The sequence below is a fragment of the Wenxinia saemankumensis genome, assembly GCF_900141735.1.
GTDB classification, from domain to species: Bacteria; Pseudomonadota; Alphaproteobacteria; order Rhodobacterales; family Rhodobacteraceae; genus Wenxinia; species Wenxinia saemankumensis.
Genome location: NZ_FQYO01000003.1, coordinates 491,378 through 547,333, shown reverse-complemented (window position 1 = coordinate 547,333; position 55,956 = coordinate 491,378). Strand labels below are relative to the sequence as shown.

The 55,956-nt window shown below is 72.0% G+C and carries 51 protein-coding genes (2 of these 51 only partly in view); 21 read left to right on the top strand and 30 right to left on the bottom strand.

From position 1 onward, the window contains the following. The 8 genes from BUE30_RS10235 to BUE30_RS10200 all read right to left on the bottom strand — a co-directional run. Positions 1-872: the 5' portion of a multidrug effflux MFS transporter gene (locus tag BUE30_RS10235; protein WP_073329619.1), read on the bottom strand. It extends 322 nt beyond the left edge of the window; the window shows 872 of its 1,194 coding nt (coding positions 1-872); the start codon lies at positions 870-872; its stop codon lies beyond the left edge, outside the window. Positions 873-1,028: 156 nt separating this feature from the next. After that, complete coding sequence (locus BUE30_RS10230; protein WP_073329617.1) at positions 1,029-1,358, bottom strand: hypothetical protein; 330 nt, start codon at positions 1,356-1,358, stop codon at positions 1,029-1,031. Continuing rightward, positions 1,355-3,193, bottom strand: a complete 1,839-nt coding sequence (locus tag BUE30_RS10225; protein WP_073330315.1) for an ABCB family ABC transporter ATP-binding protein/permease — start codon at positions 3,191-3,193, stop codon at positions 1,355-1,357. Before BUE30_RS10225 ends, BUE30_RS10230 begins: the two co-directional genes overlap by 4 nt. Before the next feature lie 111 nt (positions 3,194-3,304). Further along, entirely contained in the window at positions 3,305-5,677 is a 2,373-nt protein-coding gene (locus BUE30_RS17515; protein WP_073329615.1) for a LysM peptidoglycan-binding domain-containing protein, read from the bottom strand. Between the two features lie 163 nt (positions 5,678-5,840). Next, positions 5,841-6,296 (bottom strand): host attachment family protein, encoded by a 456-nt coding sequence (locus tag BUE30_RS10215; RefSeq protein ID WP_073329613.1) that lies wholly within the window; start codon positions 6,294-6,296, stop codon positions 5,841-5,843. Positions 6,297-6,300: 4 nt separating this feature from the next. Continuing rightward, on the bottom strand, positions 6,301-6,531 hold the full coding sequence (locus BUE30_RS10210; RefSeq protein WP_073329611.1) for a hypothetical protein: 231 nt from the start codon (positions 6,529-6,531) through the stop codon (positions 6,301-6,303). A gap of 156 nt (positions 6,532-6,687) precedes the next feature. Next, positions 6,688-7,290, bottom strand: a complete 603-nt coding sequence (locus BUE30_RS10205) for a superoxide dismutase (protein ID WP_073329609.1) — start codon at positions 7,288-7,290, stop codon at positions 6,688-6,690. Between the two features lie 380 nt (positions 7,291-7,670). After that, complete coding sequence (locus BUE30_RS10200; RefSeq protein WP_073329607.1) at positions 7,671-9,011, bottom strand: GSCFA domain-containing protein; 1,341 nt, start codon at positions 9,009-9,011, stop codon at positions 7,671-7,673. Positions 9,012-9,333: 322 nt separating this feature from the next. On the opposite strand from BUE30_RS10200, the gene BUE30_RS10195 reads away from it, so the two are divergent. Continuing rightward, positions 9,334-10,476, top strand: a complete 1,143-nt coding sequence (locus tag BUE30_RS10195; RefSeq protein ID WP_073329605.1) for a glycosyltransferase 61 family protein — start codon at positions 9,334-9,336, stop codon at positions 10,474-10,476. A 179-nt stretch (positions 10,477-10,655) separates the two neighbouring features. On the opposite strand, the gene BUE30_RS10190 is transcribed toward BUE30_RS10195, so the two are convergent. After that, positions 10,656-11,144, bottom strand: coding sequence for a nucleoside deaminase (locus BUE30_RS10190; protein WP_073329603.1), 489 nt, complete (start codon positions 11,142-11,144; stop codon positions 10,656-10,658). 134 nt (positions 11,145-11,278) lie between these two features. On the opposite strand from BUE30_RS10190, the gene BUE30_RS10185 reads away from it, so the two are divergent. From BUE30_RS10185 to BUE30_RS10155, 7 genes are all read left to right on the top strand, one after another. Then, the gene (locus BUE30_RS10185) at positions 11,279-13,111 is read left to right on the top strand and encodes a pseudouridine synthase (protein ID WP_083601324.1); all 1,833 of its coding nucleotides are present in this window, start codon (positions 11,279-11,281) and stop codon (positions 13,109-13,111) included. A 446-nt stretch (positions 13,112-13,557) separates the two neighbouring features. Next, the gene (locus BUE30_RS10180) at positions 13,558-13,791 is read left to right on the top strand and encodes a hypothetical protein (RefSeq protein WP_073329601.1); all 234 of its coding nucleotides are present in this window, start codon (positions 13,558-13,560) and stop codon (positions 13,789-13,791) included. After that, positions 13,791-14,699 carry a 5-bromo-4-chloroindolyl phosphate hydrolysis family protein gene (locus BUE30_RS10175; protein WP_073329599.1) on the top strand — a complete coding sequence of 303 codons (909 nt, stop codon included), beginning with the start codon at positions 13,791-13,793 and terminating at the stop codon, positions 14,697-14,699. Before BUE30_RS10180 ends, BUE30_RS10175 begins: the two co-directional genes overlap by 1 nt. Further along, positions 14,696-15,916, top strand: coding sequence for a toxic anion resistance protein (locus BUE30_RS10170; RefSeq protein ID WP_073329597.1), 1,221 nt, complete (start codon positions 14,696-14,698; stop codon positions 15,914-15,916). Before BUE30_RS10175 ends, BUE30_RS10170 begins: the two co-directional genes overlap by 4 nt. After that, entirely contained in the window at positions 15,917-16,888 is a 972-nt protein-coding gene (locus tag BUE30_RS10165) for a DUF2927 domain-containing protein (protein ID WP_073329595.1), read from the top strand. 69 nt (positions 16,889-16,957) lie between these two features. After that, positions 16,958-17,413 (top strand): globin domain-containing protein, encoded by a 456-nt coding sequence (locus BUE30_RS10160; protein ID WP_073329593.1) that lies wholly within the window; start codon positions 16,958-16,960, stop codon positions 17,411-17,413. A 274-nt stretch (positions 17,414-17,687) separates the two neighbouring features. Continuing rightward, the gene (locus BUE30_RS10155; protein WP_073329591.1) at positions 17,688-18,047 is read left to right on the top strand and encodes a hypothetical protein; all 360 of its coding nucleotides are present in this window, start codon (positions 17,688-17,690) and stop codon (positions 18,045-18,047) included. Positions 18,048-18,144: 97 nt separating this feature from the next. Here BUE30_RS10155 and BUE30_RS10150 read toward each other — a convergent pair whose 3' ends face one another. From BUE30_RS10150 to sdhC, 7 genes are all read right to left on the bottom strand, one after another. Further along, positions 18,145-19,299: a WD40/YVTN/BNR-like repeat-containing protein gene (locus tag BUE30_RS10150; RefSeq protein WP_073329589.1), complete on the bottom strand. Its 1,155-nt coding sequence runs from the start codon at positions 19,297-19,299 to the stop codon at positions 18,145-18,147. Between the two features lie 104 nt (positions 19,300-19,403). Beyond that, the gene (locus tag BUE30_RS10145; protein ID WP_073329587.1) at positions 19,404-20,183 is read right to left on the bottom strand and encodes a succinate dehydrogenase iron-sulfur subunit; all 780 of its coding nucleotides are present in this window, start codon (positions 20,181-20,183) and stop codon (positions 19,404-19,406) included. A gap of 13 nt (positions 20,184-20,196) precedes the next feature. Beyond that, positions 20,197-20,940, bottom strand: coding sequence for a class I SAM-dependent methyltransferase (locus tag BUE30_RS10140; protein WP_083601323.1), 744 nt, complete (start codon positions 20,938-20,940; stop codon positions 20,197-20,199). After that, positions 20,940-21,224: a hypothetical protein gene (locus tag BUE30_RS10135; protein ID WP_073329585.1), complete on the bottom strand. Its 285-nt coding sequence runs from the start codon at positions 21,222-21,224 to the stop codon at positions 20,940-20,942. Before BUE30_RS10135 ends, BUE30_RS10140 begins: the two co-directional genes overlap by 1 nt. Continuing rightward, positions 21,224-23,029 carry a succinate dehydrogenase flavoprotein subunit gene (gene sdhA, locus BUE30_RS10130; protein ID WP_073329583.1) on the bottom strand — a complete coding sequence of 602 codons (1,806 nt, stop codon included), beginning with the start codon at positions 23,027-23,029 and terminating at the stop codon, positions 21,224-21,226. The genes BUE30_RS10135 and sdhA overlap by 1 nt, the downstream gene beginning before the upstream one ends. Before the next feature lie 84 nt (positions 23,030-23,113). Beyond that, complete coding sequence (sdhD, locus tag BUE30_RS10125) at positions 23,114-23,485, bottom strand: succinate dehydrogenase, hydrophobic membrane anchor protein (protein WP_073329581.1); 372 nt, start codon at positions 23,483-23,485, stop codon at positions 23,114-23,116. Positions 23,486-23,496: 11 nt separating this feature from the next. Next, entirely contained in the window at positions 23,497-23,886 is a 390-nt protein-coding gene (gene sdhC / locus BUE30_RS10120; protein ID WP_073329579.1) for a succinate dehydrogenase, cytochrome b556 subunit, read from the bottom strand. Positions 23,887-24,316: 430 nt separating this feature from the next. On the opposite strand from sdhC, the gene BUE30_RS10115 reads away from it, so the two are divergent. Continuing rightward, a complete protein-coding gene (locus BUE30_RS10115; protein ID WP_073329577.1) occupies positions 24,317-25,318 on the top strand; it encodes a hypothetical protein in 1,002 nt (333 codons plus the stop codon). Between the two features lie 93 nt (positions 25,319-25,411). Here BUE30_RS10115 and BUE30_RS10110 read toward each other — a convergent pair whose 3' ends face one another. From BUE30_RS10110 to BUE30_RS10100, 3 genes are read right to left on the bottom strand one after another with little or no spacing between them, the layout of a single operon-like run. Beyond that, positions 25,412-25,615: a DUF1737 domain-containing protein gene (locus tag BUE30_RS10110; protein ID WP_073329575.1), complete on the bottom strand. Its 204-nt coding sequence runs from the start codon at positions 25,613-25,615 to the stop codon at positions 25,412-25,414. Between the two features lie 4 nt (positions 25,616-25,619). Continuing rightward, positions 25,620-26,165: an NnrU family protein gene (locus BUE30_RS10105; protein WP_073329573.1), complete on the bottom strand. Its 546-nt coding sequence runs from the start codon at positions 26,163-26,165 to the stop codon at positions 25,620-25,622. Further along, positions 26,162-27,004, bottom strand: a complete 843-nt coding sequence (locus BUE30_RS10100; RefSeq protein ID WP_073329571.1) for an HpcH/HpaI aldolase/citrate lyase family protein — start codon at positions 27,002-27,004, stop codon at positions 26,162-26,164. The genes BUE30_RS10105 and BUE30_RS10100 overlap by 4 nt, the downstream gene beginning before the upstream one ends. 213 nt (positions 27,005-27,217) lie before the next feature. Here BUE30_RS10100 and BUE30_RS10095 point away from each other — a divergent pair, with 213 nt between their 5' ends. The 11 genes from BUE30_RS10095 (at position 27,218) to lpdA (ending at position 39,633) form a co-directional block, all read left to right on the top strand. Further along, on the top strand, positions 27,218-27,532 hold the full coding sequence (locus tag BUE30_RS10095) for a hypothetical protein (RefSeq protein WP_073329568.1): 315 nt from the start codon (positions 27,218-27,220) through the stop codon (positions 27,530-27,532). Positions 27,533-27,712: 180 nt separating this feature from the next. Then, a complete protein-coding gene (locus BUE30_RS10090) occupies positions 27,713-28,996 on the top strand; it encodes a PRC-barrel domain-containing protein (protein ID WP_073329565.1) in 1,284 nt (427 codons plus the stop codon). A 161-nt stretch (positions 28,997-29,157) separates the two neighbouring features. Further along, the gene (mdh, locus tag BUE30_RS10085) at positions 29,158-30,120 is read left to right on the top strand and encodes a malate dehydrogenase (protein WP_073329562.1); all 963 of its coding nucleotides are present in this window, start codon (positions 29,158-29,160) and stop codon (positions 30,118-30,120) included. A gap of 265 nt (positions 30,121-30,385) precedes the next feature. Continuing rightward, complete coding sequence (gene sucC, locus BUE30_RS10080; protein WP_073329559.1) at positions 30,386-31,579, top strand: ADP-forming succinate--CoA ligase subunit beta; 1,194 nt, start codon at positions 30,386-30,388, stop codon at positions 31,577-31,579. A 34-nt stretch (positions 31,580-31,613) separates the two neighbouring features. Next, positions 31,614-32,498 (top strand): succinate--CoA ligase subunit alpha, encoded by an 885-nt coding sequence (sucD, locus tag BUE30_RS10075; protein WP_073329556.1) that lies wholly within the window; start codon positions 31,614-31,616, stop codon positions 32,496-32,498. Continuing rightward, positions 32,495-33,061 (top strand): hypothetical protein, encoded by a 567-nt coding sequence (locus BUE30_RS10070; RefSeq protein WP_073329553.1) that lies wholly within the window; start codon positions 32,495-32,497, stop codon positions 33,059-33,061. Before sucD ends, BUE30_RS10070 begins: the two co-directional genes overlap by 4 nt. A 42-nt stretch (positions 33,062-33,103) precedes the next feature. Then, the gene (locus BUE30_RS10065; protein WP_073329549.1) at positions 33,104-36,058 is read left to right on the top strand and encodes a 2-oxoglutarate dehydrogenase E1 component; all 2,955 of its coding nucleotides are present in this window, start codon (positions 33,104-33,106) and stop codon (positions 36,056-36,058) included. Between the two features lie 6 nt (positions 36,059-36,064). Then, complete coding sequence (odhB, locus tag BUE30_RS10060; protein ID WP_073329546.1) at positions 36,065-37,354, top strand: 2-oxoglutarate dehydrogenase complex dihydrolipoyllysine-residue succinyltransferase; 1,290 nt, start codon at positions 36,065-36,067, stop codon at positions 37,352-37,354. Positions 37,355-37,442: 88 nt separating this feature from the next. Further along, positions 37,443-37,685, top strand: a complete 243-nt coding sequence (locus tag BUE30_RS10055) for a DUF3303 family protein (RefSeq protein ID WP_073329543.1) — start codon at positions 37,443-37,445, stop codon at positions 37,683-37,685. A 115-nt stretch (positions 37,686-37,800) separates the two neighbouring features. Further along, the gene (locus BUE30_RS10050; protein WP_073329540.1) at positions 37,801-38,196 is read left to right on the top strand and encodes an MAPEG family protein; all 396 of its coding nucleotides are present in this window, start codon (positions 37,801-37,803) and stop codon (positions 38,194-38,196) included. A gap of 48 nt (positions 38,197-38,244) precedes the next feature. Then, a complete protein-coding gene (gene lpdA / locus BUE30_RS10045) occupies positions 38,245-39,633 on the top strand; it encodes a dihydrolipoyl dehydrogenase (RefSeq protein WP_073329537.1) in 1,389 nt (462 codons plus the stop codon). A 10-nt stretch (positions 39,634-39,643) separates the two neighbouring features. Here lpdA and BUE30_RS10040 read toward each other — a convergent pair whose 3' ends face one another. From BUE30_RS10040 to BUE30_RS10000, 9 genes are all read right to left on the bottom strand, one after another. After that, entirely contained in the window at positions 39,644-40,189 is a 546-nt protein-coding gene (locus BUE30_RS10040; protein ID WP_073329534.1) for a pyridoxamine 5'-phosphate oxidase family protein, read from the bottom strand. Next, the gene (locus tag BUE30_RS10035; protein WP_073329531.1) at positions 40,182-41,219 is read right to left on the bottom strand and encodes a lipocalin-like domain-containing protein; all 1,038 of its coding nucleotides are present in this window, start codon (positions 41,217-41,219) and stop codon (positions 40,182-40,184) included. Before BUE30_RS10035 ends, BUE30_RS10040 begins: the two co-directional genes overlap by 8 nt. Next, positions 41,209-43,584 (bottom strand): FtsX-like permease family protein, encoded by a 2,376-nt coding sequence (locus tag BUE30_RS10030; RefSeq protein WP_073329528.1) that lies wholly within the window; start codon positions 43,582-43,584, stop codon positions 41,209-41,211. Before BUE30_RS10030 ends, BUE30_RS10035 begins: the two co-directional genes overlap by 11 nt. Positions 43,585-43,648: 64 nt before the next feature. Next, positions 43,649-44,305, bottom strand: a complete 657-nt coding sequence (locus BUE30_RS10025; RefSeq protein WP_139300525.1) for an ABC transporter ATP-binding protein — start codon at positions 44,303-44,305, stop codon at positions 43,649-43,651. Between the two features lie 59 nt (positions 44,306-44,364). Continuing rightward, positions 44,365-44,616: a hypothetical protein gene (locus BUE30_RS10020; RefSeq protein WP_073329521.1), complete on the bottom strand. Its 252-nt coding sequence runs from the start codon at positions 44,614-44,616 to the stop codon at positions 44,365-44,367. Beyond that, positions 44,613-45,719 carry an MFS transporter gene (locus tag BUE30_RS17790; RefSeq protein WP_170865631.1) on the bottom strand — a complete coding sequence of 369 codons (1,107 nt, stop codon included), beginning with the start codon at positions 45,717-45,719 and terminating at the stop codon, positions 44,613-44,615. Before BUE30_RS17790 ends, BUE30_RS10020 begins: the two co-directional genes overlap by 4 nt. Positions 45,720-45,861: 142 nt before the next feature. Further along, complete coding sequence (gene tdh / locus BUE30_RS10010; protein ID WP_212590720.1) at positions 45,862-46,890, bottom strand: L-threonine 3-dehydrogenase; 1,029 nt, start codon at positions 46,888-46,890, stop codon at positions 45,862-45,864. Between the two features lie 8 nt (positions 46,891-46,898). Further along, positions 46,899-47,489 (bottom strand): class I SAM-dependent methyltransferase, encoded by a 591-nt coding sequence (locus BUE30_RS10005; protein WP_073329514.1) that lies wholly within the window; start codon positions 47,487-47,489, stop codon positions 46,899-46,901. Then, on the bottom strand, positions 47,486-48,667 hold the full coding sequence (locus BUE30_RS10000) for a glycine C-acetyltransferase (RefSeq protein ID WP_073329512.1): 1,182 nt from the start codon (positions 48,665-48,667) through the stop codon (positions 47,486-47,488). Before BUE30_RS10000 ends, BUE30_RS10005 begins: the two co-directional genes overlap by 4 nt. Positions 48,668-48,760: 93 nt before the next feature. Here BUE30_RS10000 and BUE30_RS09995 point away from each other — a divergent pair, with 93 nt between their 5' ends. Further along, positions 48,761-49,936, top strand: coding sequence for an acetyl-CoA C-acyltransferase family protein (locus BUE30_RS09995; protein ID WP_073329508.1), 1,176 nt, complete (start codon positions 48,761-48,763; stop codon positions 49,934-49,936). Positions 49,937-50,025: 89 nt separating this feature from the next. Here BUE30_RS09995 and pbpC read toward each other — a convergent pair whose 3' ends face one another. Continuing rightward, positions 50,026-52,026: a penicillin-binding protein 1C gene (gene pbpC, locus BUE30_RS09990; protein WP_073330308.1), complete on the bottom strand. Its 2,001-nt coding sequence runs from the start codon at positions 52,024-52,026 to the stop codon at positions 50,026-50,028. Between the two features lie 122 nt (positions 52,027-52,148). Further along, on the bottom strand, positions 52,149-55,956 hold the 3' portion of the coding sequence (locus BUE30_RS09985; RefSeq protein ID WP_073329505.1) for an alpha-2-macroglobulin family protein. Its footprint extends 1,598 nt past the window's final position; only the last 3,808 of its 5,406 coding nucleotides appear in the window; its start codon lies off the right edge, out of view; its stop codon occupies positions 52,149-52,151.

Below are 55,956 nucleotides of genomic sequence, written 5' to 3'. Positions count from 1 at the left end.
ACCAGCAGACCCACCGTGAACACGGCAAAGCCCCAGACCGCCCGGCTCATCACCGGCACCATGCCGAAGCGCCCGCCGAGCGGCCCCGCGATCTGGCTCGCGCCGAAGAAGCCGATCGCATTGACCGCGAAGGCGAGCGAGAACTGCGTCGGCGTCAGGCCGAAGCTCTCGGTATAGACGAAGCTGGCCGAGGCGATGAAGACGAAGAAGCTCGCCATGCCGAAGCCGCCGATCAGCGTCAGCCCCATGAAGACGGGGTCGGTGAACAGCACCTTCGCCCCCCGCCCCATCGAGCGCAGATCGATCCGGCGACGATGCGCGGGGGGCAGCGTCTCTTCCTGGAAAAGGGCGGCGACGGCGATGCAGACGACCGCGCCGAGCGCCAGCGCCCAGAACATCAGCCGCCAGTCGCCCAGCGCCAGCAGCCCCGCCCCGGTCAGCGGCGCCAGAAGCGGCGAGACCGAGATCACGAGCATCACCATCGCCATCAGCTTGGTCGCCTCGGCCCCGGTATGGCGGTCGCGGATGATCGCGCGCGGGATCACCATCACCGCCGCCCCGCCGAGACCCTGCACGAAGCGCGCGGCGGCCAGCCAGCCCACGGTCGGGGCCAGCGCGGCGAGGACCGACCCGATGCCGAAGATCGTCAGACCGAGATAGATCGGCGGCTTGCGCCCGAACCGGTCGGCGGCCGGGCCGTAGAAGAGCTGGCTGACGCCGAAGGCGAGGAAATAGGTCGTCAGCGTCAGCTGCACGGCGGCGACGTCGGTCTCCAGCGCCTCCTCGATGGCGGGGAGGGCGGGCAGGTAGAGGTCGATCGCGAAGGGGCCGACGGCCGACATCAGCCCGAGGACGAGGGCGGTTCTGAGCATGGGCGTGCCTTTCCGATTTTCTCCCGCGGATGGTCGATTGTCGGACAATCGCGGGGATCCGGGTCCGGCGCTACGCCTCGTCGTCCGCCTTGTCCAGCGCGGGACCGCACAGCCCCCCCGACGTTCGCGCACTGCCCGTTTCCCGGACGGCCGGGATCAGGTCCCGGCCTCCTTCTCGTGCGCCGGCAGCGCCGCCCACCAGGCCGCGTAGCCGGTATTCCACGGCGCCTTGCGCGTCTCGTCCGGCGCACCGTCCGTCCACCAGACGGGGCCGCGCTCGCCGAGCAGCCGCTTGGCGGCGTCGACGGCCGCCCGCGCCGCCTGCGTCTCCTCCGGGCTGTCCGCCTGCCCCACCGCGCGCCGCGCGGTCATGAGGTCGTTGACCGCCGCCTGCCGGTCCGCTTCCGGCAGGGCGGGATCGGTCCGGCGCCAGAGCCGGCCCTTCGCCACGAAATACCGGCCGTCCGGCGTGACGGGATAGCTCACTCTGCCGCGACCCGGCCGGGCTCCTCCTCGGATTGCTGGCGGTGCCAGAGTCGGGCATAGCGCCCCTCGCGCGCCAGCAGCGCCTCGTGCGGGCCGCGCTCGACGATCTCGCCCGCTTCCAGCACGACGATCTCGTCGGCATCGGCGATGGTCGACAGCCGGTGCGCGATCACGATCACGGTGCGCCCCCGCCCCATCGCCTTGAGCTCGGACTGGATCTCGCGTTCCGTCTCGGTGTCGAGCGCGCTCGTCGCCTCGTCGAGCAGCAGGATCGGCGGGTCCTTCAGCAGCGTGCGCGCGATGCCGACGCGCTGCTTCTCGCCGCCCGACAGCTTCAGCCCGCGCTCGCCGACCTGCGTGTCGTAGCCCTGCGGCAGCGCCGCGATGAAGTCGTGGATCCGGGCGGCCCGCGCCACCGCCTCGATCGCCTCCTGGCTCGCCCCCTCGCGCCCATAGGCGATGTTGTAGCCGATCGTGTCGTTGAACAGCACGGTATCCTGCGGCACGACGCCCAGCGCGGCATGCAGGCTGTCCTGGGTCACCTCGCGGATGTCCTGCCCGTCGATCCGGATCCCGCCGCCGGTCACGTCGTAGAACCGGAAGAGCAGCCGGCCCACGGTCGACTTGCCCGACCCGGTGGAGCCGACGATGGCCAGCGTCCGCCCGGGCGGCACGTCGAGGGAGATGCCGTGCAGGATCTCGCGGTCGGGCTCGTAGCCGAAGCGCACGTCCTCGAAGGTCACGCGCCCGCCCGTCACCCGCAGCGCCCCGGCGCCGGGCCGGTCCTCGACCTCCGGGCGCTGGTCCAGCAGGTCGAACATCTCGCCCATGTCGATGAGGGCCTGCCGGATCTCGCGGTAGATCGTGCCGAGGAAGCCGAGCGGCATGGTGATCTGGATCATGTAGGCGTTGACCATGACGAAATCGCCGACCGTCAGCGTGCCCGCCTGCACCCCGGCCGCCGCCATCGCCATCACCGCGACGAGGCCGGAGGTGATGAGGAAGGTCTGACCGAAATTGAGGAAGGCGAGCGAGTATTCGGTCGTGATGGCATAGCCCTGGTAGGACCGCATGGCGCGGTCGTAGCGGTCGGCCTCGCGCGCCTCGGCGCCGAAATACTTCACCGTCTCGAAGTTCAGGAGCGAATCGATCGCCTTCTGGTTGGCGTCCTGGTCCTCCTCGTTCATGCGCTTGCGGATCCTCACCCGCCATTCGGTCACCTTGAAGGTGAAGCCGACATAGGCCGCGACGGTCAGCGCCACCGCGATCAGGTACCAGCCGTCGAAGAACCAGGCGAAGATGCCGAGGACGAGCAGCAGTTCCAGCACCAGCGGCCCGATCGACAGGACGAGGAAGTTGAGCAGGAAGCTCACCCCCTTGACCCCGCGCTCGATCACGCGGGACAGGGCGCCGGTCTTGCGCGACAGGTGGTAGCGCAGACTCATCCGGTGGATATGGGCGAAGGTCTCGGCCGCGAGCCGCCGCAGCGCCTGCTGGCCCACGGGGGCGAAGACCGCGTTTCGCAGCTGCTGGAAGCCGACATTGGCGGCGCGCGCCACGCCGTAGGCCACGACGAGGCCGATGGCGCCGAAGGCGACCATGTAGCCGGGGCCCGCGAACTCGCCCGACAGGTGATCGACCGCGAACTTGTAGAGGATGGGCGTCGCCACCGCGATCAGCTTGGACCCGATCAGCAGCGCGAGGGCGGCGACGACCCGGACCTTCGTCCCCGTCTCGCCCTTCGGCCAGACATAGGGCAGCACCGCCCGCACGATCCGCCGCCCGTCGACGGGCTGGCCGGAAAGGTTGGCATCGGTCTTGGGCAGGCGTCGCATCGGCGCAAGGTAGGCCCCGCGCGCCGGCATTGCCAGAGGCGCCCGCCCCGCCGGAGGCGCCTGACGCCCGCCCGGGCGCGGGGGGGCGACGAGGTCGCTCTTCGGGCCGTCCTATTGCGCGGGTGGTTCGGGGATGCGGAAGACCTGTCCGGGATAGATCAGGTTGGGGTCGCGGATGCGGTCGCGGTTCGCCTCGAACACGGCCACGTAGAGGAACCCGTCGCCGTAACGCTCTTCCGCGATGCCCCAGAGCGTGTTGCCCGGCTGGATCGTCCGCACCGACACGCCGCGCTCGGCCACGTCGAGCGCCGCCGCGATCGTGTCGCGCCGCTCGCGCAGGAACGGGCTCTCTATCCGGCTGACGACCGCGCCGTCCGGGTCCACCTGGTCGACGCGCAGCGTGTAGACGCCGGGCGCCACGGCCGGGTCGAGCCGTGTGGCCCAGGTCCCGTCCGGGCCGATCGGGACGGCGCCGATCACCCGGTTGTCGAGGTAGAGCCGCACCTCGCCCGCCCCCCGCGCGCGTCCCTCGACGACCACCTCGCCCGAGGCGTCGTATGTGATCGTGTCGAGCGCGACGGTCCGCAGCACGTCGGCATCGGCCGAGGCCGAGAGGGCCGGCCGGATCAACCGCACGCCGGCGCCGTCGGTCATCAGGATCGGCGCCTGCCCCGGGCCGGCCTCGGCCTCGGGCGCCTCGGGGCGGCCGGGGACCTGGGCGACGGCCGGGGCGGGGGCCGGGTCGTCGCCCGTCGCCGGGGCGCCGGGCCCGGCGGGGGCGGCGGGCGCGCCGGGGGCAGCCGCGAGGTCGGGCGGCTCGGCCTGGCCGGGCGCGGCCCCCGCGATCCCGGCGCCGTCGGCGGGCGGGGCCTGCGGCGTCGCGGCGGGCAGGCCGGGCGCCTCCGGCGGATCCCCGGCCGCGGCGATCCCTTCCCCCGGCGCCGTGCCGGGCGCCGCGATGTCGGGGGTTGCACCGCTCGGGGCGGGGTCTGTCGCCCCGGTCTGGACCTGCGCCGCAGGCCCCGGGCCTGACCCGTACCGCGGCGTGGAGGGACCGACCGGCGCCTCCGCCACGATCGCCTCCGGTGCCGGACCTGCGGAGGCGAGTGTCTGCGGCGCCTCGGCGGCGCCGGTACGCGCCGGCGCACCCTCGGCAGGGGCGGGCGTTCCGGCCTGCTCGGTGCCCGGAGCGGCGCCCGGAGCGGCGCCCGGCGCGGTCCCGGCCGTCACGGACCCGGCGCCGGAGGCGGCATCCGGCCCGGCGGGTGGCGCGCCAGCAGCGTCGGCGGGGTCGGCCTGCGCAACCGGGCCTGGGGCGTCCACCGCCTCGGGGGCCGCGCCCTCCGCCTCGTCGGCAGCAGGAGTGTCGACCTCGGCCACCATGGGCGCCGCATCGCCGCCGTCATCCGGCCCCTCCTGCCCGGCAGACGGGTCGGCCGCGTCGGTCGTGATCTCCCCGACCGCGTCGGCCGTCACCTGCCCGGCCGCATCGGTCCCGGACGGAGCCTGCGCGACGGCGCCCGGTTGCGTTCCCTGACGGCCCGCCAACCCGGGCGCCTCGCCGGCCGGGACCGGCAGGTCCGCCCCCCCATCCGTCTGCGCTACCGCGGCCTCCGGGGCCGTCTGCCCGTCCGGTGACGGGGTTGCCGGCGCGCGGGCCTCCGCGCCGGGGGCGGGATCGGCGACGGCGGCGAGGACGTCGTCCGAGGGCCCTGTCGGCGTGCCCACGGCGGCCGGCGCGTCCGCGTTGGCCATGTCGGCCTCCTCGACCCCCGATGCGACCTCGTCCGGGGCCGGGGACGGGGCCGCGCCGAGATCCCCGGCCAGCGCCACGGGGGCGGGCGCGCCGGTCGAACCGATGAGCATGCTGCCCTCCGACGGGATCGCCGCACCGTCGGGATCGGCGAGCAATGTCAGCCGTCGGACCCCGTCCGAAGCGGGCAGGTCGAGGAAATCGGCGAAGCTTCCGGTCTCGTCCACCACGATCCGCGCATGTTCCATCCCGTCGAGCAGGACCGCGAGCGTCGATCCGGGCGCGGCCGTGCCGGTCAGAACGGCGAACCCGTCCGGTTCCACCCGGAGATCGCCGAAGGCCGGCGGCGTCGCAGCCGATGCCGGGGCGGTGGCGGAATCGGCGGCATCCGGTGCCGCCGATGCGGGTCCGGTCAGGGCGACCGCCGCCTCGGCCCCAGCCAGCGGCTCCGCCGTTCCGTCCGTGGCCCCTTCAGCCCCGTCCCCCGTTTCGGTTCCGGTTCCGGTTCCGGGGGCGAGAGCAGCGACAGGCGCGGGCTCCGCCGGCTCCTCGCCGGGGTCGGCGGGTCCGGACGCGACCGCGCCGGGGCCGTCGTCCACGCTCGCGCCCGTTCCGGTGGCGTCGGCAGACGCGGGCTCCGGGCGTTCGTCGGTCGGAGGCAGCAGGTTGAGACCCAGCAGCACGAGCGCGACCGCGCTCCCCGCACCGAGCGCGACCCGCGTAAGGCTCAAGGCTGCCACTGTCTCCGTACTCCTCGGACGTCCCGTCGGCCGGTCTTCCCCAAGCCCGGTGCGCCAGCCTAGCAAGGCTTTGCGGGGCGGTCAAAAGGTCGGAAACGCGAACGGCCCCCGGGGCTTCCCGGGGGCCGTCCGATACCCCTCGCCGGCCTGGCGATCAGGCGCCGGCAAGGTCCGACTTCAGGATCTTCTCGATCTCGGGGATCGGGTGGTTGGTGAGCGTCTTGGGGACCTCGGCCACCACCTTCGACTGCACTTCCTTGTGCAGGTGGTCGCGCAGCGTGCCGAGGACATTGGGCGCGGCGCAGATCACGATCCGGTCGAACTGCCCCTTGTGCGCCCGCTCGTAGAGCATCTCTGCTAGATGCGCGGCAAAGCGGTCCTTCGCGAGCTCGTGCCAGTCGGTGTCGTCATAGGCCGATTTTCCGGGATTGGCGCTTTGCCCGACGCGGCCGGGCCGGTTCGCGCTCTGCTCGCGGTCGGGCGGGTTCTCCTGACTTTCCTCGCGCACCACCTCGAGGTTCGGATCCTCGCCGTCGGTCAGGTTTCGCAAGAAGAGGGCTTTCTCGCCATCGGCGATCACGACCCAGTCGTCGTTGCGGATGCGGGTCATCGGATCAGCTCCGCGACTGGGTGGCGTTGGGGCCATCGACGCCCTCGCCCCGCTTGTCCGAGCCCTTGACCCGGGTCGCGCCGTCATTGCCCTCGGCGCTCTTCTCCTCGTCGCGACTCCCGACCTTGCGGGAAGTCTCGCCGCCATCCGCGCCCTGATGCGGGGGAGTGTCGACGTCGGACAGGTAGGCGTCGGTTTCCTTGACGCCGTCCTTGGATTTCACGCGGTCTGCCATGTCGTCCTCCAGTCGTTCTGTCTTCCTGCAGGATCAACGGATGGCGCCCGCGCGGGTTCCTCGAGCCGCGCCCTCCCCCGACGTGAAACGGCCCCGGACCGTCGGGGTCCGGGGCCGTCGATCGGTCAGGGATCCGGGGCATAGCCCGGTCGCCACTCACATGCGCGAGGCGACGTTCTCCCAGTTCACGAGGTTGTCGAGGAAGTTGGTCAGGTAGGCCGGCCGCTTGTTGCGGAAGTCGATGTAGTAGGAATGCTCCCACACGTCGCAGCCCAGCAGCGCGGTCTGGTCGAAGCAGAGCGGGTTCACCCCGTTCTCGGTCTTGGTGACCTTGAGGCCGCCATCGGTGTCCTTGACCAGCCAAGCCCAGCCCGAGCCGAACTGGCCGGCGCCCGCGACGGAGAATTCCTCCTTGAACTTGTCGACGCTGCCGAAGCTGTCCTTCAGCGCGTTCTCCAGCTCGGAGGGCATGGCGCCGCCGCCGTTCGGGCTCATCATCTCCCAGAACTGGTTGTGATTCCAGTACTGCGAGGCGTTGTTGAAGATGCCGTTCTGGGCCACCGCACCGGAATTGTAGGTGCCCTTGATGATCTCCTCGACGGACTTGTTCTCCCACTCGGTCCCGGCGATCGCCTTGTTGCCGTTGTCGACATAGGCCTTGTGGTGGATGTCGTGATGGTACTCGAGCGTCTCCTTGCTCATGCCCTTGGAGGCGAGCGCGTCGTGCGCGTAGGGAAGGTCGGGAAGTTCGAAAGCCATGATGTCCTCGCGGGTCTTGAGTGTTGAGGGTCTCGTTCCCCCATAGATGGCCTGCGGCTGCGGATTTCAACGCCTGACGGGCGAATGCGGATGCGGATACGGGCCTGCGCGGGCGCACGGGCCGAGGGGGCAGGCGGCTGCCGACCGTTCTGGGCAGCCCGCCCCGGCCCCGAAAGCGGGGCCGGGCGGCAGGTCGGCGGCGTTCCCATATCCGCGAAGTCCCGGTCCGCGAGATCCCGGTCCGCGATGTCCCGGGTCGAGCCCCGGTCGGGCTCGCCCGATCCTGCCGGTCGGCCGGGCCGCCCCGGTCAAACCCCGGTCAAACCCCGGTCGGGTCCCGCCCGGCCCCGCCCGGCCCCGCCCGGCCCGGTCGGGCAGGGTCAGGCCCAGGTCACCTTCTCCCGGAACTGCGAGCGCCCCGGGAAGTCGGCCGCATGGGCCTGCAGCAGGTCGCGCGCGGCATCGAGGCGGCGCATCGGGCGGCAGAGGCTGATCATCCGCTCCAGCGCGTCGTGGCGCCGGGGTGCGATCGCCCGCGCCTTCTGCAGCGCCGCGAAGCTCTCGCCAAGGCGGTTCATCCGTCGCGCCGCGGTCGCCTCGATCATCAGGATCTCGACCTCGCCGTCGGCGAGCGCGCGGTTCGCCTCGCACAGGGCGACGATCCCGGGCCAGTTGTCGAGCTTCTGCAGCATCTTCGCCGAGGCGAGCAGCCCCTCGGCCGTCATCGCGGCCTCCGCCGTCCCGGCCCCGTCGACATAGCGGACGAGGACGTTCGACATGATCCGGTTCACCACGTCGGGCGAGACGTGGCGGTAGTCGTTCCCGCTCCACGCGACGGCGGGGTTCGACAGGGTGACGAACTCGTAGGAGGGGAAGTAGTCCACCCCGTCCTTGCCCAGGACGAACTCGTCCAGTGCGGCCCGCTGCACCGACTTCGAATAGGCATTGGCCACCAGCACGTCCATGTCCCGGAAGGTGGCGAGAAGCGGCACGGGGCTGACGGTCACCAGCATCTTCAGCGGTTTCGTCCGGTGCCTCGTCAGCAGGGCGTGCAGCTCGTTCAGACCCTCGAGCACGTCGGCATAGGACAGGACGCGGAACTCGAACCGCCCGGGCTCTGCCCGGATCAGCTGCACCGGCGGCACGACATTGAGGTAGAGGTCGAGCACGGTGTCGTACCATGTCTCGACATAGCCGAGCGTCAGGATCACGACGTCCGCATCCTTCACCGCCGCCATCGCGTCGAGATAGCGGTGGCGGAAGGCGAGGATCGTGTCCGCATCGAAGTCGAGCCGCGCCATGCCCAGCTGCGGGTCGCAGTAGCGGTCCGGCCCCATCGGGTAGAGGATGTCCGCCCCCGGGAAGCTGTCGCGTTCCAGCGCCCAGCGGATCTCGTTGGTGACGGAATGGATCGAGTACTTGTTGAAGAAGTTCGTCGCGTCGCCGAGGCTCGCCCCGATCTCGCCGAGGTCGATCTCTCGGCTGAGCACGCGCTTTCCCGCCCCTTCCAGCGCCTTCTCGACGTTTCGCGCGAAGCAGGACCCGATGGCGAAGATCGTGTCATCGGCGCCGATCCGGAACGAGGGGGTGACGGTGGGCGAGGCGAGGGGATAGAGCCGATCGCCGTCCCGCTCCGGCGCGGGATAGCGCCTCAGCGCGTTGCCCTTCGCCCGGACGAAGGCCCGGTCGGCCGTGATGCGTTCGATGTTCTTCGCGGTCATGACTGCCTTCCCTGCGTCCGGGCGGCCGTTCCCGCCCGGCCGTCGTCTCGCCTGTCGGCCCGTGGCGGATCTTCGGGCCGCGCGCCCCAGAAGGCGACCATAGCCGAGAACCTGTCAACATTGCGCCCCCCGTCGTTCCCTTGCGGGACCGACGGGCGGCAGGCCGGAGGCGGGCAAGGCGCCCGGTCCCCCGCAGGCGCGTCGTCCGTGTCTCTCCGCCCCGCTGGTGCCGCCTTTCGCACAAGCGATCGGTCCCCGGCATTGCGCAGCGCCTCGCCCCTGCCCTATCGAGACCGCGCCGCCCGCGCCCGGAGATCTCCCGATGACGACCGACCTCGCCCCGCCCGACCTCACGCGGTCCATCGCGGACCGGATTGCGCTGATCGAGGGGGGGATCGTGGTGCCGCCGGCCAAGGGGCTTGGCAACCAGTCGGTGCAGCGCTCGGGCGTGCTGCGTCCGGACGGGACGCTGGTCCCCGAGAGCGTCACCTGGCGCGGCCGGACCCAGGTCACCGTCGCCCCCGCCCTGCCGGCGGGCGAGATCGCGGACCTGCCCGGAACCTGGATGTTCCTCGGACCGCTCTTCGGCCATTTCGGGCATTTCCTGGTCGAGAGCATCTGCCGGATCTGGGCCTATGCCCGGCTCGAGGGACGGATCGACGGCGTCCTCTATGTCCCGAAGTTCCAGAACCGGCCCGAGCATGTCGCCAATGTCTACCGCCCCTTCCTGCGGGCGCTCGGTGTCGGGGCCGAGATGCGCAACCTCGAGGAGCCGGCCCGGGTCGAACGGCTCTACGTGCCCCAGCAGGGCTTCGGAATGTTCCAGATGATCGAGGGTGCGCCGGAATTCCGCGATTTCGTCCGCGCCCGCGCCGGCAAGGGGATCGCGCCGCAGGGGGCCGAGCGGATCTACGTCTCGCGCTCCGCCCTGCCCCCGGCCCGCGGCTCGATCCTGTTCGAGCGCCGGCTCGAGGCGCTGCTCGAGGCCGAGGGTTACACGATCCTCCACCCCCAGAAGCTGGACCATGCCGGCCAGATCGCCGCCTACCGCGCCGCCCGCGACGTGATCGCGGTCGATTGCTCTCCGCTGCACCTGCTGGCCCTGGTCGGAAACTCGGACCAGAGGGTCGGTGTGATCGCCCGGCGGGACGGCCGGCTGGACGAGATCTTCGCCCGCCAGATCCGCGCCTTCCAGGGGGCCGAGGCGACGGCGATCGACACGCTGCGCCACAACTGGATCGAGGACCATGCAAGCCGCCCCTCGCGCACCAGCTGGGGCGAGATCGACTTCCCCGCGCTCGGCCGCGCCCTCAATGCCGCGGGGCTCATCGCGGGCGGTCTCGACTGGTCCCGGCCGGACGAGGACGAGGTGACCGCCGAGATCGCCCGGATCTCCCAGGCCTCCGGCATCGCCTTCAAGCGCTGGGCCGGCCCGCCCGGCACGGCCCCCGCCGACGCGGACTGACCGCGCGGGGGGCCCCGCCGCGGCCCGGGGGCGGTCACCCGACCCGGCGACGTACCAGCCGCCTACCGACGGGCGGGGAAGACCCCGGCAGGGCAGCCCTGGCCCGGGCCCGCCCCCCCTCCGGAGCCGCTTCCGCCTCGCCCCCCCGTTTCCAGGTCCTGCCCCGACTGCTCCGGGGCTCAGGGGGCAGCGCCCCCTGCGCCGCCGGCGGGCGGCCGCCTCCTCCGCCCGGCGAAGAAATCCCGCAGCAGCCGCCCCGCCTCGTCCTCGGCCAGCCCGTCATAGACCTCCGGCCGATGGTGGCACTGGGGTTGGGCGAAGACGCGCGCGCCATGGGCCACCCCCCCGGTCTTGGGATCGGCGGCGCCGTAGTAGAGCCGCCCGATCCGAGCGAGGCTGATCGCGCCGGCGCACATCGGGCAGGGCTCGAGCGTGACGTAGAGATGCGCCCCCACGAGGCGCTCCGACCCGGCGATCGCGGCGGCGGCGCGCAGGACGAGCATCTCGGCATGGGCGGTGGGATCGCCCAGCTCGCGCACCCGGTTGCCGTCGGCGGCGAGGAGGGCGCCGTCCGCGCCGACCAGCGCCGCGCCGACGGGCACCTCGCCGCGGGCGGCGGCGGCGCGCGCCTCGGCGAGGGCGCGGTCCATCTGCGTGGTGAAGCTCATGCCCTTCCCTGCCCCGCGTCCCCTCCCGGTGGCAAGGGACGACCGCCCGGGCGCCGCGTTCCGCCCCGCCGCCCGAACCGTTCCGGGGCACGAGAGCGCTGGCGGCAGCGGGGCGCGCGCTGTATGGGGGCGCCATGACAGACACCCCCTCTTCCGACGACCGCCCCGACGCCCCGGACACCGAGTCGGGCGCCGCGCCGGACACCCCCCCGGGCGAGCGCATCGCCAAGGTCCTCTCCCGCCGCGGCATCGCCAGCCGGCGCGACGCCGAACGCATGGTCGTCGAGAAACGCGTGAGCGTGAACGGCGCGGTCATCGACAGCCCCGCCCTCAACGTCACCGCCGCCGACCGGATCACCGTCGACGGCCGCGCCCTCCCCCCCGAGGAGGAGATGCGCCTCTGGCGCTATCACAAGCCCGAGGGGCTGGTGACCAGCGCCTCGGACGAGAAGGGCCGCGAGACGGTGTTCGATGCGCTGCCCGCGGACATGCCCCGGGTGATGAGCGTCGGCCGGCTCGACATCGCCTCCGAGGGGCTGCTGCTGCTGACGAATGACGGCGCGCTGAAGCGCCGGCTGGAACTCCCCTCGACCGGCTGGCTGCGCCGCTACAGGGTCCGCGTGATGGGCGACCTGACCGAGGAGGCGCTGGAACCGCTGCGCCGCGGGATCACCGTCGAGGGCGTCGACTACCAGCCGATGGAGGTCACGCTCGACCGGCAGGGCGGCGGGGCGAATGCCTGGCTGACGATCGGCCTGCGCGAGGGCAAGAACCGCGAGATCCGCCGCGCCCTCGCCGCGCTGGGACTGCAGGTGAACCGCCTGATCCGCGTCAGCTACGGGCCGTTCCAGCTCGGCAATCTCGAGGCCGGACAGGTCGAGGAGATCCGGGGTCGGATCCTGCGCGACCAGATCGGCTCGCTCGAGGAGGACGATGCCGGGCGCAAGGGCTTTGCCAAGCGGATGCGCCAGGAGGAGGCGGCGGCCGCCCGGGCCGCGGCCGAGGCGCGCAAGAAGCCGCGCGGCGGCCGGCCGAAACCCGGCGACGGCGAGGGGCCGCGCGGCGGCGCCCCCGCCCGCTTCGGCGGCGCCGGTCGCGGCGGCCCGGCCCGCGGTCCCGGCCGCGACGACGAGGCGCGGGGCGAGCGCCCGCAGCGGGGCGGCCCGTCCCGCTTCGGGGGACGCGGCCGCGACGAGGACGCCCGCGGGTCCCGCGACGACAGGCGCCCCGGCGACAGGCCCGAGCGCGGCGGCCCCTCCCGGTCCTTCGGCGGCCCCCGGGGCGAGGGCGGACGCGGCGCCCGCGACGACGCGCCGGGCGGCAACCGCCCCCGGCGCGATCCCGGCGAGCGCCCGCAGCGCGGCGCGCCCGCCCGCTTCGGCACGGACCGGGCGGAGGACGGGGACCGTCCCGCGCGCCGCTCCGGCCCGGGCGGCCCGCGCCGCGAGGGCGGCGGCACCGAGCGCGGCCATCGCCCGGGCGGGCCGGCCCGCTTCGGCAAGGCCGGCGACCGCGCCGCGACCGGCGAGCGCGGCGGCGGCGGCGATCGCCCGCAGCGAGAGGATCGCGGTTTTCGCGGCGACCGTCCGGACCGGGGGGATCGCCCCCGGAACGCGGATCGCCCGCAGGGCGGCGGCCGCCCGCAGCGCGAGGACCGGCCGCAGCGCGGGGACCGGCCGCAACGGGACGACCGGCCGCAACGGGACGACCGCCCGGCACGCGGCGACCGCCTGGCACGGGCCGACCGCCCCCGGAACGGCGACGGACCCAGACGGGGCGAGGGGCCGAAGCGGGGCGAGGGGCCGCGCGGCGACCGCCCGCAGGGCGGCAGGCCCCCGCGCCGGGGCGATGACGCCCCCCGCGGCGGCGGCGGCGGGGGGCGGCCGGACCGGGGCGAACGCGGACCCGGCCGGTCCGATGGTCCCGGGCGGGGCGACCGCCCCCGGGGGCCCCGCAAGCCGAAATGATGCGGCGCGCCGGGGACGGCCCGACGAGCACCCCCGGCTCGCCGGCACGGCGCGACCTGCCCCCCGCCCGGGCGTGACGGTATAATCCGCCGACTCGGCCCAGCCGTCTCGGCGCCGAACGGCCGGTTCCGGCGCGGCATCTCCGCCCCGACGGTCTCGCCCCCACGCGGCAGCTGAAGAGCGCTGCCGGCCGAGGATGGCCACCTTCCGGCCCCGACGCGACGCCCCCGCCCACAGGGGCGCGGGACGGCCCTCCTTCCCGGCATGCCCCTACGCCCGACGACGCCGGGCCGGGCAGGAGGACCCTCCGGCGGCTGGCCACGGAACCGCCGGTGTCCAGGGGTCCGACGGGGCCGCCCGTCCCCGGCCGATTTCCGCGCCCCGCTCTCGAAACGGCGATCCCGCGCGCCTATTGTCGGGGGGACGAAACTCGGAGACGCTGAGACATGGCCAGGCTCGTTCTGTTCGCCCTCTTCGTGCTGATCGCGGCCCTCGCCGTGATGGCGCTGCTCGCCGCGACGGGCCGCGCCCGGACCGGCGCGCGCGCGGCCGACCGGACGGCGGCCACTCTCCCCGCGCGGCAGGAGGACAGCATGCCCGGCACCATACGCACCATCGCCTACGCGGCGCTCCTGCTGCTGCTGACCGGCGTCGCCACCGGCGTGATCGGGGGCGGCTGATGGCCCGGCGCTTCGGCGGACGCTTCTCTCCCGGCGGGCGCGAGGAGATGACCCCGGCCGAGCAGGCGGTCCGGCAGGACGCGCTTGCCGATGCCGAGGTCGACGCGGCCGGCGGCAAGGCCGGCCTGATGTTCCTGCCCCCCGCGATCCTGGTCTTCACCTCGCTGGGCGCGGGGCCCGCCGGCCTCGTCCTCGGCCTGCTGGGCGCCGCCGCCCTGACGCTGGGCGCGTGGCTGCTGCGCGACGGGCTGCGGGCCGAGGCGGCCTTCGCCACCCGCGCCGTCGCGCGCCGCCCCTTCCCGCGCAAGATCGCCGCCGCCCTCCTGGCCGGGACCGGCTGCGCGCTCGCCTCCGCCTCGGGCGGGGTCACTCTGGCGGGCGACCTGCTCTACGGCGCGGCGGCCGCCGGGCTGCACCTCGTCGCCTTCGGGCTCGACCCGATGACGCACAAGAAGGCCGCCGGCCTCGACAGCTTCCAGCAGGAGCGGGTCGCGCGCGTCGTGGACGAGGCGGAGGGCTATCTTTCCGAGATCAAGCGCACGATCGCCGCCCTGTCCGACCGCCGCCTCGATATGCAGGTCGCCACCTTCGCCGCACAGGCCCGCGCGATGATCCGCGGCGTGGAGGAGGACCCGCGCGACCTGACGGCGGCCCGCAAGTATCTCGGCGTCTACCTGATGGGCGCGCGCGACGCCTCGGCCCGTTTCGCCGACCTCTATGCACGACGCCGCGACGAGGCGGCCCGCGCCAAGTACGAGGCGCTGCTGACCGACCTGACCGACAATTTCGCCGCCCGGACCACGACCATGATCGAGGGCGACCGCGAGGCGATGGAGATCGAGGTGAAGGTCCTGAGGGACCGCCTGGCCCGCGAGGGCGTTACCGTGCAGGAAAGGGAACCGGCATGAGCGAGATCGATCAGACCAGCGGCCCGCAGGGCACCCCGCAGACCCGGGCCCAGGCCGCGCTAGCCGAGGCCGAGAAGGTGACGGCCGTCATCCTGCCCGAGCCGCGCGAGGCGGGCGACGTGACCCCGCTGGAGGCGGCCGACCCGGCCATCGGCGCTGAGATCCGCCGCCGGATGGACGAGATCGACCTGTCGAATACCGGCTCCATCGTCTCCTTCGGCTCGGCCGCGCAGGGCGAGCTGCAGCAGATCAGCCAGGCGATGCTGGCCGGCGTGAAGAACAAGGATGTCGGCCCGGCGGGCGATTCGCTGCGTTCCATCGTGGCCACGATCAAGGGATTCTCCCTCAGCGAGTTCGACGGGCGGCGCGAGCGGTCCTTCCTCGAGAAGCTGCTGGGCCGCGCCGCGCCGATGGCGCGCTTCGCCGCCAAGTTCGAGGACGTGCAGGAGCAGATCGACCGGATCACCGACGACCTGCTCAAGCACGAGCACACGCTGCTCAAGGACATCGAGAGCCTCGACCGGCTCTACGACAGGACGCTCGCCTTCTATGACGAGCTCGCGCTCTACATCGCCGCGGGCGAGGCCAAGCTGACCGAGCTGGATTCCACGACCATCCCGGCCAAGGAGGCCGAGGTGCAGGCCGCCCCCGAGGAACAGGGCGTGATGAAGGCGCAGGAGCTGCGCGACATCCGCGCCGCCCGGGACGACCTGGAACGGCGGGTCCACGACCTGAAGCTGACGCGGCAGGTGACGATGCAGTCGCTGCCCTCGATCCGGCTGGTGCAGGAGAACGACAAGAGCCTCGTCACCAAGATCAACTCGACCCTCGTCAACACCGTGCCCCTGTGGGAGACGCAGCTGGCGCAGGCGGTCACGATACAGCGCTCGACCGACGCCGCCGCCGCGGTGAAGGAGGCGAACGACCTGACCAACGACCTTCTGCGCGCCAATGCCGAGAACCTGCGCACCGCCAACAAGGCCGTCCGCGAGGAGATGGAGCGCGGCGTCTTCGACATCGAGGCGGTGAAGGCCGCGAACGAGAACCTGATCGCGACGATCAACGAGAGCCTGCAGATCGCGGACGAGGGCAAGGCCCGTCGGGCGCAGGCGGAGGCGGATCTCGAGCAGATGGAGGCCGACCTGAAGTCGACCCTCGCCGGCGCGAAGGCGCGCGGGAACGGCACTGGCGCCAATCTCGGCGGCGCGGCGGGCTGAATGACACGGGGGCGGAAGGTGCGGATCGGCCTCGCGGCGGCGACACTCGCCGCGCTGGCCGCATGCGAGGAGCCGCCCGCCCCCGCCCCTGTGCCCGACCCCGTCCCCGAGGCCGTCCCGGCCCCGCCCCCGCCGCCCGACCCCGCGCCCGAGGTGCAGCCGCGGTCCGAGGCCAGCACCGCCCTCGCGGCGTATTACCGGCGGCTGCAGGCCAATCTGCTCGCGCAGGGGCTGATGCGGACCGATGGCGGCGGGCCGGACACCGCCTTCACCGGCTCGCAGCTCGGGCGCAACTTCGTGCGGATCGCGCTGTTCGACGAATACACCCAGCGGGGCGAGGTGCTGGAGGCGCGGCAGACCCTTAGCACGTTGCGGCGGTGGGAAGGACCGGTGCGGATGCAGGTCGGTTTCGGCGCCAGCGTCCCCGAGGACCAGCGCGTGCAGGACCGCAACGCGATCGGCGCCTATGCGCGGCGGCTGGGCCGGGTCACCGGCCACCCGGTCAGTACCGTGCAGGACGGCGGCAATTTCCACGTCCTCGTCCTGAACGAGGACGACCGGCTCGCCTATGGCGACAGCCTGCGGGCGCTGGTGCCCGGCATCGCGGAGAGCTCGGTGCGCGCCTTCCTCTCGCCGCCGCGCTCGACCCTGTGCCTCGTCATCGCCTTCTCCGACGGCAGCTCCCCCGGCTACACGCAGGCCGTCGCACTGATCCGGGGCGAGCATCCGGACGCGCTGCGCCTTGCCTGCATCCACGAGGAGCTGGCGCAGGGCCTCGGCCTGCCGAACGATTCGCCGCTGGCCCGGCCGTCGATCTTCAACGACGACGACGAATTCGCGCTGCTGACGGGCCATGACGAGATGCTGCTGCGGATCCTCTACGACGACCGGCTGCGCGCCGGGATGAGCGCGGCCGAGGCGGCGCCGATCGGGCGTGCCATCGCCGAGGAGCTGCTCGGCGGCGGCGCCTAGTCAGGCAAGGCCCGTCAGGGCCGCGGTCCGGTAAGGCCTTGTTAGGGCCCGGCTGCTAGGCATCGCGCCATGCGGATCGACGATGCCGAACAGACCCTGATCCGGGTGAGCTTCCAGCGCCTGAAATGCCGGCCGGAGGCGCTGAGTCTCGACTTCTACGAACGGCTCTTCGCCGCCGCACCCCACCTGCGCCGGCTTTTCGGCGAGGACATGCTGCGGCAGGCGCACAAGCTCTCGGCCCTGCTGGTCCACGTGGTCGAGACCTGCGACCGGCTGGAGACCCTGGCCGGCCCGCTGCACGATCTGGGCCGGTTCCATGCGGGCAAGGGCGTCGAGGGCCGGCATTACGCCGTGGTCCGCGCCGCGCTGCTCGACGCGCTCGAAGACAACGTCACCGGATGGACCGCCGCCCATGCCGCCGCCTGGGGCCGGGTCTACGACATCGCCGCCACCGCGATGCTGCACGGCGCCGCATCGGGCGGGATCGAGGGGACGGATCCGGCGCCGCGAAGCGCGACGGCCTGAGTCGGCGCGAGGCTGCGTGCCGAACGGACGGGGCTCCGGCCCGGGAACCCGGTACCGTCGGACGGCCCGCGGGCCGGCAAGGCCCGTCTGCCCACCGGCCCGGGGGCCGGCATCGCCCGAGGAACGAACCCGCCCGGTCCGGACCGGCGGATCCGACTGCCCGTCCCGGCGCGCTGCGGCGGTTCCCCCGCCCCGCAGGCCACCGCGCTTGACCTGGATCAAGGCGGGGACACGCCGACCGTGCGAGGGCGGTATCAGGACAGGAGGGCGCAAGATGACGAGCAGGGACTTTCAGCAGCGCTGGCGCGAGCGGCGCGAGGCGGATGCGCGGATCGCGCAGCTCGGCCTGGGCGGTCTGGACGAGGGGGACTACGCCCCCTCCACGCTGGACCGGCTGGCCCGGATGCCGGAGGAACACGTCGTCCGGATGCACTGGATGGCCGACCTCTTCGGCGTCGGCGAACGGCTCGAGGGGGATGCCGACTTCCAGCGCGACGTGGGCGCGGCCTGCGCCAATTGCGGCCGCACCGGGGACTGCCACCGCGCCTTCGCCGATCCCGCGGGTCTGACGCGCGCGGCGGCGGCGGAGTTCTGCCCCAATGTCCCGGCCTATCGCCGCGCCGCGCGCGACTGACGCCCCGCGGAACGCGTCCGGGGCCGCCGGGAGGGGCGGCCCCGACCGGCCTGGATTTCGATGATCCGGCCGGGCTGCCCCATCGCCGGAGCCGCGGCTACTGCATGACCTCGACCGACAGCACGGTCGGCAGGTGCCGGGCGATTTCGTCCCAGCTCTCCCCCTCGTCCCGGCTGGCGAAGATCGAGCCCGAATTGGTCCCGAAGAAGACGCCCGCCGGCTCGCCCTCCCCGACCGCCATCGCCTGGCGCAGCACGGTGAAGTAGCACCCGTCTTGCGGCAGACCCTGCCGCTTCGCGGCCCAGCTCTGCCCGCCATCGGTGGATTTCCAGATCGCGGCCTTCGCCTCCGGAGGGAAGCGGCCCTGCGTGTCCCCGTTCAGCGGCATCGTCCAGATCGTGTCGGGATCGCTCGGGTGGATCCCGATCGGGAAGCCGAAGGTCGAGGGCAGCCCCGCCGTGATGTCGTCCCAGCTGCGCCCGCCATCGACCGACCGGAAGACGCCGTGGTGGTTCTGCTGGTAGAGCCGATCGCCCGTCGCCCCCGCCGCCCGCCCGATATTGTGGACGCAGAAGCCGACCTGCCCGTCCTCCCCCGCCGCGGGGTGGTCGTGCCCGCAGGCCTCGCCGGCATTGCCGATGCGGTTGCGCCGCTCCCAGGTGGCGCCGCCATCCTCGGTTGCGAAGACGCCCGCCGCGCTGATCCCGACCCAGACCTTCTTCGGATCGTCCGGGGCGGTGACGATGGAATGGAGCGTGAGACCGGCGCCCCCGGGGGACCACCCTTCGGCGGAGGGATGGTCGGTCAGGCCCTGTACCTTCTCCCAGTTCGCCCCGTCATCGAACGAGCGGAAGAGCTGCGCCGGCTTCGCCCCGGCATAGAGCGCGTCAGGGCCCCGCTCGAGCGACCATAGCGCGTGGATCTCGTCGGAGAAGATCGGTTCCTTTCCCGGGATCATGCCGAAGGTGGCCGCCATCTCGGGCTCGGCCGCCAGCCAGTCGTCCATCTGGCCCTTCGAGAATTTCGACAGCTCCCAGCTCTCTCCGCCATCGGCGGACCGCCAGACGCCCGATCCGAAGAACTCGTTCCCGCCGCAGGCCCAGATGGTCCCGCGCGCGGGATCGGCGGCGGCATGGTTGATCGGCCAGCCGTGGCAATGCGGGCCGCTGACGGACCAGCCGTCCCCGTCGTCCTTCAGGAGGAAGAGACCCTTGGTGGTGCCGATCAGAAGCGTGGTGGCGGTGGACGACATGGCGCGACTCCCCTGCATGCCGCAGGGTCATACCACGCTTCACGTCCGCGCGAGCGGGAATTCGCGCGGCGGCCGGGGGATCGGCCGGCCGCCGCCGCCGAGGGTCAGACGACCCGCTCGACCATCATCTTCTTGATGTTCTGGATCGCCTTGGCCGGGTTCAGCCCCTTGGGGCAGGTCTTGGCGCAGTTCATGATCGTGTGGCAGCGGTAGAGCTTGAACGGATCCTCGAGATCGTCGAGACGCTCGCCCGTCGCTTCGTCCCGGCTGTCCACGATCCAGCGATAGGCGTGCAGCAGCGCCGCCGGCCCGAGGTAGCGGTCGCCGTTCCACCAGTAGGACGGGCAGGCGGTGGAGCAGGAGGCGCACATCACGCATTCGTAGAGGCCGTCGAGCTTCTTGCGGTCCTCGATGGACTGGCGCCATTCCTTCGCCGGGCGGTTCGTCTTCGTCTCCAGCCAGGGCATGATGGAGGCGTGCTGGGCGTAGAAGTGCGTGAGGTCGGGGATCAGGTCGCGCACGACGGGCAGGTGGGGCAACGGGTTGATCGTGATGTCCCCCTCCACCTCGTCGATGCCGTAGATGCAGGCGAGCGTGTTGATCCCGCCGATATTCATCGCGCAGGATCCGCAGATCCCCTCGCGGCAGGACCGGCGGAAGGTCAGCGTCGGGTCGATCCTGTTCTTGATGTAGATGAGGGCGTCCAGGATCATCGGTCCGCAATCGTCGAGATCGACGAAATAGGTGTCCACCCGGGGATTCTTCCCGTCATCGGGGGTCCAGCGGTAGATCCGGAAAGCGCGCACGTTGCTCGCCCCCTCGGGCCGGGGCCAGGTCTTGCCGGTCGTCATCCGGCTGTTCTTGGGCAGCGTGAACTGAACCATTCGGCGGGCTCCTTCAGGCGGTTGGGGGGCGGGTGGCGACGAACAGCGTCTCGCCCCGCATCAGGCCGTAGCGGAGCACGTCGGGCTCCACGGCAGTGAACTCGGACAGCTCGAAGCCGGCGGCGCGGATCCGGTCGCGGATGTCCCGGCCGTAATAGCGGACATGGTCCTGCTGGCCGAAATGGACAAGCCGGTCCGACGCGCTCGTGACGTCGGGGTTCTCGTAGGTCGTGGCCCAGCCCTCGCAGACGGGCGTGGCGAGGAGCGCGCGCCCGCCGGGTTTCAGCATGCGGAATATCTCGGCCAGCGCCCTGGCGTCGTCGACATGCTCCAGGACGTGCGAGCATATGATCCGGTCGTAGGAGGCATCCGGCAGGCCCGTCGCCTCGATGTCGACGCGGTGGGTCACGTTCCGCCGCTCCGACAGGTCGGCGGTCTCGTAGCGGGCGACGGTCCGGCGGATCGTCGGCGCGGTCTGCACCTCCGGCGCGAAATGCAGCACGGCGTGATGCGGCTCGAAGAAGCCGGTGCGTTGCACGAACAGGGCAAGAAGCCGGTGCCGTTCGAGCGACTGGCACGAGGCGCAGCGCGCGTCGAAGCGCGGCGGGTGGCCGAAGGCGGTGAAATGCCCCTGATAGCCGCAGATCGGACAGGTCCGCGGATGCAGGCCGCGCACCGCCTTGCGGAAGCGCTGCACCTGGCGCTGCGCCTCCGCCTCGATCCGCTCCGCGATCCTGGCCCGGTCCTGCACGTCCATCAGAAGGCCGGAACCGCCGCAGGGATCGCCCCGGTACGATCCTGCATGCAGGCGACATAGACCGCCGCCGGGTCGCGGCCGGCGAGGTAGTCCGAGCTGAGGCCGACCGAGATCCCGCTCTCGAAGCCGGTGCGGTTGTTCACGCCGACGGCGATGGCGCCGGTCGGCCCCGCCGCGGCCCGGGCCCGCCCCTCGCAATAGGCGGCGGCCGCCTCGGGCGTCATCGGCGGCCGGGGGCCGCAGGCCGCCAGCCCCAAAAGGCCGAGGAGGAGCGCGGCGCGCATCAGTACACCCGCTTCTTCGGGGCGATCTTCTTGAGGTCGATGCCGCCCTCCTCCGCCGTGGTCAGCGGGTCGAGATGCACCGGCCGGTAGTCGAGCCGCACGTCGCTGCCTTCCACCCAGGCGAGGGAGTGCTTGCGCCAGTTCTCGTCGTCGCGGTCGGGGTAGTCCTCGTGCGCATGGGCGCCGCGGCTTTCCTTGCGCGCCTCGGCGCTGACCACGGTGGCGAGCGCGTTGGGCATGAGGTTCGTCAGCTCCAGCGTCTCCATCAGGTCGGAGTTCCAGACCATCGAGCGGTCGGTCACCTTGATGTCGTCCATCTTGGCGGCGATGGCCTTCATCTTCTCCACGCCCTCGGCCAGCGTCTTGTCGGTGCGGAAGACGGCCGCGTCCTGCTGCATCGCCTGCTGCATGTCGAGCCGGATCTCCGACGTGGCCTCGCCGCCCTTGGCGTGGCGCAGCCCGTCGAACCGGTCGAGCGCCTTCTCGATCGCGGCCTTGGTCGGGGACGGGATCGCCTTGCTGCGGTCCACGACCTGCCCCGCGCGGATCGCCGCGGCGCGGCCGAAGACCACGAGGTCGATCAGCGAGTTGGAGCCGAGGCGGTTCGCCCCGTGGACCGAGGCGCAGCCCGCCTCGCCCACGGCCATCAGGCCGGGCGCGACGCGGTCGGGCTCGCCCTCGGTCGGGTTCAGCACCTCGCCCCAGTAGTTCGTCGGGATGCCGCCCATGTTGTAATGGACCGTCGGAAGGACGGGGATCGCCTCCTTGGTGACGTCGACGCCGGCGAAGATGCGGGCGCTCTCGCTGATCCCCGGCAGACGCTCGTGCAGCGTCTCGGGCGGCAGGTGGTTGAGGTTGAGAAGGATGTGGTCCTTGTTCTTGCCGACCCCGCGGCCCTCGCGGATCTCCATCGTCATGCAGCGGCTGACCACGTCGCGGCTGGCCAGATCCTTGTAGGTCGGGGCGTAGCGCTCCATGAAGCGCTCGCCTTCCGAGTTCGTCAGGTAACCGCCCTCGCCCCGCGCGCCTTCGGTGATGAGGCAGCCGGCGCCGTAGATGCCGGTCGGGTGGAACTGCACGAATTCCATGTCCTGCAGCGGCAGGCCCGCGCGGGCGATCATGCCGCCGCCGTCGCCGGTGCAGGTATGGGCGGAGGTGGCGGAGAAGTAGGCGCGGCCGTAGCCCCCCGTCGCAAGCACCACCATCTTGGCCGAGAAGACGTGCAGGGTGCCGTCGTCCAGCTTCCATGCGAGGACGCCGTTGCAGGCCCCGTCCTCGCCCATCAGCAGGTCGATGGCGAAGTACTCGATGTAGAACTCCGCCTGCTCCTTCAGGCTCTGCCCGTAGAGCGTGTGCAGGATCGCGTGGCCGGTGCGGTCGGCGGCGGCACAAGTGCGCTGCACGGGCGGGCCCTCGCCGAACTCGGTCGTGTGGCCGCCGAAGGGCCGCTGGTAGATCCGGCCCTCCTCGGTACGCGAGAACGGCACGCCGTAATGCTCCAGCTCGTAGACTGCCTTCGGCGCCTCGCGGGCGAGGTATTCCATCGCGTCGGTATCGCCCAGCCAGTCCGAGCCCTTCACCGTGTCGTACATGTGCCACTGCCAGTGGTCGGGGCCCATGTTCGACAGCGAGGCGGCGATGCCGCCCTGCGCCGCCACGGTATGCGAGCGGGTCGGGAAGACCTTGGTGATGCAGGCGGTGCGCAGGCCCTGCTCGGCCATGCCGAGCGTGGCGCGCAGGCCGGCGCCGCCGGCGCCCACCACCACCACGTCGTATTCGTGCGTCTCGTAGCTGTATTCGGTCATTTGCGTCGGTTCCTGTCCCGGGGGGCGGGGGCCGCGCGCGGATCGCGCGGCAGGGGGTCGGTCAAGCGGGCCGGGGGCCGCGGATCACAGCGCCAGCCGGATCACGCTGAGCGCGCCGATGGCGGCCAGACCGTAGGCGAGGCAGACCATCAGCATGATGGCGACCTTGCGGGCGGTGCCGCCCACGTAATCCTCGATCATCGTCTGCGCGCCGCCGCGGAAATGGAGGAAGCCCACGAGGAAGGTGAGCAGCGCGATCGCGGCCGGAACGGGGCGCTGGTAATAGGCGAGCACGCCGGCATAGTCGCGGCCCAGCGCGTTGCCGAAGGTCACGACGAAGAGCGGGACCAGGAAGAGCAGCGCGACGGAGGAGAGCGTCATCTTCCAGTGATGCTCGGTCCCCGAGCCGGAGGCCCCGGCGCCCACGGCGCGCTTGCGGTCGGTGAGATAGGGCATCGTACGCTCCTTCAGACGACGAGGATTGTCAGCAGGGTGAAGACGACGGACCCGCCGATCACCGCCCAGCCCAGCCGCTCGGCATTCTCGATCTCCAGCATCCAGCCCTGGTCCCAGATCAGGTGCCGGATCCCGGCGAAGGTGTGGTACCACAGGGCCCAGACCGACAGGAACAGGACGAGGTCGCCGAACCAGGACCGCAGGACATCGTCGGCGATGCGGAACGCGTCGGGTCCGGAAGCGGCGGCGGCGAACCACCAGACGACCATCAGCCCCGCCACGATCAGCGCGTTGCCGGTGATCCGCGTCAGGATCGAGGTGACGGAGGTCAGCTGCAGCTTGTAGTACTTGCCCAGCATGAAGGGCGAGAGGGGGCGGTTGCCCCTGTTCACGTCGGCCATTCGGGTCGGACTCCCTGATCTGGCGCGGCGCCGGCAAGGGACGCGCGGCCCGCTCGTTGACCGGCCTTGTGCCCCATCCCGGCTGCCCTGTCACGTGCGATATTGTCGCAAACCGGCTGTGTTTGCGATAACTTCCCGTTCGTGATCACAACCCTCGCGCCAGTGATCACGCCCGGTCGGGGGCTGTTCCGCCGGCGCCCCGGCCGGAAACGCGGCTGCCCTCCGGTCGATCCGTGGGGGCGGAAACCGCCGCCAGAGACCACGGCGAATGAAGCGTCCGGACTCCCGCCGCATCGGGTGGCGCGCCCCGGCACACCTCCCGCCCCCCCCGACACCATCGTGCGATCTGTCGTATTCGGGGTCTTCGATGGAACTTTGTACCGGCCGGATGATTTGCGGAAACATCAACGCGACACCGAGGGGAGATTTCATGTCGGACTACAGGACCAGAGTGGCCCATCAGGCCCCCGTTCCAGACCCCCACCGCGCGTCGTGGAGCGCCATCTTCGCCGGGACGGTGATCGGCCTCGGGATCTTCGTGGTCCTGTCGCTGCTCGGGCTCGGCCTCGGCTTCGCGCTGATCGACACGACCGAGAACTCGCCGATGAACGGCAGCATCACCGCCACCGGCATCTGGACCTTCGCCAGCCAGCTGATCGCGCTCGGCGTCGGCGGCTACGCCGCGGGCCGCCTCGCCGGCTACCGCGAGACGATGGGCGCGCTGCTGCACGGCGCCGCCGTCTGGGGCCTCGCCACGCTGGCCTCCGTCTGGCTGGCCGTCTCGGCCGCGGGCACGGCGGTCAATGCCGTCGGCTCGGCCCTGTCCTCCCTCGGCTCGGGCGTCGCCTCGGCCGCGCAGGCAGTGATCCCCGACGACGCGTCGCTTCCCGACCTGTCGCTCTCGGACCTGACGCTCGAGAACCTGCCCGAGCCGGTGCGCAACGCCCTCCAGTCCGCCGGCATCACGCCGGACGCGTTCCAGGGCGAATTGCAGGACGCCTATCGCAGCGTCGTGTCCGAACAGGAGCAGGCGCAGGTGGCCGAGGACGCGACCGACGCAGCGCAGGCCGTCGTCGCCGATCCGGCGGATGCCGGCGAGGAAATCCAGCAATTCCTGGCCGAGACCTTCGGCGCCGGCGGCACGATCGGCGAAGAGGATCGCGCCGCGGCGCTGGACCGGCTGCAGAGCGAGTTCGGCCTCTCCGACGCCGAGGCCGAGCAGCTGCTGACCGATGTCTCCGAACGTCTGCAGGCCCTGCGCGACCAGGCCGCCGCCGCGATCGACGAGGCGCGCCAGGCCGCGGCCGAGGCCGCCGATGCCGCGAGCGAGGCGGCGGCCACGGCCGCGCTGCTGGCCGGTCTCGCCAGCCTTCTGGGGCTCGCCGCCGCCGCGGGCGGCGCGGTCGCGGGCCGCAGGACCACGCCGGTCTGATCCTCCCCCGGCCGAATCACGGCCCGATCCTTTGCGGACCAAACGGTAAAGGGCGCCCCCGGGCGCCCTTTTCCTCGTCGGCAGGACAGCCGCTCAGAGCGAGCCGAGCCGGATCTCGGGGTCGTACGCGCCGTCGACCTCCTTCGTGACGGCCTGACCGCAGCGCATCACGTTGTTGGCCCCGTCATAGGCGTATTGCGGATCGCCGTGCAGCGACCAGCCCTTCGACAGGGCCTCCGTCACCTTGTGGCAGAAGGCCGACGTGTCGTCGGCGGTGAGGAAGCGGTAGGCGATCATGATCTCATCCGAAGGGGTTGTAGCCGAGCCAGATATGGATGGCGGCCGCGACGCCGAAGACGATCAGCGTGCCGACCACGGCCTGGATCTCCTTCGCGACCGGCACCGGGTGCGCCGGGGTCCAGACGCGCTCCTGCCGGTTGATGAGGACGATCTCGGCCACGGCCCAGGCCAGCAGGCCGCCGAACAGCACGAAGGACGGCACGTCGCCGTTCACCAGCAGGTGCGCGACGGACCACAGGATCACGGCCGTCAGCTGCGGATGGCGCAGGCGTCGGGTGATCCCGGTCTTCATGCCGGAGGCCGCGAAGAGGTAGAAGGCGAAGAGGACGAGCAGGTTGTTGATCCCGGTCGTCGCCGGGTGCCGCCCCCAGAAGAAGGCGCCCTCCGCCCCGCGATAGCCGATCACCATGAGGACGATCGACAGCACGAGCGCCAGCGCGATCGGGCCCTTGCCCCGCTCGCCCATCCGGGCGCGGGCCTCCGGGGCGACCCGCTTGAACAGGTGCGCCCCCGACCAGAGCAGAAGACCGAGAACGAGCAGGATCATGGGGACTCCAGTTCCGCGATGGCACGCGCCTGCGCCAGCGTCGCCCGGGCCGCGGCGACATGCAAGCTCTCGACGATGCGCCCGTCAAGGACCGCGACCCCCTGGCCCGCCGCCTCGGCGGCCTCGTGCGCCTCGATCTGCCGCCGGGCGAGGTCGATCTCGGCCCCGGTGGGGGAAAAGGCGGCATTGGCGGCGGCGATCTGGGCCGGATGGATCAGCGTCTTGCCGTCGAAGCCGAAGTGGCGTCCCTGCGCACATTCCGCCGCGAGGCCATCCTCGTCCCGCAGCGCGTTGTAGACCCCGTCCAGCGCGACCCGGCCCTGCGCCCGCGCCGCGAGGACGATCTGGCCGAGCGCGGGCAGCAGCGGCTCGCGCGCCGGGTGGGGCCGGGCGCCGAGGTCGCGGGCGAGATCGTTGGTCCCGGCGACGAGACCGGCCACCCGGGGATGCGCCGCGATGGCCGCGGCGCCCAGCACGCCGGCCGGCGTCTCGATCATCGCCCAGAGCGGATGGGGCACGCGCGCGGCCAGCCGGTCCAGCGCCTCCGGCCCCGACACCTTCGGCAGGAGCACCCCCTCGCAGGGCAGGTCCGCCAGGGCCGTGGCATCCGCGTCGCCCCAGGGGGTGTCGGCGCCGTTGATCCGCACGATCCGCGCCCGATGCCCGTGATCCCGGGCCAGGATCGCGGCCAGAGCGGCGCGGGCCCCGTCCTTTTCCGCCGGCGCGACCGCATCCTCGAGGTCGTAGAGGATCGCGTCGCAGGGCAGGCCGCACGCCTTCTCGGCCGCGCGAGCGTTGGAGGCAGGCACGTAGAGAGCGGATCGCCAGGGCCGGTCCATAGATGTCAGCTCCGTTCGGGGGGCCATCCTGTCGTGGCCGCTCCCGCGCGTGCTGGCAATCGCGATCCGCCCTGCGCGCGGGGCGTTAACCATTTTTTCGCCGGCGAGGCGCAGGCTGGGGCTCGCCGAAGGCCCCGCCAGAGGGCCCGCCCCCGGGAGGAGGGCGACGGACGTGCCCCGCCGGATCGCACCGGCCCCAGCAGGAGTTTCGAGATGTCCCGACCGACCCGCGCCCTCCTCTTCGCCCTCGCGTCTCTCGCGGCCCCGCCTGCCCTCGCCCAGTCGCCGGGTCCCGCCTGCGCGCCGCACCGGATCGTGGTCGAGCGCCTGGCGGACCGCTTCGGAGAGAGCCGGCAATCCATCGCGCTCGGGTCGGACAACACGGTGGTCGAGGTCTTTGCCTCGCTGGAAAGCGGGACCTGGACGATCACCGTCACCCGGCCCGGGGGGCCGACCTGCCTCGTGGCCAGCGGTCTCGCCTACGAACCGGTGACCGACCCGCTGCCGAACACCGACCCGCCCGCCTGATCCGGGTCGCCTGATCGGGGCCGCGGCCAAAGGGCGCGCGGGGCGATCGGCGAGGTTTTGCCGCCGCCGCCCGTCGCCGGCCGGAACTAACCCTTCGCGTATGCATTTGCAGGACATACGGCCCGCCGGAGCTGCATGGAGCAGCGGGAGGTTGCGGGCTCGACAATATCGGAGACTGATATGCGTACGCTTCTCGCGTCGGCCGCGACCGCGGCCCTTCTCGCCACCGGTGCCATTGCCCAGGATGCGGCGTCCGGCTCCTACGACATGGCCGAGTCCGACTATTTCGCCAGCGACCTGCTCGGCAGCCGCATCTACGGCGTCGAGGGCGACCTGACCGCCGAGAGCCAGATGGCTGACCTGTCGGAAGGCTGGGAGGATATCGGCGAGATCAACGACATCGTCATGAACGAGGATGGCAGCATCGGCGCCGTCATCGTCGGCGTCGGCGGCTTCCTCGGCATCGGCGAGAAGGACGTGGCCCTCGGCTGGGACACCGTCCAGACCTTCACCGACGAGGCCGGCGAGCGCTTCCTCGCGGTGAGCGCGACCCAGGAATCCCTCGAGAACGCGCCGGCCTTCGAATATAACCCCCTGCAGAACGACATCTCGCAGGAAGACGGCATGGCCACGACCGAGGACGGGGCGATGGCCGATCCGGCGATGGCCGAGGGCGACATGGCGACCGACGAGGCCATGACGGACGAGACGATGACGGACGAGGCCACGGCCGAGGGCGACATGGCCACGGAAGAGGCGATGTCCGACGAGGAGATGGCCGCGACCGAGATGGCCGAAGGTGACATGGCCGAGGAGGAGATGACCGAAGGCGACGCCGAGATGGCGGAAGTCGAGGTCGTCGAGGGCGACGCGGCCGAAGGTGACATGGCCGAAGAAGAGATGGCCGCCGCCGAGACCGACATGGAAGAGCCCGCCGCCACCGACACCGCGGAAGCCGACATGGCCGAGGGTGACATGGCCGACGGTGACATGGCCGAGGGTGACATGGCCGCCGCCGACGCCGAAGGCGAGCTGATGCTCGAGGAAGAGGCGACCGGCACCGACATGGCCGAGGGCGACATGGCCGCGGAAGACCCGGCGATGGCCGAGACGGACATGGCTGCCGACGGCACCGGCATGGCGACCGACCCGGCCATGGCGCCCGAGGGCTTCACCATGGTCCCCGTCGCCGAACTGACGGCCGAGGAACTCGACGGCGCCGCCGTGATCTCCTCCGTCGATGGCGGCCGCGTGGGCGATATCGGCGAGCTGATCCTGAACGACGAAGGCCAGATCACCCAGGCGGTCGTCGATGTGGGCGGTTTCCTCGGAATCGGCGAGAAGCCGGTCGCCCTGTCCTTCGAGGATCTCAGCATCATGCGCGAGGACGGCTCGGGCCGCCTGCAGATCGAAGTCAGCGCCACGCAGGAACAGCTGGAAGGCATGGAAAGCTACGCGGACTAACCCTCCGCCTCGCAGGACCTGTTTCCGCTAACGGCGCGCCGTCCCGGATCCCCGGGGCGGCGCGTCCGCGTTCACCGCCCCCTGCCATGGTGCTTGCACCCCCCCGGACCCGGCGCTAGGCCTGCCGGCGTTTCACGGATTCTCACCCAAGGACGCACCTCATGGCCAGACCCAGGATCGCCCTCATCGGCGCCGGTCAGATCGGCGGCACGCTCGCCCATCTGGCGGCGATCAAGGAACTCGGGGACGTGGTCCTCTTCGACATCGCCGAGGGCGTGCCGCAGGGCAAGGCGCTCGACCTCGCCGAGAGCGGGCCGGTCGCCGGGTTCGACGCCACGCTCAAGGGCACCAACGACTACGCCGACATCGCGGGCGCGGATGTGTGCATCGTCACCGCCGGCGTGCCGCGCAAGCCCGGGATGAGCCGCGACGACTTGCTCGGCATCAACCTCAAGGTGATGAAATCGGTCGGCGAGGGCATCAAGGCCCACGCCCCGGACGCCTTCGTCATCTGCATCACCAACCCGCTCGACGCGATGGTCTGGGCCCTGCGCGAATTCTCGGGCCTGCCGCGCGAGAAGGTCGTGGGCATGGCCGGCGTGCTCGACAGCGCGCGCTTCCGCCACTTCCTCAGCCTCGAGTTCGGCGTCTCGATGCGCGACGTCACCGCCTTCGTCCTCGGCGGGCATGGCGACACGATGGTGCCGCTGACGCGCTATTCGACCGTCGGCGGCATCCCCCTGCCCGACCTGGTCGAGATGGGTTGGACCACGCAGGACAAGCTGGACGCGATCGTCCAGCGCACCCGCGACGGCGGGGCCGAGATCGTCGGCCTGCTGAAGACCGGCTCTGCCTTCTACGCCCCGGCGACCAGCGCGATCGAGATGGCCGAGGCCTATCTCAAGGACCAGAAGCGCGTGCTTCCCTGCGCCGCCTGGGTCGACGGGGCCTTCGGGTTGAAGGGCCTCTATGTCGGCGTGCCGACCGTGATCGGCGCCGGCGGCGTCGAGCGGGTCGTGGACATCAAGCTCGGCCGCGACGAACAGGCGATGTTCGACAAGTCGGTCGATGCGGTGAAGGGCCTGGTCGAGGCCTGCAAGGGGATCGACGGCACGCTCGCCTGATCCCCCGCGACCTGACCCGCGCTCATGGGCCCCGCTTCGGCGGGGCCCTTTTCGTCGGGGCAACCGGGCCAGGCCGGCGGCCCTCCGCGCATCGGCGCGAAGCTGTGATCACCCCGTGCGGGGCTGTGATCACAAATGTCGCATTTTGCGCTAACGAAACGACATTACCGTTTTTTTAGGGCCTCGCCTGTGATTTGAGAGGGCCCAACGCCTCGCCCCGACTCCGTCGTTTCCGGGCGCGGCCCGACGGACGAGGAGCCTCGCGATGAACATTCACGAATACCAGGCCAAGGCGCTGCTGCGCGATTACGGCGCCCCGGTCTCGGACGGTCAGGCCGTGTTCAAGGCGGAGGAGGCGAAGACCGCCGCCGGCCATCTCGACGGTCCGCTCTGGGTGGTGAAGGCGCAGATCCACGCCGGCGGCCGCGGCAAGGGCCACTTCAAGGAGGCCGATGCCGGCGACAAGGGCGGCGTGCGCCTCGCGAAATCGGTCGAGGAAGCCGCGCAGGAGGCCAAGCGCATGCTCGGCCGGACCCTCGTGACCAAGCAGACGGGCGAGGCCGGCAAGCAGGTCGGCCGCATCTACATCGAGGACGGCTCGGACATCGAGCGCGAGCTCTACCTCGCCCTGCTCGTCGACCGTGGCACGTCCCGCATCTCCTTCGTCGCCTCGACCGAGGGCGGCATGGACATCGAGGAGGTCGCCGAGAAGACCCCCGAGAAGATCCTCTCCTTCTCCGTCGATCCGGCCACGGGCTACCAGCCCTATCACGGCCGCCGCATCGCCTTCGCCCTCGGCCTGACCGGCCAGCAGGTGAAGCAATGCGTCAAGCTGATGGAGACCCTGTATCGCCTGTTCACCGACAAGGACATGGAGATGCTGGAGATCAACCCGCTGATCGTGACAGACAAGGGCGATCTGAAATGCCTCGACGCCAAGATGGGCTTCGACGGCAACGCGATCTACCGCCATCCCGACATCGCCTCGCTGCGCGACGAGACCGAGGAGGATCCCAAGGAACTCGCGGCGTCGAAATACGACCTGAACTACATCGCGCTCGACGGCGAGATCGGCTGCATGGTCAACGGCGCCGGCCTCGCCATGGCGACGATGGACATCATCAAGCTCTACGGTGCCGAGCCCGCGAACTTCCTCGACGTGGGCGGCGGCGCCACGAAGGAGAAGGTGACCGAGGCGTTCAAGATCATCACCTCCGATCCGAACGTGAAGGGCATCCTCGTCAACATCTTCGGCGGCATCATGCGCTGCGACGTCATCGCCGAGGGCGTGATCGCCGCGGTGAAGGAAGTCGGCCTCAAGGTGCCGCTGGTGGTCCGGCTGGAGGGCACGAATGTCGAGAAGGGCAAGGAGATCATCTCGAATTCCGGCCTCGACGTGATCGCCGCCGACGATCTCAAGGACGGCGCGCAGAAGATCGTGAAGGCCGTCAAAGGCTAAGGCCCCTCGGGCACCCAATTCCAAGGAGGCCCCCATGGCCATTCTCATCGACAAAGACACCCGCGTGATCTGCCAGGGCTTCACCGGCAGCCAGGGGACGTTCCATTCCGAGCAGGCCATCGCCTACGGCACGAAGATGGTCGGCGGCGTGACGCCCGGAAAGGGCGGGCAGACCCATCTCGACCTGCCGGTCTACGACAGCGTCCACGAGGCGATGGCGAAGACCGAGGCGAACGCCTCGGTCATCTACGTGCCTCCGCCCTTCGCCGCCGATTCCATCATGGAGGCGATCGACGCGAAGATGCCGCTGATCGTCTGCATCACCGAGGGGATCCCGGTCCTCGACATGATGAAGGTCAAGCGCGCGCTCGAAGGGTCGTCCTCGCGCCTGATCGGGCCGAACTGCCCCGGCGTCATCACGCCGGGCGCCTGCAAGATCGGCATCATGCCCGGCCACATCCACAAGCGCGGCTCGGTCGGCGTCGTGTCCCGCTCGGGCACGCTGACCTACGAGGCGGTGAAGCAGACCTCCGACAGCGGCCTCGGCCAGTCCACCGCCGTCGGCATCGGGGGCGACCCGATCAAGGGGACCGAGCATATCGACGTCCTCGACATGTTCCTCGACGACGACGAGACGCAGTCGATCATCATGATCGGAGAGATCGGCGGCACCGCCGAGGAAGAGGCGGCCGAGTTCCTGGCCGAGCAGCGCAGGAAGGGCCGCTGGAAGCCGACCGCCGGCTTCATCGCCGGCCGCACCGCCCCCCCGGGCCGCCGCATGGGCCATGCCGGGGCCATCGTCTCGGGTGGTCAGGGCGATGCCGAGAGCAAGATCGAGGCCATGAAGAAGGCCGGCATCGTCGTCGCCGAAAGCCCCGCCACGCTCGGCGAGGCCGTGCTCGAGGCGATCGGCAAGTGATCCGCGCAGCGGTTCTCGCGATCCTGGGGGCCGGACCGGCGTTCGCCGCGGGCATGGACGACGTCGCGCGGACCTGCCGGGCGCCCGAGGTCGCGCCGGGCCCGCTGACCGATCAGATGGTCGCCGCAGGATGGACGCTGGAGGAGGGCGACGCGGCCCCCTCCGTCGCCGCGATGGTCGCGGCCCATGCCTGGGGCGCCCCCTCCCCCTTCGGCGGGATGGACCCGGCGGCGGCGCGGGACGGTCTCGTTCGGACCCTGAGCGCCGGGGACGGCATCCTGCTGACCGCGGAGGGCCGGATCGCGATCCTGACCGTCACGCCCGGCCAGGACGGCGTCCCTGTCCTGACCTGCTGGTATGCAGGGCCCGAGGAGGCCCGCACCGACCAGATCTTCGGCGAGATGTCGCCCGAGACGCTCCCCGGGGACGTGATCGCGGCGCGCCAGCGTACCACCTTCGCCCATGGCGGGGTCGATGCGGGCGATGTCGTCGAGACGATCACCCGCAACCCCTCCGCCGATCTGCCCGACGGCTTTCACGGTGTCCGGTCCTTTCCGCAATGACCGCGCGCCCCCACATCCGGTCCCACACCCAGAGGTGACCCCATGACCGACCAGTCCCGCAACGACGTGTTCCACGCCTCGTCCTTCCTGCAGGGACACAACGCGGATTACGTGGAGCAGCTCTACGCCCGCTATGCCGACGATCCCAAATCGGTCGACGACAGCTGGGCCGAGTTCTTCGCCCAGCTCGGCGACGCGGCGGAGGATGCCCGGGCCGAGGCCGCGGGCCCGTCCTGGACCCGCGCCGACTGGCCCCCGATGCCGACCGACGAGCTGACGGCCGCGCTGGACGGGCAATGGGCCACGGACGGCAAGGCCGCGGCGGATAAGATCGCCTCGAAGGCCGCGGAAAAGGGTGTGACCCTGGGCGAGGCGCAGGTCCGCCAGGCGGTTCTCGACAGCCTCCGCGCGCTGATGATCATCCGCGCCTACCGGATCCGCGGCCACCTCGCCGCCGATCTCGACCCGCTCGGCATGCGCGAGACCGGCTCCCACCCCGAGCTCGACCCCGCCTCCTACGGGTTCGGCGAGGGCGACATGGACCGCCCGATCTTCATCGACAACGTGCTGGGGCTGGAAGTCGCGACGATGCGCGAGATCCTCGCGCTGGTGAAGCGGACCTATTGCGGCACCTTCGCCCTCCAGTACATGCACATCTCCAACCCCGAGGAGGCCGCCTGGCTGAAGGAGCGGATCGAGGGCTACGGCAAGGAGATCACCTTCACCAAGGAGGGCCGCCGCGCCATCCTGTCCAAGCTGGTCGAGGCCGAGGGCTTCGAGAAGTTCCTCCACGTCAAGTACATGGGGACCAAGCGCTTCGGCCTCGACGGGGGCGAGGCGCTGATCCCGGCGATGGAGCAGATCATCAAGCGCGGCGGCGCGCTGGGTGTCGAGGAGATCGTGATCGGCATGCCCCATCGGGGCCGGCTGAGCGTCCTCGCCAATGTCATGCAGAAGCCCTACCGCGCGATCTTCAACGAGTTCCAGGGCGGCAGCTTCAAGCCCGAGGATGTCGACGGATCGGGCGACGTGAAGTACCATCTCGGCGCCAGCCATGACCGCGACTTCGACGGCAACACCGTTCACCTTTCGCTCACGGCCAACCCCTCGCACCTGGAGGCGGTCAATCCCGTCGTTCTGGGCAAGGCGCGGGCCAAGCAGGACCAGCTCGGCGACAAGGAGCGCCGCAAGGTGCTGTCGATCCTGCTGCACGGGGATGCGGCCTTTGCCGGCCAGGGCGTCGTGGCCGAATGCCTGCAGCTCTCGGGCATCCGTGGGCATCGGACGGGCGGCACCATCCATATCGTGGTGAACAACCAGATCGGCTTCACCACCTCGCCGCATTTCTCGCGCACCTCGCCCTACCCGACCGACATCGCGCTGATGGTCGAGGCGCCGATCTTCCACGTGAACGGGGACGATCCCGAGGCCGTTGTCCATGCCGCGAAGGTCGCGACCGAGTTCCGGCAGAAGTTCGGCAAGGACGTCGTCATCGACATGTTCTGCTACCGCCGCTTCGGCCATAACGAGGGCGACGAGCCCATGTTCACCAATCCGGTGATGTACAAGGCGATCAAGGGTCACAAGACGACCCTGTCGCTCTACACCGACCGGCTGGTCGCCGACGGGCTGATCCCCGAGGGCGAGATCGAGGACATGAAGTCCGCCTTCCAGGACAAGCTGTCCGAGGAGTTCGAGGCCGGCAAGGACTTCAAGCCGAACAAGGCCGACTGGCTGGACGGGCGCTGGTCGCATCTCGACCGCGAGAACGAGGACCGCTACCAGCGCGGCACCACGTCGATCTCGCAGGAGACGATGGAGGATCTGGGCCGGGCGCTGACCACCGTCCCCGACGGGTTCGAGGTCCACCGTACGGTCTCGCGTCTGCTCGACGCCAAGCAGGGCATGTTCGAGAGCGGCACGGGCTTCGACTGGGCCACGGCCGAGGCGATGGCCTTCGGGTCGCTCCAGCTGGAGGGCTATCCGGTCCGGCTCGCCGGGCAGGACAGCACGCGCGGCACGTTCAGCCAGCGCCATTCGGCCTTCATCGACCAGAAGACCGAGGAGCGGTACTACCCGCTCAACCACATCCGCGAGGGGCAGGCGCAGTACGAAGTCATCGACTCGATGCTCTCGGAATATGCCGTGCTCGGCTTCGAATACGGCTTCTCGCTGGCCGAGCCCAACGCGCTCACCCTGTGGGAGGCGCAGTTCGGCGACTTCGCCAACGGCGCGCAGATCATGTTCGACCAGTTCATCTCGTCGGGCGAGAGCAAGTGGCTGCGGATGTCGGGCCTCGTCTGCCTGCTTCCCCACGGCTACGAGGGCCAGGGGCCGGAACACAGTTCCGCCCGGCTCGAGCGGTTCCTGCAGATGTCCGGCTCGGACAACTGGATCGTGGCGAACTGCACGACGCCGGCGAACTACTTCCACATCCTGCGCCGCCAGCTGCACCGGACCTTCCGCAAGCCGCTGATCCTGATGACGCCGAAATCGCTGCTGCGCCACAAGATGGCGATCAGCGACGCGGACGACTTCACCGACGGCTCGTCCTTCCACCGCGTGCTGTGGGACGATGCCGAGAAGGGACATTCGGACCTGACGCTCAAGTCCGACGATCAGATCAGGCGCGTCGTCATGTGCTCGGGCAAGGTCTATTACGACCTGCTCGAGAAGCGCGACGCCGAGGAGCTGACCGACGTCTATCTCCTCCGGCTCGAACAGTTCTATCCGTTCCCGGCGCTCAGCCTCGTCAAGGAGCTGGAGCGGTTCAAGGGCGCCGAGATGGTCTGGTGCCAGGAAGAGCCCAAGAACCAGGGCGCCTGGTCCTTCGTCGAGCCCAACATCGAATGGGTGCTGACCCGGATCGACGCCGCGCATACGCGGCCCGTCTATGCCGGGCGCGCCACCTCCGCCTCGCCCGCCACGGGCCTGGCCAGCCAGCACAAGGCGCAACAGGCGGCCCTCGTGGCCGAGGCGCTCGGAATCGAAGGATAAGCCACCATGACCGAAGTCCGCGTCCCCACCCTGGGCGAAAGCGTCACCGAGGCCACCGTCGCCACCTGGTTCAAGAAGCCGGGCGACAAGGTCGAGACCGACGAGATGCTCTGCGAGCTGGAAACCGACAAGGTGACGGTGGAGGTCCCCTCCCCCGCCTCCGGCACGCTGTCCGAGATCGTCGCGCAGGAAGGCGATACCGTCGGCGTCGACGCCCTGCTCGCGCAGATCAGCGAGGGCGCCTCGGGCGGTGAGACCGCGCCGCGCAAGGCCGAGGATGCCAGGGCCGAGGGCGACGGCGAGAGCGCGCCGGAGGACAGCGCGGGGAACGGCAAGACCACCGGCGACAGCGACACGGTGGCCGAGGGCGACACCGTCAATGCCGGCCCCGAGGAGACGAAGCCCCGCGATCCCGAGGACGCCCCCTCTGCCAAGAAGATGATGGACGAGGCGGGCCTGTCCGCCGGCGACGTCAAGGGCACCGGCAAGGACGGCCGCGTGATGAAGGGCGACGTGCTCAAGGCCCTGTCCGAAGGCGGCACCAAGCAGGAGGCGCCGAAGCAGGCGCCCCGCGCCCCGTCCAGACCCGAGGACGCCGACCGCGAGGAGCGGGTCAAGATGACGCGCCTGCGTCAGACCATCGCCCGCCGCCTGAAGGAGGCGCAGAACACCGCCGCCATGCTGACCACCTACAACGAGGTGGACATGGGCGCGATCATGGACCTGCGGAACGAGTACAAGGACCTGTTCCAGAAGAAGCACGGCGTGAAGCTCGGCTTCATGTCCTTCTTCGTGAAGGCCTGCTGCCACGCGCTGAAGGAAGTGCCGGACGTCAATGCCGAGATCGACGGCACCGACGTGGTCTACAAGAACTTCGTCCATATGGGCGTCGCCGTCGGCACCCCGACCGGCCTCGTGGTGCCGGTAGTGCGCGACGCCGACCAGAAGGGCTTCGCCGAGATCGAGAAGGAGATCGGCGATCTGGGCGTCAAGGCGCGGGACGGCAAGCTGTCCATGGCCGACATGCAGGGCGGGACGTTCACCATCTCGAACGGCGGCGTCTACGGCTCGCTTATGTCCTCGCCCATCCTGAACCCGCCGCAATCGGGCATCCTCGGCATGCACAAGATCCAGGAGCGGCCGATGGTCGTGAACGGCCAGATCGTCGCGCGGCCGATGATGTATCTCGCGCTCAGCTACGACCACCGGATCGTCGACGGGAAAGGGGCGGTCACGTTCCTCGTCCGCGTGAAGGAGGCGCTGGAGGATCCGCGCCGGCTGCTGATGGATCTCTGACCGCCGTTCGGGTGGGTTGCACCCACCCGAACGCGCCGGACCCCCGGGGCGATGGTGGGTGCGACCCACCCTACACAGGAAGATCGACATGCAACTCCTCCTCCAGATCGACACGCCCGATTACGAGGGCTGGAAATCGGCCTTCGACGCCGATGCCGAGGACCGGATGCATGCCGGTCTGACGCTGCTTCAGCTGTGGCGGGACGCGGACACGAACGGGCAGGCCTTCGCCCTGTTCGAGGTGAACGACCGCGCCAAGGCCGAGGCCTGGGTGCAGAAGGAACGGGGCTTCGGCGGGCAGATGACCGCGTCGTTCCTGCTGACCGCATGAGGGTGCATCTCGTCCCACGGCCCGCGATCCCCGTCCCGGCCCCGGGCCGGGACCTTTCAGGGCCGCGACCGACGCGGATCGCCGGGGCCAAGGACCGGGCGCGGGACATCCGCCCGTGACCCCCGAGCTGACCGTCCTCGCCCTCGCGGCGCTGCTGCAGGTGGTGCAGTTCGTGCTCTTCGCCGTGCCCGCGAACATGGAACTCGGCCCCGGCTACACCATGTCCGCCCGCGATCGCGCGCCGTCCCGGCCGCTGTCCGAGGGCACGGGCCGGCTTCAGCGGGCGCTGAACAACCATTTCGAGGGGCTGATCCTCTTCACCATCGCCGTGGTGGTGATCGTCCTGGGCGACAAGGGCACGGGGTTCAGTGCCGCGATGGCCTGGACCTACCTCGTCGCCCGCGTGCTCTATGTCCCGGCCTACTGGCTGGGTCTGCGGCCCTGGCGGTCGCTGATCTGGGCGGTCGGGCTCGGGGCGACCGTGGCGATGCTGCTCTCGGCCTTTATCTGACAGGACGGGGCCGAGGCGCCCCGACCGCTTGATACGGAGAACGACCCAATGGCTTCCTACGACCTCATCGTGATCGGCTCCGGCCCCGGCGGTTACGTCTGCGCGATCCGGGCCGCGCAGCTGGGAATGAAAGTGGCCTGCGTCGAGGGACGCGAGACGCTGGGCGGTACCTGCCTCAACGTGGGCTGCATCCCGTCCAAGGCGCTGCTCCATGCCAGCCACATGCTGCACGAGGCCCATGCCAACTTCGCCAAGATGGGGATCCGCTCGGGCGACGAGACGAGCGCCGACTGGGACCAGATGCTCGCCTACAAGGACGAGAGCGTGAAGGGGAATACCCAGGGGATCGAGTTCCTGTTCAAGAAGAACAAGATCGACTGGATCAGGGGCTGGGCCACGATCCCCGAAAAGGGAAAGGTCAGGGTCGGCGACGAGGAGCACGAGGCGAAGAACATCGTGATCGCCACCGGGTCGGAGGTCGCCCCGCTGAAGGGCGTCGAGGTGGACGGAACGGTCGTCGTCGACAGCTCGTCCATCCTGTCGCTGCCGCGCATCCCCAAGGAGATGGTCGTGATCGGCGCCGGCGTGATCGGGCTGGAGCTGGGGTCTGTCTTCAACCGGCTCGGCTCGAAGGTGACGGTCATCGAGTATCTCGACCACATCACCCCCGGGATGGACGGCGAGATCCAGCGCGGCTTCCTCAAGATCCTCAAGAAGCAGGGGCTCGACTTCGTGTTCGGCGCCGCCGTGCAGGAGGCCAGCGTCGAGGGCGACACCGCGACCGTGCGCTACCTCAACCGCAAGGACGACAGCGAGCAGACGATCACCGCCGACACCGTGCTGCTGGCGACCGGGCGGCGGCCCTTCTCGGACGGGCTGGGCCTCGCCGATCTGGGCGTCGAGATGACCGAGCGCGGGCAGGTCAGGACCGACCATTACGCGACGAATGTCGAGGGGATCTGGGCGATCGGCGACGTGACCGCCGGGCCCATGCTCGCCCACAAGGCCGAGGACGAGGGCATCGCCGTGGCCGAGATCCTGGCCGGGCAGAAGGGCCACGTGAACTACGACGTGATCCCGGCCGTCATCTACACCCATCCCGAGGTCGCCGCCGTCGGCCTGACCGAAGAGGCGCTGAAGGAGAGCGGGCGGGCCTACAAGGTCGGCAAGTTCAACTTCATGGGCAATGCCCGCGCCAAGGCGGTGCTCGAGGCGCAGGGCTTCGTGAAGATCCTCGCCGACAAGGAGACGGACCGCGTGCTCGGCTGCCACCTGATCGGTCCGGCCGCGGGCGACCTGATCCACGAGATCTGCGTCGCGATGGAATTCGGCGCCGCGGCCGAGGATGTCGCCCGCACCTGCCACGCCCACCCCACCTTCTCGGAGGCGGTGCGCGAGGCGGCGCTGGCCCTCGGCGACGGGCCGATCCACAGCTGAGGCGGGCGGCTCAGGGGGCGAGCCACGTCCCCTCGAAATGGTCGGCCCGCTGGTAGATCACCCGGCGGTGGGGCTCGTTGAGATCGACGAGGTCCACCGCCTCGATGGTCAGACGCAGCACGGCGAAGCGGTCGAAATCCGGCGTCTTCACGTAATCGGTCGCGGCCCGGATCGGGGTGCCCGGCGCCGGCTCGCTGCCATAGGCCACGCGCGACTCCTCCGGCACCCTGTCCCAGGCGGGCCGCACGATCTCTCCGGCGCGGATCTGCACCTCGCCCCGGGCCCGGACCTGCAGTTGCGTTCCGGGATCCCAGGCCAGCAGGGCGGCGCGGGGCCTGCGCGTCAACTCCGCCACCTTGGCGCTGCGCGCATCGCTCTGCACCTCGAGCCATCCCTGGTGCCGGTCGAGCGCCCGCAGCGCCACGGTCCGCACCGCCGGAAAGCCGTCCTCGGTCACGGTGGCGAGCGCGACCAGCCGCATCGGGTGATCGCCCTCCTCCACCCCGCGCTGCAGCGCCGCCCACATCGCGCCCCGGAGGGCGGCCCGTTCACTCATATCCCGTCATCTCCAGGTAGCCTCGCCCCGTATGGGATCCGTCGACGATCACCGGACCTTCCCAGTAGGGGATCGCGACGTCCATCCAGGCCTGCGGGTTCAGCGGCCGGGTCGTGACGTCGATGCCCATGTCCGGCCATTGCAGCCGCCACTCCACCGGCACCTCCCGCCCCGCGACCGTGGCGGTGCCGGTCGCCCTGCCCGTAGCCGCGCCGTCCGGCACGGTCGTCACGGTTCCGTCCGGGGCGACATGGGTCGCCGCCGTCCAGGCCGACCCGTCCGCCGAGCGCAGGCGGTAGAGCATCAGCTTCGCCCCGTCGTCGAGGTCGAGCGCGAACCAGTCCCAGCCGGTCTGGTCCGCCTCGAGCGGCTGCGACGACCATTCGCGGTCCAGCCAGCCGGTCCCGGTCACCTCCACCTCGCCGTCCGGCAGGGTCAGCGTGCCGGTCAGGGCGTAGTCCGGCTGCGCGTAGTAGTAGCTCGCCTGACCGGCATCGGACTTCACCGAATAGCCCGCCTCGCCGTGAAGGATCAGCGGCCCCCGCGCCTCCAGCGACACCTCGTAGGCGAAGTCGGGCCCCGAGGCGGACAGCGTCAGGTCGTCGAAGGACGGCCCCGCCAAGCGCCAGTCGTCGATCCAGGCCTCGAACGGGTCGGCGGTGACGCCGGCCTGCCCGATCCCGCCCCGGGCGAAGCGTTCGGTGACATGATGGAAATCCTCGCCCGTCACCGCCGCATGGCCGAACCAGACCTGCGGCGCGTCCCAGCCCACCCCCTCCTCCGGGGCGAGGGCCGAGCGGAACAGCGTCCATTGCAGGCCGTAGGGCGTGCCGTCCGGCCCCTCCATCACCGCCGTGAGGTACCACCACTCGATCCGGTAGTCCCAATGCGGGCCGTGATCGGCGGGAAAGTCGAAGAGGGGGTCCGGCTGGGGCAGCGCGAACCCCTCGGCATCCGTGCCGAGCCCCGCGAAGCCCTGCGCGGCGGCGTAGCCGGGCCAGAGGGCGAGGAGGATCCACCTAGCGTTCATTGGCGAAGACCTTCAGCAATTGCGCGGGCGGCGTGCGGGCCAGCCGCCAGGCCGGCCAGGCGGAGGCCAGCGCCCCGGCCAGCAGCGCGAGCGCGAAGAGTCGCGCCCAGTCGCCCGGGAACAGCATCATCGGCAGCCGCCAGCCGAAGGCGGCGACGTTGACCACCGCCAGCAGCATCCAGGCCAGCGCCAGCCCCAGCGGCAGCGCGGCCAGCGCGGTGAACCCCGCCAGCAGCGCGGTGCGCGCCAGTTCCATCCGGCCGAGCTGCACGCGGGTCAGGCCGCTCGCCCAGACCGGGGCGACCTGCGGCAGGCGCATCGCGGCGAGGGTCAGCAGGCTCATCAGCATGGCGAAGCCGGCAACGGCCAGCGTCAGCACGTTGAGCGCCCCGGTGACCGAGAAGGTCCGCTCGAACACCCCCAGCGAAAAGGCCTTGAGCGCGGCCTGGTCGGTGATCGCGCTGTCGTCGATCCCGAGATCCGCCAGGGCGGCGCGGATCTCCGCCTCCGGCGCGTCCAGCAGCAGGCCGAACCGCTCCGCCGACACCTCCGGAAAGCGGGCCCGGAACGCCGCCTCGCCGAGGATGACCTGCCCCGCCGGGTTGCCGTAGTCGGCGTGGATCGCCACGACGGGCAACGCCCCGCCCGGCAGGTCCACGGCCTCGCCCAGGGACAGCCCGGCCCGTCGCGCCAGCTGTTCGCTGACGAAGGCGCCCCGCCCCGAGGCCAGCGCCCCCCAAGGATCCGGCCCGGCGGAGAGGAAGCGCCAGTTCGCGGCGAAGGCGGGCACGTCGCGGGCGGCCTGGATCTCCACCGGCACGCCCGACACCTCGCCCGTCACGATCAGCACCGGCAGCACCGTCGCGCGGCCCGCCAACGCCGCCTCGAGCGCGGCGCCCCGGTCCCCGTCGCCGGCATCGACGTAGAGATCCGCGAAGAGCCTCTGGTCGAGGAAGGCGGTGAAGGTCGACCGGAACGAGCCGACCATGGTCGAGACGCCGACATTGGCCGCCATCGCCAGAAGCAGCGCCATCAGTGCCAGCGACAGGCCGGGCAACTGCTGCCGCCCGTCGGCCCAGAGCCAGCCCGCCACCGGCCCCCGCGCCGTCCGCGCGCCCAGCGCCAGCGCCCGGTCCAGGAGCGGCGGCAGCAGCAGCGCGCCCCCGACCAGCAGCGCGCCGAGCGCGGCGAAGCCCGCGCCGAGGCCGCCACCGACCAGGACGATGCCCCCCGCGACCGCCAGCAGAAGCGCCCCGGCCACGGCCTGCAGCGCCAGTCCCCGCGCCCCGCCCCGCGCCCAGGCGCGGGGCCGCCCGGCGGCGAGCAGCGGCATCCGCGCGATCCGCCACAGGGCCGACGCGCCCGCCAGCGCCGCGCCCCCGACCGAGATGCCGAGCGCGGCCAGCGCCCAGCCCGGGCGCAGCGACAGGCTTCCCGCCACCTCGGCCCCGTAGAGGCCGCGCAGCGTCGCCGCCACGTCGGGCAGCAGCGCCCCCGCCAGCGCGAAGCCGAGGGCGAGGCCCAGCGCCCCCGCGATCAGCGCCAGCGCCAGCAGTTCCAGCCCCATCATCCAGACCACGGTCGACAGCGGCGCCCCCAGCGCGCGGAGCGTGCGGACCAGCGGCCGCCGCTCCTCGAAGGCGAGGCCGATCGCGCCGTGGACGATGAAGATGCCGACCGCGAAGGCGAGCAGTCCGAAGGCCGTGAGGTTGAGGTGGAAGCTGTCGGTCAGCCGCCCGATATCGGCCCCGCCCTGCGCCGTGCGGCGGGTCAGGCCCGGCGCCACCTCGTCCAGCGGGGGCACGATCCGCGGCTGGACCTCGGCAACGATCAGGCGGTCGATGACGGCGGGGTCGCGGCCCAGCAGTCCGGCCGCGACGGCGATGTCGGTCAGCACCGTGCCCGGGGCCACGTCCGGCGCGAGGACCCGCTCCGCCGGGCCGGGCGGCAGCGCGTCGAGCGCGGCCTGCGCGCCGTAGACCGCGCCATCCCCCGACAGGAAGGCGGCGAGATCGCTCTCGTCCATCGCGACCGGCCCGATCCCGCCCGGCGCGGTCAGGGGATCCAGCCCGACGATCCGGACCCCGCCGAGCCGCCCCTCGATCACGGGGGAGACCTGCCATCCCGCCCGCCGCAGGGCGACGTAGTCGGCCCGGGCGATCCCGCCCTCGCGCACCAGCTGGTCGAAGCGCCCCTCGCCCAGCGTGGCGGCGGCGGCATCGTAGCTCGCCCGCGCCTCGGCGTTGATCGCCTGCACCCCGGACCAGAGCGCGGTGGCCAATGCCAGCCCAGCCACAAGCGTGAACAGCAGGAGCGGCGCCCGCCGCCAATGCGACCACAGCGCCCGGGCGATCTGGCGCCTCACGCGCGGGGCCCCGTCGAGGGGGTCGCGGGGCGGGTCCGGCGGGGGATGCGCGTTGTGGCAGGGCTCACGACACGACCCCGCGCGCAAGATGGACGCGCCGCGACAGCCCGGCGGCGAGCCTCTCGGAATGGGTGACGACCAGCAGGGCGGCCCCGGTCTCGGCCACGAGCGCGGTCATCACCTCCATCACGCGCTCGGCGGTCGCCTCGTCGAGATTGCCCGTGGGCTCGTCCGCCAGCACCAGCTTCGGCCGGGCGGCAAGGACGCGGGCGATCGCGACCCGCTGCTGCTGCCCGCCGGACAGGTCCTCGGGGTACTTGGCCATCTGGTCCTCAAGCCCCAGCCGCGCGGCGAGATCCGCGACTCGGCCGGGATCGTCCCGCCCGGCGAGCCGCGCCTGGAAGGCGATGTTGCCCGCCACGTCGAGCGAGGGGATCAGATTGAACTGCTGGAAGACGATCCCGACCGTGCCGCGGCGCAGACGGGCCCGGCCCCGGTCGTCGAGATCGGCGACCTCCTCCCCGTCCAGCCAGATCGACCCGGCATCCGCCCGATCCAGACCCGCCACGAGATGGAGGAAGGTCGACTTGCCCGACCCGCTCTCGCCGGTGAGGGCAAGGGTCTCGCCGCCCCTGACGGACAGGTCGACGCCGCGCAGGACCGGCACGGGTCCGTCGCCGCCGGGATAGCTCTTTCTCAGGCCCTTCACGTCCAGCAGCATCGTGCCCCGTCCCCGCATCCCTCCGGCCGCGAGCTAGGGCCGCAGAGCGCGCCCGCCACTCACGTGCCGGCGAGCGGGACGGATGCCAGGATCGCGAGAAGGAGGGTCAGTCCCCCCAGCCACAGCCTTGGCCGGCGCGCGGCGGGATCGTGTGCCCAGTCGCGCGCGGCGACGAGGAAGGTGCCCGGCCCGTTCAGCGCGCGGCCGGTCCGGCGCTGCCCGCGCCGCCGCAGGTCGAAGAGCACGCGGAACGCCGTGACCGCCCAGGCGGCGAAGACGATCCCCGTCGCCACGATGAGGACCGGGCTCACGCCGGCAGGGCGTGCCGCCGCGCCCAGGGCGACATCAGCAGAAAGCCGGCCAGCGTCGCCGCCATCAGCCCGCAGAGGATCGCGAAGAGAGCGCCCGTCCCGGTCGCCGCCAGCACCGGCGCGAGCAGGGCCGGACCGGTGATCGCGCCCGAGATCGACGCGGTGAGCACCGCCGAGCCCATCCGCGGATCGGGCCCCAGGATATGGCTGGCCCAGACGTAGAAGGTCGGGAATTGCAGTCCCACCGCCGCCCCGGCCAGGATGAACCCGGTCGCGGGCGCGCCCGCGGCGGCGATGCCCATCGCAACGGCGGCCCCGCCGAGGCCCAGCGCGAAGAGCTGGTCGGCCCGGATCCGGCGCGTCACCCAGAAGAGCGAGAGCCGCGCGGCGAGGAAGGCCCCGAAGAAGGCCGAGGTCAGCCCCGCCACCGCGCCGGAATCCAGCCCCATGTCGAGCAGCGAGGTCGGGCCGAGGCCGAACAGCGCCACCTCGGTGATGACCGCGAGGTGGATGAAGATCAGGATGGCCAGACGCTTCTGCCGCAGGTCCGGCAGGCCCTGCGCCCGTGCCTGCCGGCCCGAGGGCTGGACGACGGGGATCAGGATGGCCGCCATCACGGCGAGGCCCAGATAGACCGGCAGCAGCCGCTCGCCCAGCCCGACGAGGATCAGCGGCGCGGCGATCGCGCCGACGCCGAAGACCGAATTGACCAGTCCGACCATGCCCGGCCCGCGTTCGCCGAACTCCGACAGGAAGCGCCGGTTCACCACCGCCGAGGTCAGCCCGAAGCCGATCCCGATGACGAAGGCGCCGAGCGTGACGACCGGCCAGCCGGTGCCGAGGGCGGTGATGACGCTGCCCGCCGCCAGCAGGCCCAGCGACAACCGCATCGTCAGGTGCGGCAGGCCGAACACTCCCGCCGCGACGGCCAGCAGCGCCCCAGCCCCGTGAAAGGCGAGCAGCGTGCCCCCCCAGCCGGCGCCCCATTCGGCGCGGTAGATCGGGATGGCCAGCCCGTAGAGCGGGTTGATCGCGCCGCAGAGGATGAAGCCGAGCGAGCCCGCGATCAGCAGGCGCATGTTGGAGGGAAGCGGTCTGGACATGGGCGGCGATCCTGTCGGCTCTCGGCGGGCGTGCCGGCCCCGCTTGCGGCAGGCGCGGGACGCTGTCCAGACTGCCCCCGCCGTTTTCGCCGCGCGGGCCGATGCGGCGGCCCCCACGATTTGTTTCATCCGGGGCGGTGACTTACCCGGTCCAGTCCAGCACCACCTTGCCCGACGCCCCGCCGCCCATCGTGGCGAAGCCCTCGCGGAACGCCCCGGCGTCGAAGCGGTGCGTGATGACCCCGCGCACGTCGAGCCCGTTTTCCAGCATCGCGATCATCTTGTACCAGGTCTCGAAGATCTCGCGCCCGTAGACGCCCTTGATCGTGATCGCCTTGAAGACGATGCGGCTCCAGTCCACCGGCGACTTTCCCGGCGGAATGCCGAGCAGCGCGATCCGCCCGCCCATCGTCAGCGTCTCGACCATCTGGTCGAGCGCGCGCTGGTTGCCGCTCATCTCCAGCCCCACGTCGAAGCCCTGCTTCATCCTGAGCCGGGGGAAGACGTCCCGCAGCTCCTCCTCCGCCACGTTCACCGGGACCACGTCCGCGACGCGGGCGGCGAGGGCGAGGCGGTCCGGGTTCACGTCGGTGATGACGACGTGGCGCGCGCCGACGTGCCGGGCGACGGCGGCGGCCATGATGCCGATGGGTCCGGCGCCGGTGACCAGCACGTCCTCGCCGACGAGGTCGAAGGAGAGCGCGGTGTGGACCGCGTTGCCCAGCGGGTCGAGGATCGCCCCGATCTCGTCGTCGATGGCCTCGGGCAGCGGCACGACGTTGAAGGCGGGCAGGCGCAGGTACTCGGCGAAAGCGCCCTGTTCGTTCACCCCGATGCCCCGCGTCTCGGGGTCGAGGTGGAACTTGCCCGCGCGGGACTGGCGGGAGTGCCGCCCGATCAGGTGCCCCTCGCCGGAGCAGCGCTGTCCGACCGACAGGTCCGTCACGTCGCGCCCGATCTCGACGATCTCGCCCGCGAATTCGTGGCCCGTGACCAGCGGGACGGGCACGGTGCGCGCGGCCCAGTCGTCCCAGTTCCAGATATGCATGTCGGTGCCGCAGATCCCGGTCTTGTTCACCCGGATCAGCACGTCGTCCGGGCCGATCTCGGGCACCGGCACGCGCGTCATCTCGAGCCCCTCGCCCGCCTGCGTCTTCTGCAGGGCGCGCATCATGTTGCTCATCGGGGGGCCTCCAGGGTCAGCCATGTGGCGGTGACGTCCTGCCCCACGGGACCGCGGTCGGCGGCGGGGGCGCGGCGGATCTCGCGCAGGCCGTGCGCCGCCGCGCGGGCGGCCTCCTCGTCCGTGTCGGTGGCCCAGACCCCGGAATCGGGGAACACCTGCCCGTGCCGCAGGCAGAGGATCAGCCGCCCGCCGGGGGCGAGCAGGCCCGCCATCCGCGCCATGCCTGCATCCCGGTCCCCGGGCGCGACATGGTGCCAGACGAGGTTGGCGAGGATCAGGCCGAACGGCCCGTCCACGCCCTCCAGTCCCGGCAGTCCGGCCGGGATCAGCGCGGCGCCCGGCACCTTGTCCCGGATCGCGTCGTGGAACGCCGCGACCGGCTCGGCCGCGGTCACGTCGTGGCCCCGGGCGGCGAACCAGGCCAGGTCCCGCCCCGTTCCCGGCCCGACATCGAGCACCGATGCGGGCGGCTCCGGCAGGACCGGCACCAGCGGCGCCAGCACGTCCTCGGCGGTCACGGCGTCGTAGCCCTGCCCCAGCTGGCCGGCGCGTTCGGCGTAGATGCGCAAGGACGCGTCGCTCATATCGCGCCCACCTCGCGTCCCGCCGCCTCGAACGCGGCGAGTCCCTCGTCGAGATCCGCCCGCGTGAGGGCGGCGTTCATCTGCGTGCGGATGCGGGCCTTCCCCTTCGGCACGACGGGATAGAAGAAGCCCGAGACGTAGACCCCCCGCTCGAACAGCGCGTTCGCCATGTCCTGCGCCTTGTTCGCCTCGTAGAGCATGACGGGCACGATCGGATGCTCCCCCGGCAGCAGGTCGAACCCCAGGTCAGTGAGGCCACGCCGCCAGTATTCGGTGTTCTCGAACAATCGCGCCCGCAGGTCGTCCCCCTGCTCCACCAGCTCGATGGCGCGGATCCCGGCCATCACCACGGCGGGCGGGAGCGCGTTGGAGAAGAGGTAGGGCCGCGCCCGCTGGCGCAGCAGGTCGATGACCGGCGCGGGCCCGGCGATGTATCCGCCGAGCGCGCCGCCCAGCGCCTTGCCCAGAGTGCCGGTCAGCAGGTCGGCCCTCACCCCGGCATGGGCGGGCGTGCCCGCCCCCTTCGGCCCCATGAAGCCGGTCGCGTGGCAATCGTCCACCATGACGAGCGCGTCGTACCTGTCCGCCAGCGCCCGGATGCCCTTCAGGTCCGCAAGGTACCCGTCCATCGAGAAGACGCCGTCCGTCGCGATCATGACGTGGCGTGCGCCGCCCTCCCGCGCCTCCTTCAGCTTCGCCTCCAGGTCGGCCATGTCGGAATTGGCGTAGCGGAACCGCTTCGCCTTGCAGAGCCGGATGCCGTCGATGATCGAGGCGTGGTTCAGCGCGTCGGAGATCACCGCGTCCTCCGGCCCCAGCAGCGGCTCGAACAGCGCGCCGTTCGCGTCGAAGCAGGCGGCGAAGAGGATCGCGGCCTCGGTCCCGAGAAAGGCCGCCAGCCGCTCTTCCAGCTGCGTGTGGATGTCCTGCGTGCCGCAGATGAAGCGGACGCTCGCCATGCCCCAGCCATGGGCGTCGATCCCGTCCTTCGCCGCAGCCACCAGATCGGGATGATCGGCGAGGCCGAGATAGTTGTTGGCGCAGAGGTTGATGACCTCGCGCCCCGCCACCTGCACCCGGCCGCCCTGCGGCGTGGTGATCTCGCGCTCGGTCTTCCACAGGCCCTCGCCGCGGATCTCCTCCAGCCGGCCGGCGATGTCGTCGAGGAATGCGCTCATGTCGGGGTCCCTTCGGTCGATGACGGCACGTTGTTCTGGCCGGGCCTGCCCCCGGATGTATCCTCGGGCGCAGGAATGACAAAGGGGGCCCCCATGGACGACATCGTGATCCTGGACGGCGTGCGGACCGCGATCGGCACCTTCGGCGGATCGCTCGCCGGGCTGCGGCCCGGGGATCTCGGCGCGACCGTCACCCGCGCGGCGATGACCCGCGCGGGGGTCGAGCCCGGGCAGGTCGGCACCGTCGTCTTCGGCCATGTCATCGACACCGAGCCGCGCGACATGTACCTCGCCCGCGTCGCGGCGATGGAGGCCGGCATCCCCGACACGACGCCCGCGATGAACGTGAACCGCCTCTGCGGGTCGGGCGCGCAGGCGATCGTCTCCGCCGCCCATGCGCTGATGGCCGGGGATGCCGATTTCGCCGTGGCCGGCGGGGCCGAGAGCATGTCGCGGTCGCCCTTCATCGTACCGTCCCAGCGCTGGGGCGCGAAGATGGGCGACGTCGCCGCGCTCGACATGATGCTGGGGGCGCTGAACTGCCCCTTCGGCACCGGGCACATGGGCATCACGGCCGAGAACGTGGCGGCCGAGCATTCCGTGAGCCGCGAGGATCAGGACGCCTTCGCGCTGGAGAGCCAGCAGCGCGCCGCCCGCGCCATCGCCGAGGGACGCTTCGCGGACCAGATCGTTCCGGTGATGCTGAAGACCCGCGCCGGCGAGCATCCGTTCGAGACCGACGAGCATCCCAAGGACACCTCCGCCGAGAAGCTCGCCGCGCTGAAGCCCGCCTTCCGCAAGGACGGCTCGGTCACCGCCGGAAATGCCAGCGGCATCAACGACGGCGCGGCCGCCCTCGTCCTCGCCCGGGCGGGCGCGGCCGAGAGGGCCGGGCTGAAACCCCGCGCCCGGCTCCTCGGCACCGCCGTGGCCGGCGTCCGGCCCGAGGTGATGGGCATCGGGCCCGTCCCGGCGGTCGAGATGCTGCTCAGGCGGATCGGGATGGAGGCGGCTGATTTCGACGTGATCGAATCGAACGAGGCCTTCGCCGCGCAGGCCATCGCGGTGAACCGCGCGCTCGGCCTCGACCCCGCGCGCGTCAATCCGAACGGGGGCGCCATCGCGCTCGGCCATCCGGTCGGGGCGACGGGCGCGATCCTGACCGTCAAGGCGCTGCACGAGCTGCGCCGCACCGGCGGCGCCCGCGCCATCGTCACGATGTGCATCGGCGGCGGCCAGGGAATCGCGCTCGCGGTGGAGGCGCTCTAGCCCGCCGCCGCTACCCCCCTGCTCTTATCTTGCCCCAAATACTCCGGGGGCTCGCGAAGCGAGCGGGGCGGAGCCCCTCGCGGCCGGGCCTAGCGCAGTTCCACCTCCGCCCGCGCGCTGCGCCCGTCGGCGTCGATCACGGCGAGCGCGGCGAAGCCGGGCCCGAGATCCTCGACCCAGACCTCGCGGCGATGGGTCCGCGCGACGGGGCGCCCGTTCGACAGCCAGACGAAGGGGCCGGTCCCGTCGCGGACCCGCAGCAGGGCGCCGGTCCCCTCGATGACCGCGCCGTCGGGGGGGAAGTCGACGACGGGCCCCGATTCCGCCGCGCCGGGACCGAACCGGCGCAGCGGCGGCGGCAGCTCGGCGGTCGCGACGATCAGCGTCTCGGGCGGCGGGGCGGGCAGCGGCGCGACCCGGCCCAGCCGCTCGAAGGCGGCGAGGAGGACCGGCGCGGCGAGATCGGCCCCGAAGGCGCCCGGCACCGGGGTGCCGTCGGCCCGTCCCATCCAGACCGCCACGACGTGGTCGCCGTCCCAGCCCGCCGCCCAGGCGTCGCGATGCCCGTAGGACGTGCCGGTCTTGATGGCGATCTCCGCCCCCGACAGGCCGGGCGGGCGCGGCGTGCCGGTCAGGATGTCGCCCACCTGCCAGGCGGCCGCGCGGTCCAGCACCTGCGGGCGCGGCCCCCGCTCGGCCCCCGCCAGCACATGGAGGCCGACCTCGCGCCCGCCATCCGCCAGCATGCCGTGGACCCGGGCGAGATCCTCGAGCGTCAGTCCGAGCCCGCCCAGGATCACGGCGAGTCCGGGGGTCGAGCCCTCCGGCAGGCGGGGGGTCGCCCCCGCCCGGCGCAGCGCGGTCATCAGGTGCGGCACGCCCACCCGCTCGGCCACGCTCACCGCCGGCACGTTGAGGGACAATTGCAGCGCCTGCCGCACCCGCAACTCGCCGCGGAAGAGGCCGTCGAAATTCTGCGGGCGGTAGCCGTCGAACTCGGTCGGCCGGTCGGCGATCAGCGTCTCGGGATGGATCAGGCCCCGGTCGAAGCCGAGGCCGTAGATCAACGGCTTCAGCGTCGAGCCGGGCGAGCGGATTGCCCGGGTCATGTCGACATAGCCGAGCCGGGCATCGTCCTCGTAGCCGGCCGAGCCGACCGAGGCGAGCATCTCGCCGCTGCGGTGATCGAGCACGACGATCGCCGCCTGCAGCCGGTCGGGTCCGCCCGCCACCGCCTCGCGCGCCAGCGCCTCCAGCCGGGCCTGCAGCGCGGCGTCGATGGTTGTGCGGATCACCGGGGCGAAGGGGTCCTCGGCCCGCAGCCGGTCGGCCAGATGCGCAGCCAGGATCGGGAAGTCGCGGCGCCGGTCCGGGGAAGGCTCGGTCAGCGCGGCCTCCGCCGCCTCGGCATCGATCACCCCGTCCCGCACCATCCGGGCGAGCACCCGGTCGCGCGCGGCGTGGGCGGCCTCGGGATGGCGGTCGGGGCGGCGGCTTTCCGGCGCCTGCGGGATCGCGACGAGCAGCGCCGCCTCTGCCTCGGTCAGTCGGGAGGGCGGCTTGCCGAACCAGGCGTAGGAGGCGGCGCGCACCCCTTCGAGATTGCCGCCGAACGGCGCGTGATCGAGGTAGAGGGCGAGGATCGCGTCCTTGTCCAGGCGACGCTCGAGCGCCAGCGCGACGCGGATCTGGCGCAGCTTGCCGGCCCAGGCGCCGGTCGTGCCGTCCTCGATCAGGCGGGCGACCTGCATCGTCAGGGTCGAGCCGCCCGAGACGATCCGCCCGGACCGCAGCCCCTGCCACGCGGCCCGGGCCAGGGCCTGCCAGTCGACCCCGGAATGGCTGCGGAAGCGGCCGTCCTCGTAGGCGATCAGCATCTCGACATAGCCGGGATCGACGCTTCCGCCCCGGACCGACAGCCGCCAGTAGCCCCCGTCCACCGTGTAGGCCCGCAACAGGGTGCCGTCGCGGGCCAGCACCTCGGTCGAGTAGAACGTGGCGAGCGGCGGCAGGATCGTCCCGTCGATCCAGCGGTCGACGGCATCCCGCCCCACCGCGCCGGCCCAGAGCAGCAGGGCGAGCGCGAACAGCGCGCCGCCGCCCCGGCGGCCCGCCCGCCGGGATCCGCGCCGCCGCCGCGTCTGGACCGACCCGGCCCCGCTCCCGGTCCCGGCCCCGGTCCCCGGCCCGGCCGCGGCCGCGCGGCGCCACCTCACGGCGTCACGACGAGGCGGCCGGCCTCTCCGACCGCGCGGTGCTCGGGGCGGTACATGTCCTCCACGCTGGGCGCGGGGTGGTGATAGGATCCCGGCGTCACCGCCCGGACGATGTACGCCAGGCGGAACGAGCTCTCGCCCCGCCAGTCCACCGCGGCGAGGAAGCGATCCTGCCGGAACTCCGCAGTCTCGGGCGTGACGGTCTCGAGCCAGGCGAGGCCCGACAGGTCGCCGCCGCGCAGCAGGTTCGGGTTGTCGATCTCGAACCCGCCCGGCAGCGGATCGGCCACCATCAACCGCCCCGCCTGCGGGCCGAGCGGCGTGACGGTCAGCACCGCGACGAGCCGGTCGCCCGCCGCCGCCTCGCCCGGCGGGGCGGGCGTGCCGTCCAGCGCGTAGTAGCGCCGCTCGATCGTCCAGCCGGTGCCCTGCGCGGGGCCCGGCATCTCGGGCACGCCGAAGGCGGTGAGGGTCAGCTCGACCGGCGCGTCGCCGCGGTTGCCGAAGGTGACGGGCGGATCGCCCGCCGCTCGCCGCTCCACCGGCGCGGCATCCAGCGGGGCGCCGTTCCGGGTCAGCGCGAGCGCGGGCGCGTCGCCGGCCAGCGCGTCCGCGGCGCGGATCTGCCAGGCGGCCTCCTGCGGGCTGACGGGGTAGTCGGCGCCGGCCAGCCGGGCGGCCAGCGCCTCCCGGTCCACCGCCTCGCTCCCCGCCTCGACCGCCAGGGCGAGCAGGGCGGCGGCATCGCGGCGGGGCGTGCCGAAATCGTCGCGCCATCCCGCCCCTTCCGGCCGGTCCAGCAGCGCGGCGGCGCGCGCGAACATCGCGTCGGCCCGTCGCTGGTCGCCGTAGGCGGCGAGGGCCGCGCCGAGCTGCGCCGCGCCGATGGGCGTGGTGAAGGCCTCGGCCCGCGCGTCGGCATAGTAGCGCAGATCCCCGATCGCCGCCTGCCCGGCCCGGGCGAGGACGTGCAGCGCATAGGCGATGCCGCCGCCGCCGCTCTCGAAATCGGGGGCGGCATTGACCTGGTTCTGCAGGTTGGCAAGCGCGGCCTCCCAGGCCCGGTCGGGCACGGGCAGGCCCGCATCGCGGGCCTCGCCCAGCACGTCGGTCACGTAGGCGTCGAGCCAGAGCGAGCGCGGGTCCGGCCGCCAGAGGCCGAACGCCCCGTTCGCCGCCTGGTTGGCGAGGATCGCGCGGATCGCCTCCTCCGCCCCGGGACCTGGCGCCGCCTCGGCCCCGAGGTCCAGCGCCGCGGTCACGCCGGGCACGTGCAGCAGCGGCGCGAGGCCAGAGGTCAGCTGTTCGGTGCAGCCGTAGGGATAGCGGTCCAGCCCGGCGACCAGCCCCGCCACGTCGAGCCGCCCGATGGGACCGGCGGCGAGCGTCGCACTGCCTGTGCCGGGCCTGAACCCGTCCAGCAGCGTGTCGTCGAAGGCGAAGCTGCCGCCGGGATCCAGCGTGAAGCGCGAGACGCGCGCGATCTCGGGGTCGCCCCAGCCGACCGGAAGGGTCAGCGTCCGGTCGGTCCGGACCCCCTCGGGATCGGTCAGCCCGATCTCGAAGCTCGCTCTGCCCGGCCCTTCCGCCGTGAAGGGCAGCGAGATCACGTCCCGCGCCCCCTCCTCCAGCACGACCATGGCGGGCACGGCGCCCTCCAGTTCGGCGCCGGTGGTGCGGATGTCGAGCGCGAATTCCCCGGTGGGCCCCTCCGCGTGGACGAGGTCCAGCAGAAGGCGCGAGCGGTCGCCCGGTGCGACCTGACGGGGCAGGCTCGCCGTCAGGGCGACGGGGTCGCTGACCGTCACGTCACGGCTGGCCTGGCCGATCCCGCGCGGGCTCCACGCCACCGCCATCAGGCGGATCGTGCCGTCGAAGGCGGGCAGGTCGAAACTGGCGCGCGCCGTCCCGTCCGCCCCGACCTCCAGCGGCCCGGCGAAGAACGAGACCAGATCCTCGGGCGGCGGGGCCTGCCCCTCCAGCCCCGCCATCGCATCGCCGCCCGAGCGCAGGCGCCCCATCTCGCCGGTCAGCCCGTCGATCAGCCGCCCGTAGACGTCGCGCATCTCGACCCCCAGCCGGCGCTGGCCGAAATACCAGCCCTGCGGATCAGGCGCGTCGAACCCGGTAAGGTTCAGGATGCCGACATCGACGGCGGCGAGCGTGACATGGGCCCCCTCCCCGCCCGGCACACGGATCTCGACCTCCAGCGGCGTCCGCGGGGCGGGATCGCCCAGTACCTCGAGCGACACGTCCAGCGCCCTGTCCCCCGGATCGATCCCGGCATGGACGAGGCCGAGCGCGCGGGCCGGGTTGCGGCCCGCCTCGGCATCCATCGGGCGGATGACGCTGGCGGTGACATAGGCGCCCGCGCCCCAGCCCTCGGTCACGGGCAGCTCGATCACGGTCTCGCCCGCGCCCACCTCGACGGCGCGCAGGTCGATCACCCGGTCGGCCAGCACGCTGACCAGCGCGGTCCCCGCATAGCGCGGCACGATCCGCAGCCGCGCGGTGTCCCCGGGCGTGTAGGTCTCGGCGTCGAGCGAGAGCTCCAGCATGTCCGGGCTCTCCTCGACGCCCGCGGCGGCATACCACCCGGCCGTGAAGGCGGTGGAGGCGGCGGCCCAGGGCGTGCCGTCCCGCTCGACGATCAGCTCGTAGCGGCCCCACTCGACCGGCGCGCGGATCGTGGCCGGCCCGCCGTCCAGCGCCAGCTCGCCCGTGGCGACGCGGGTGCGGCGCGTCACCGGCTCCCACGACCAGGATCCCGTCGTGCGGTACCACTGATACTCCGTCTCGATCCGCTCGACCGACCAGGTCACGTCCATCGCGGTCGGGGCCAGGTCGGGACCGAGCGCGACCACCTCGACCACCGCCTCGCCGCCCTCGGGCAGGGTGCCGTCGAAGCCGGGGCGAAGCGCGATGACCGGCCCCTCCGGCAGGACCGGCACGGTCAGGCGCCGCTCGACCGGCCGGCCCGACCCCTCGGTCAGCCGGGCGACGAAGGTCGCCTCCAGCGGCTGCGCGATCCCCTCCGGCGCGGGGATCGGCACGTCGATCACGGCGCGGCCCGCGGCATCGGTCGCGGCGCTCGCGACGAAGGGCTCGACCACCGGGCGGACCGGCGCGTCGGCCAGTCCGAAGGTCCAGCCCTCCCATCCCGCGACGGTCTCCGCCGCGGCCAGGCGCAGCTCCCCCTCGGCCGGCAGGTCCGGCGCGGGGGGGCCGAACAGGTAGCGGCCCTCGATCTCCAGCGGGACCACCGCGCCCGGACGGGCGGCGGGCGGCGCGGACAGCGCCAGGTCGATCCGCTCGGGCACGAAATCCTCGACCAGCACCCGCGTCGTGGCGAGCGGCGGGGCGCCCGGATCGGCCAGCGTCTCGATCCGCCAGGTGCCGCGCGGCGCGCCGGTCCCGGTCGGCAGGGCGAAGACATGCCCGCCGGCCAGATCCTCGAGGCCGGCGACCCGCGAATACTCGATCCCGTCGGGCCGGTAGAGCACCGCCGTCAGCGGCACCCCCTCCACCGCCCGCGCCCCGGCGTCGCGCATCAGCGCGGTGAGGTGGATCGTCTCGCCCGCGCGGTAGGCACCGCGATCGGTCGCGAGGAAGACGTCGATCGGCCCGGCGGCGGGCCGCCCCTCCACCCCCCTGTCGGACAGGTCGAAGGCGGGGTCCGAGAGCGGCAGGAAGGCGAGGTCGTCGCCCAGCCGCGCCGTCACCAGCCGGGGTCGCGCCGCCCCGGTGCCGAGCAGCAGCCCGGCGGGAAAGCGGGCGATCCCCCCGGCATCGGCGGTGGCGGTG

What these genes read in the sequence shown, in the direction of transcription:
- mdh (WP_073329562.1), top strand. Translation starts at nt 29,158, where the DNA reads ATGGCCAGACCCAGGATCGCCCTCATCGGCGCCGGTCAGATCGGCGGC.
- BUE30_RS10175 (WP_073329599.1), top strand. Translation starts at nt 13,791, where the DNA reads ATGGCCCGGCGCTTCGGCGGACGCTTCTCTCCCGGCGGGCGCGAGGAG.
- BUE30_RS10155 (WP_073329591.1), top strand. Translation starts at nt 17,688, where the DNA reads ATGACGAGCAGGGACTTTCAGCAGCGCTGGCGCGAGCGGCGCGAGGCG.
- BUE30_RS10140 (WP_083601323.1), bottom strand. Translation starts at nt 20,940, where the DNA reads ATGGACGTGCAGGACCGGGCCAGGATCGCGGAGCGGATCGAGGCGGAG.
- odhB (WP_073329546.1), top strand. Translation starts at nt 36,065, where the DNA reads ATGACCGAAGTCCGCGTCCCCACCCTGGGCGAAAGCGTCACCGAGGCC.
- lpdA (WP_073329537.1), top strand. Translation starts at nt 38,245, where the DNA reads ATGGCTTCCTACGACCTCATCGTGATCGGCTCCGGCCCCGGCGGTTAC.
- BUE30_RS10095 (WP_073329568.1), top strand. Translation starts at nt 27,218, where the DNA reads ATGTCCCGACCGACCCGCGCCCTCCTCTTCGCCCTCGCGTCTCTCGCG.
- tdh (WP_212590720.1), bottom strand. Translation starts at nt 46,890, where the DNA reads ATGCGCGCCCTGCAGAAGACGCAGGCGGGCGAGGGGCTCGAGATGACG.
- sdhC (WP_073329579.1), bottom strand. Translation starts at nt 23,886, where the DNA reads ATGGCCGACGTGAACAGGGGCAACCGCCCCCTCTCGCCCTTCATGCTG.
- sucD (WP_073329556.1), top strand. Translation starts at nt 31,614, where the DNA reads ATGGCCATTCTCATCGACAAAGACACCCGCGTGATCTGCCAGGGCTTC.
- BUE30_RS10160 (WP_073329593.1), top strand. Translation starts at nt 16,958, where the DNA reads ATGCGGATCGACGATGCCGAACAGACCCTGATCCGGGTGAGCTTCCAG.
- BUE30_RS10100 (WP_073329571.1), bottom strand. Translation starts at nt 27,004, where the DNA reads ATGGACCGGCCCTGGCGATCCGCTCTCTACGTGCCTGCCTCCAACGCT.
- BUE30_RS10105 (WP_073329573.1), bottom strand. Translation starts at nt 26,165, where the DNA reads ATGATCCTGCTCGTTCTCGGTCTTCTGCTCTGGTCGGGGGCGCACCTG.
- BUE30_RS10210 (WP_073329611.1), bottom strand. Translation starts at nt 6,531, where the DNA reads ATGGCAGACCGCGTGAAATCCAAGGACGGCGTCAAGGAAACCGACGCC.
- BUE30_RS10225 (WP_073330315.1), bottom strand. Translation starts at nt 3,193, where the DNA reads ATGCGACGCCTGCCCAAGACCGATGCCAACCTTTCCGGCCAGCCCGTC.
- BUE30_RS10005 (WP_073329514.1), bottom strand. Translation starts at nt 47,489, where the DNA reads ATGAGCGACGCGTCCTTGCGCATCTACGCCGAACGCGCCGGCCAGCTG.
- BUE30_RS10000 (WP_073329512.1), bottom strand. Translation starts at nt 48,667, where the DNA reads ATGAGCGCATTCCTCGACGACATCGCCGGCCGGCTGGAGGAGATCCGC.
- BUE30_RS10185 (WP_083601324.1), top strand. Translation starts at nt 11,279, where the DNA reads ATGACAGACACCCCCTCTTCCGACGACCGCCCCGACGCCCCGGACACC.
- BUE30_RS10110 (WP_073329575.1), bottom strand. Translation starts at nt 25,615, where the DNA reads ATGATCGCCTACCGCTTCCTCACCGCCGACGACACGTCGGCCTTCTGC.
- BUE30_RS10215 (WP_073329613.1), bottom strand. Translation starts at nt 6,296, where the DNA reads ATGACCCGCATCCGCAACGACGACTGGGTCGTGATCGCCGATGGCGAG.
- BUE30_RS10055 (WP_073329543.1), top strand. Translation starts at nt 37,443, where the DNA reads ATGCAACTCCTCCTCCAGATCGACACGCCCGATTACGAGGGCTGGAAA.
- BUE30_RS10040 (WP_073329534.1), bottom strand. Translation starts at nt 40,189, where the DNA reads ATGAGTGAACGGGCCGCCCTCCGGGGCGCGATGTGGGCGGCGCTGCAG.
- BUE30_RS10115 (WP_073329577.1), top strand. Translation starts at nt 24,317, where the DNA reads ATGTCGGACTACAGGACCAGAGTGGCCCATCAGGCCCCCGTTCCAGAC.
- sdhD (WP_073329581.1), bottom strand. Translation starts at nt 23,485, where the DNA reads ATGCCCTATCTCACCGACCGCAAGCGCGCCGTGGGCGCCGGGGCCTCC.
- BUE30_RS10035 (WP_073329531.1), bottom strand. Translation starts at nt 41,219, where the DNA reads ATGAACGCTAGGTGGATCCTCCTCGCCCTCTGGCCCGGCTACGCCGCC.
- BUE30_RS10195 (WP_073329605.1), top strand. Translation starts at nt 9,334, where the DNA reads ATGACGACCGACCTCGCCCCGCCCGACCTCACGCGGTCCATCGCGGAC.
- BUE30_RS17790 (WP_170865631.1), bottom strand. Translation starts at nt 45,719, where the DNA reads ATGTCCAGACCGCTTCCCTCCAACATGCGCCTGCTGATCGCGGGCTCG.
- sucC (WP_073329559.1), top strand. Translation starts at nt 30,386, where the DNA reads ATGAACATTCACGAATACCAGGCCAAGGCGCTGCTGCGCGATTACGGC.
- BUE30_RS10090 (WP_073329565.1), top strand. Translation starts at nt 27,713, where the DNA reads ATGCGTACGCTTCTCGCGTCGGCCGCGACCGCGGCCCTTCTCGCCACC.
- BUE30_RS10190 (WP_073329603.1), bottom strand. Translation starts at nt 11,144, where the DNA reads ATGAGCTTCACCACGCAGATGGACCGCGCCCTCGCCGAGGCGCGCGCC.
- BUE30_RS10165 (WP_073329595.1), top strand. Translation starts at nt 15,917, where the DNA reads ATGACACGGGGGCGGAAGGTGCGGATCGGCCTCGCGGCGGCGACACTC.
- BUE30_RS10180 (WP_073329601.1), top strand. Translation starts at nt 13,558, where the DNA reads ATGGCCAGGCTCGTTCTGTTCGCCCTCTTCGTGCTGATCGCGGCCCTC.
- BUE30_RS09995 (WP_073329508.1), top strand. Translation starts at nt 48,761, where the DNA reads ATGGACGACATCGTGATCCTGGACGGCGTGCGGACCGCGATCGGCACC.
- BUE30_RS10145 (WP_073329587.1), bottom strand. Translation starts at nt 20,183, where the DNA reads ATGGTTCAGTTCACGCTGCCCAAGAACAGCCGGATGACGACCGGCAAG.
- BUE30_RS10135 (WP_073329585.1), bottom strand. Translation starts at nt 21,224, where the DNA reads ATGCGCGCCGCGCTCCTCCTCGGCCTTTTGGGGCTGGCGGCCTGCGGC.
- BUE30_RS10025 (WP_139300525.1), bottom strand. Translation starts at nt 44,305, where the DNA reads ATGCTGCTGGACGTGAAGGGCCTGAGAAAGAGCTATCCCGGCGGCGAC.
- BUE30_RS10200 (WP_073329607.1), bottom strand. Translation starts at nt 9,011, where the DNA reads ATGACCGCGAAGAACATCGAACGCATCACGGCCGACCGGGCCTTCGTC.
- BUE30_RS10150 (WP_073329589.1), bottom strand. Translation starts at nt 19,299, where the DNA reads ATGTCGTCCACCGCCACCACGCTTCTGATCGGCACCACCAAGGGTCTC.
- sdhA (WP_073329583.1), bottom strand. Translation starts at nt 23,029, where the DNA reads ATGACCGAATACAGCTACGAGACGCACGAATACGACGTGGTGGTGGTG.
- BUE30_RS10170 (WP_073329597.1), top strand. Translation starts at nt 14,696, where the DNA reads ATGAGCGAGATCGATCAGACCAGCGGCCCGCAGGGCACCCCGCAGACC.
- BUE30_RS10065 (WP_073329549.1), top strand. Translation starts at nt 33,104, where the DNA reads ATGACCGACCAGTCCCGCAACGACGTGTTCCACGCCTCGTCCTTCCTG.
- BUE30_RS10205 (WP_073329609.1), bottom strand. Translation starts at nt 7,290, where the DNA reads ATGGCTTTCGAACTTCCCGACCTTCCCTACGCGCACGACGCGCTCGCC.